This window comes from Bacteroides sp. AM54-2NS (assembly GCF_003602935.1).
GTDB classification, from domain to species: domain Bacteria; phylum Bacteroidota; class Bacteroidia; order Bacteroidales; family Bacteroidaceae; genus Bacteroides; species Bacteroides xylanisolvens.
Window position 1 is genome coordinate 1 of sequence record NZ_QTMZ01000021.1, and the last position, 57,671, is coordinate 57,671.

Sequence of the window (57,671 nt, forward strand, 5' to 3'; positions counted from 1 at the left end):
ATAACAAATACGAAGGGGACTATTTTTTTTGTATAAAGGAATGTGCTCTTTTGGAGATTTTTATGTATGTTTGTCACATGTTTAATATGAAAGGAAGCGGTTGTAAGTGAAGAACACGATTAAATATCTGATTCTTTTAATCATATACTTGGTTTGTGGTGTAAATCTGCAAGCCCAGAATTATACATTTCGTAATGTAGTCATGTCCGATGGACTGTCCGGGTTATTGGTGAACGCCATTTATAAAGACTCGGAAGGTTTTGTCTGGCTAGGAACAGATAATTGTCTCGATCGTTTTGATGGTGTGAAAGTTCGCCATTATGAATTTCGAGGCGTGGATTCCGGAAGGAAGAAACGGGTGAACTGCATCACGGAAACAGCCGACAATCAGCTTTGGGTAGGAAACGGTATCGGACTTTGGCGTCTGAATCGTGCAAACGGCCAGCTGGAGAGAATTGTTCCCGAAAAGATAGATTTTGCTGTAAATACCTTACTTCCGGATGGAGATATTCTCTATATCGGTACAGAGAAAGGATTGTTCATCCAAAAGGACGGGCAATTGCTCCAAGTATTGACCGACCGGAATATGCTGGCTGCCTGTAATCGAATTATGGATCTCTGTCTGAATGAAGATAAAAGTGCGTTATGGCTGGCTACAGTGCAAGGTTTGTTCTCTTATTCATTGAAAGATGGTAAGATTGATTCCTGGCATTTCCAGGAGAATGTTCCCGAGGCCGATTATTTCCGCTGCCTGACTCGTATCGGAGAAACCCTTTATTTAGGTACAATGAGTCAGGGAGTAGTTCGTTTCGATATAAACAAAAAGAGCTTTTCGCATACAGTATCTTTAGGCTGTGATGTCATTTCCGACATATCCAGCGATGGAAAGGAGACAGTATACATTGCAACAGATGGCAATGGCGTTCATTTCCTTTCGCATAAAGCCCAACAAGTGGCACGTCGTTTTTGCCACGATGTAAGTGATAAAGAAGGTATTCGCAGTAATTCCATTTATTCACTATTGGTGGATGACAGAGGTGCTGTTTGGGTGGGGCACTTTCAGGCAGGTTTGGATTACTCACTTTATCAGAATGGTCTTTTCCAAACTTATGCTTATCCTCCTCTGTTTAACTCTGCCAATCTTTCCATTCGTTCTTTTGTCAACAGAGGACACGAAAAAGTCATCGGTTCACGTGACGGCTTGTATTATATAAATGAAGCTACCGGAGTCGTAAAGAGTTTTGTGAAACCTGTTTTGACTTCGGATTTGATATTGACAATCTGTTTTTATGAAGGCGAATATTATATCGGTACGTATGGCGGAGGCATGATGGTGTTGAATCCGGAGACATTATCTTTAAAATATTTTGCCCAGGGAGGAGATGGAGATGCAGAGCTGTTTCAGAAAGGACATATCTTTTGTGTGCGACCGGATGAAAAAGGAAATCTCTGGATAGGCACTTCACAGGGATTGTTCTGTTATAATAGACAGGCAAAACAGATCAAACACTTTACCAGCGCCAATTCCCAATTGCCGGAAGGTAACGTTTATGAAGTTAGTTTTGACTCTACCGGCAAAGGATGGATTGCCACGGAAACCGGCATGTGTATATATGATCCTGCTTCTCAAAGTTTACGATCTAATGTGTTCCCTGAAGGATTTGTGCATAGGGATAAGGTGCGTACCATTTATGAAGATACAGGACACAACCTTTATTTTATTCGTGAAAAGGGAAGTCTGTTTACCTCTACTTTAACGATGGATCGTTTTCGGAATCGTTCCGTCTTTTCTACGCTTCCTGACAATTCGCTGATGTCGATCGTGGAAGATAACCAGGGTTGGTTGTGGGTGGCTTGTAATGATGGATTGTTACGCATAAAGGAAGAAGGAGAAGAGTACGATGCCTTCACTTTCAATGATGGAGTACCGGGACCCACTTTTACGAATGGGGCTGCTTATAAAGATGAAAAAGGAATATTATGGTTCGGCAACACCAAAGGTTTGATTTATGTCGATCCGAAGCGGGTGGATGAAGTGCGTGGTAAAGTCCGTCCGATTGTGTTTACGGATATATTGGCTAATGGCATTTCTTTTACCAACCCGTCTTTAAAATATAATCAGAATAATCTGACTTTCTGCTTTACGGATTTTGCTTATGGTCTGCCTTCGGCTCTATTGTATGAATATCAGTTGGAAGGAGTGGATAAAGACTGGAAACTATTGGCTGCGCAGAATGAGGTTTCCTATTATGGATTATCTTCTGGAACTTATACGTTCCGTGTGCGCCTTCCGGGAAATGAACAGTCGGAAGCTGTTTACCAAGTAACGGTACGTCCTATGATACCTTGGTGGGGATGGGCACTTTCTGTTTTATTAGTTGTAGGCATTATTGCTTTTATACGATATTATGTGTGGAATCGTATGCGCCGCCTGCTTACTTCTCCTGCATCGGCAATCTCCGCGTCCATAGAGAAGACACAGCAGAAAGACCGAACGATAGAACAAGCGGAAGTGATTTCTGAAGAGTCTTCTATCGCTGCAACCGAAGAAAAGTATAAAACTAACAGGCTGACTGAAGAAGAATGTAAAGAGCTCCATAAGAAACTGGTTGCTTATGTGGAGAAAGAAAAGCCATATATTAATCCTGATTTAAAAATGGGCGACCTGGCTTCTGCTTTGGATACTTCTTCGCATTCATTATCGTATCTTTTGAATCAATATCTCAATCAGTCTTATTATGACTTTATAAACGAATACCGCGTCACTCAATTCAAGAAAATGGTGGTGGATAGTCAATATTCCCGCTATACATTAACTGCACTGGCAGAACTTTGCGGCTTCAGTTCTCGTGCTTCTTTCTTCCGTTCATTCAAAAAGAGTACGGGAGTCACTCCGAATGAATATATTCGTAGTATAGGTGGAACAGCCAAAGAAGAGTAACTTTTCGACTTATTATCACTGAAATCTATTTTATACTCATATCTCTTTCACCCTTCACACCGCCCTATTCATCGGGGTTATAGGGTGAAGGACCTCCCTTCACCAAGTGGATTTTCCTTTTACTAGTCTTTTTCTCGTAATCTATTAATAGATAAGTTCTTCTTCTCCCTATATAAACCTCTTTTGGTCCTATTGTAAAGTTGTTTTCTATAGGGAGTAATCTATAAACGCAAGCTTTGTTTTTATAAACGAAACTTGCGTTTATAAAAACAAAGCTTGCAATTATATAATTGAAGCTTTCATTTATAGTTTACCCTTAATCAAACGTAACTTTGCAATAAGTGCAAAGCAAGTTTATCTTTAATGAAACGGAACTTATCTATTAATGTTCGTACTTCATTAATAGCTTTGATGTGACAATGAAACGATCAAATGATAAAATTGAAGAGGGGAAGAGGATGGGAGCAAACGAGCGTAAGTGGAGCAAAGATACGTTGATTTGAGTGATTTGAGTCTCATTTTATAAAGTGATACTCTCTTTTTTGTAAACGTAATATGTTGATAATTAGAATTGTATGTTTAAATGAGTCTACCTAGATTCATTGAGATTGATCTGCTTTATTTTCTGGCTGTTATATCCAAAATCACCTCTATATTTGCATCGTGATCAAAACCGAAAAAGATAGTATTATGGAGACAACAGCTAACACTTCCGACAACATTATCACCCGTTCTTATGAAGAATATTATCAGGTGATTCTTACCTATATTACTTATCGTATCACTCATCGCTACGAAGCGGAGGATCTAACCCAGGATGTATTTGTACGTCTGCTGGACTACAAGCAAATGCTCCGTCCGGACACAGTGAAATATTTCTTGTTCACCATTGCCCGCAATATTGTAATCGACTATATCCGTCGTTATTATAAGAAACAGGAGATAGACAGCTACATCTATGATACTATGTCCGCTTCTACCAATGAAACCGAAGAAAAAATTATCGGTGATGATTTAATGACAATGGAACGGACCCGCTTGGCTGCTATGCCCGAACAACGTCGGTTAATTTATACATTGAACCGCTTCGAAAATAAAACGTCTCCGGAAATCGCAAATGAACTGAATCTAAGCTGCAGGACGGTGGAAAACCATCTGTTTCTGGGACGTCGTGAAATGCGCGAGTTTTTCCGGAATTGTATATAATCTTATTCATTAATAAATAACCCTTTGTGCTTATGGAAAAGGAGTCAGAATTTACAAAGAGGTATTTGTATGCCTCATCTTATTTTAGAGAACAAAAATTTAATACTATTTTTAAACCTCAAATTTAATTTTATGAAACGAAGAGGATTAATATTTAATTCGCGACCTAACAAAACAGCGGTGTTTGCGTTAGGATTAATGCTGGGACTTTGTCCTGTTTCAAAGGCGTGGGCCGATACAAACATGAAAGATAGTCAAGTAGTGGCACAGGCTCAAAAGAAAGTGAAAGGTCAAGTCGTTGATGCAACAGGCGAACCATTGATTGGTGTGAATATTACTGTAATAGGAGGAACAGAAGGAACTATTACGGATATCGACGGAAATTATACGATTGGTGTACCTGCTGGAGCTAAGTTGAAATTCAGCTATATTGGTTATAAGGATCAAATTATAGATGTGGCTGCACAAACTGTGATAAATGTAAAATTGCAGGAAGATAGCGAAGTGTTGGACGAAGTTGTGGTAGTGGGATACGGTTCACAAAAGAAGGAGACATTGACTGGTGCTGTAACAGTGGTATCTGATAAAATGTTGAAGAATAAAGGAACGATGTCAAGTCCGTTACAGGCAATGCAAGGTCAGGTTCCGGGTGTTACGATCACTCGCAATTCGGCAGCTCCGGGAGATGAGAGTTGGGGCTTGAAATTGCGTGGTTCTGTTTCTGCAAATAATGCCGAGCCATTGATCGTTATTGACGGAGTTGCTTATGATGGTGTAAATGCACTGCGTAATATCAACCCTTCTGATATTCAGTCTATCAATTTTCTGAAAGATGCATCGGCTGCTATTTATGGTTCCCGGGCTGCAGGTGGTGTGGTATTGGTAACCACTAAGCAGGCAAAGGAAGGAAAAGCGAGAATAGAATATAGCGGTTCATACACTTACAAGATGGTGGGATTGCAGCCGGAGCTGATGACTATGAACGAGTGGGCGAATGCAGTGTTACAGACTTGTCAGAACGATGGTCAGCCGGATTCTTACTCATGGGTGAAATATGCGAAAATGGCATTGGCTAATGAAGGTAAATACATTGATTTGGATCACAGTGCAAATCCTTTTGCTCCCAGCTATTCAGATGTAATGGATTTCGTGTTCATGGATACCAACTGGCAAGACGTGTTGTTCGGCAATTCTTATTCTACGCAACATGACCTAGCTGTTTCCGGAGGTACAGAAAAGAATTTATATCGCTTGTCCGTAGGGTATATGTATGATGACAGTAACTTGAAGTGGGGAAATAATAACAATCAGCGTTTCAATCTTCGTTTGACTAATAAACTGAAAGTCTTTGATAACTTTTCTATTGAATCTGTGATAGCCTATAACCGTCAGGATCAGGTGGCTCCTTCACAACTGAATAGAACATTGACTTCCAGTTATCCGCAACCGGGACTTCCGGCTTCTACGATTGATGGAAAACCTTATTCGTGGGGAACTTGGTTGTCACCGATTTGGTTTGCCGAACTGGGTGGAGATAATAAACTGAAAGTATCTGAAATTAATATCAGTGAGAAATTCACTTACAATATTAATAAACATCTGGATGTAGTAGCAAATCTCGGTTATAACTCCGGAGTAGCTTCACGTGATATAAAGAAGATGGCTATTACTTCTTATAATTATGCGGGAACCAAGATAAACACTAAGGCTGACGGTTACAAACAGGAAGAGTCGTCTTACGAGAAAACAAGTTCGCGTACAGACTTCTATTCTATGGCAGGTTATGTTGATTATCATAATACATTTGCGCAGCATCATAATGTAAGTGCAATGGTTGGTGCTCAATATGAATTGAAAGAATACGATTATTTTGGTGTATCGGTGAAAGATATACAGAACTCGTTGGAAACTGTAAATGGGGCAGGTTTGGTAAATCTGACAGATAAACATGGTACAAAGTGGCATGAGGCTGTGATGTCCTACTATTCTCGTTTAAACTATAATTATAAGTCAAAATACTTATTGGAAGTAAATATGCGTTATGATGGTTCTTCCAAGTTTAAACCGGAAAATCGCTGGGACTTCTTTTATGGAATATCCGGTGGATGGCGTATTACGGAAGAGGCGTTTATGAAGAACATCAAATGGTTGAACGATTTGAAAATCCGTCTTTCTTATGGTGAAGTTGGTAACCAGAGTGGTATTGATCGATATGATGGTACACAATTCTATAAATTTGAATCTCAAAGCGGAGCTTATATCGGTCCTAACAAAGGCACTATCATAGATACGAATGGTAAAATCGCTTCTCTGGGACGTGAATGGGAACGCATTAAGAACTATAATTTAGGATTGGATTTTTCCTTGTTCAATTCCCGTCTGACAGGTACTGCCGAAGTATACATGAAACGTAATGATAATATGTTGATTAATGTTTCTTATCCGGGAGTTCTGGGTGATAACGCAGGTATGTCAAACAATGGAAAATTCAGATCACATGGATGGGAAGTCATGGTAAACTGGTCTGATAAGATTGGAAAAGACTTCACTTATCATGTAGGAGGTACTTATTCTTTTAATACGAATAAACTGACGGATATTGGTGCAGTTTCAGTTCTGAAATCCGGTTTTGTTGATAAACAGCAAGGTTATCCGTTGAATAGTATTTTTGGTTTGCGTTATGCCGGCAAAGCACAGACAGAAGAAGAACGTCAAAAATATCTATATCGCTTCCTGACTGGTAATACTATCGGATTGACAGAACAAAACTTCCGTTTGGGAGATAATATGTATGCTGACGTAAATAATGACGGCAAACTGGATCAGAATGATATTGTTTATTTAGGTACAGATGATCCGAAAATCTCTTTCTCTTTTAATGTAGGAGCAGAATGGAAGGGATTTGATTTATCATTGGTTTTCCAGGGTGCTGCTCAACGTACAATCTTCCGTACGGGAGATAATAACGGTAATGAGATTTGGCGTATACCGATGAAAGCATTATATCTGAACACTTCGAATCAATCGGTAGGTAACACGTGGAGTCCGGAGAACCGGGGTGCTTATTATCCGACATATAGTAATAAGAATGAAATCAATGACTACAACTATCAGGCTTCTTCCTGGTCAGTGGAAGATGGTTCTTACATTCGTCTGAAAAATGTGACATTGGGATACAATGTACCTTCTGCCTTTTTAGCTAAAACGAAAGCAATTAGTTCTTGTCGTGTATATGTAGCAGGTGCTGATCTTTGGGAATATTCTAAAATTAACGACGGATGGGATCCGGAGGCTAGCCGTAAGGTATCAGCAGCAGGACGTTTCCCCTTTGTCCGTACAGTGACTTTCGGATTAAATCTAACTTTTTAATGTATGAAGAATATGAAACTATATAAGAAAGCTTTTTTAATTTTATCGCTTGGTCTGACACTGAATTCGTGTCTGGATCTTGATCCGCAGGACCAACTGGCAGATGGCAACTTATGGGGGGCAGCAGATGATTTTAAATATTTTGCAACTAATTTCTATGGTTGGACCCGTGATTTCAAGTCTGTTATTTCTGATGGTGCACATTCTGACTGGCGTTCGGACTTGATGACTTCCAGTTCTGTAAATATGTACAGCAATGGTAGTAATCCGATTCCTACTTCAGACGGTAACTATACCAGCAATTATGCCCATATCCGCCGTTGCAATTTGTTGCTGCAAAAAGCGGCGTCTTTTTCCGGTAACGGTGATATTAGTCGCTATGTAGCAGAAGCGAAGTTCTTCCGTGCTTATTCTTATTTTGATTTGGTGCAATTGTTTGGCAATGTGATTATCACTAAAGAACCGTTGGATATTACTTCACCCGAGTTACGCATGAGCCGCAATGACCGTAGCGAAGTGATTGACTTCGTGATTCAGGATTTGAAGGATGCGGCTGAAGTATTGCCGGAAACAATTACGACAGACGATGAAGGGCGTATTTCAAAATGGGGAGCTTATGCATTCCTTTCACGTGTCGCTTTATATGAAGGCACATGGCAACAAAACCGCAATAATGAAGAACGTGGCAAAGCATTGTTGAGTATTGCAGCGGATGCGGCGAAAAAAGTTATCGACAGTAAGCAATTCGAGCTATTCAAACCAGCAGCATTGGGAGAGATGGCTTATAAATACCTGTTCATTTTAGAGAATGTACAGTCTAATCCTGCGAATCTGACTAAGAGTGCCAATAAAGAATATATATTCTATCGTCGTCATGATGAAACGATTGCTCCGATCGGGACTAATATCACACATGGTTGTGTAGCGAACGTGCAATATATTAATCGTAAATTTGTGAATATGTATCTTTGTAGCAATGGGCTACCTATTGACCATGCCAAGAGTGCTGATGTCTTTAAAGGTTATGGAGGTCTGACTACGGAATTTGAAAATCGTGATAATCGCATGAAGAACTGTCTTCTGGCTCATGGCACTAAATATTGGGATAACGACAAACCGCGTATTGACTGGAAAGGTATGGATGGGGAAGATGCGACCAATGCCATTACATGTAATGTATTCCAAGGTTCCGGTTATCAAAACCAAAAATGGGGTACGGAACGTAAGGTGGCTGATACATTTGAAGGTTACGACTTTCCGATTATTCGTTATGCAGAAGTTTTATTGAATTATGCAGAAGCTATGTATGAGTTGGGAACCACCGGCAAAGCTTTGGATGATGCTTTGAATATCTCGTTGAATTTGGTTCGTCTCCGTGTAAACCCGGATATGCCTAAACTGACTACGTCTTTTGCTTCAGAAAACAGTTTGAATATGCGAGAGGAAATCCGTCGTGAACGTACCATCGAATTGTACAATGAAGGTTTCCGAGTTGATGATTTGAAGCGTTGGAATACTGCTATTGTAGAGATGCCTAAACCTATTCTAGGAGTGAAATGGACAGGAACTGATTTTGCGACTTCATGGGCTGGCGCTTCTAATATGGCAAAAGACTCCGATGGCTGTTTGATCTTGGAAAATAGTCGGCGCTGGGGTGGTAAAAATGACCTGTATCCGCTTCCGGTAGATCAGTGTCAGTTGAATCCGAACTTAGGACAGAATCCGGGATGGCAATAATCAAGTCTGAATAACTTAAAGAATAAGAATCATGAAAAGAGATTATATAAAATATTTTGTTGGACTGGCGGCTTGTTCGTTTTTAGGTCTGACTTCATGTGATGATGATAAGGATTTAGGAGGAAAGATGGACGAAATGATTACAGTATCCACCATTACTCTTAACGAAACTCAATATGATGCAGGGAATAAAACAATTTGTCTGCTGAAGAACAAAGAACTGCAACTCTCTTGGAGTATTGCACCTGAAAATGCAACCAATGCTAATGTGCAATGGACTTCGTCGGATGAATCTATTGTTGCTGTTACACGGGAAGGTAAGGTCGTGACTAAGGATAAAGCAGGAAAAGCTATTATTACATTAACGCCGGAAATCGGTTTCGGTCCGGAGGCTACGATCGTCACTAGAACAGTTGAAGTTATGGACGAATATACCTATATGTCAGCCATCAATATAACTAATGTTCCGGCAGAAGAGATTGCGGCAGGCGATGAATATCAATTAACTGTTTCTTCAGAACCGGCAACTACTACGTTCAAGCGTTATAAATGGACAAGTAGTAACCCGGAAGTAGCTACGGTGGATGAAAAGACAGGTTTGGTGACCGGAATCAGCAAAGGGGATGCGATTATTATAGTGACGGCTGATGATTTCAGTTCGAATCCGGTGTCTGCAAGTTGCGAGATAGGGGTTAAGATAGTAACTCCAATTACCGGAATGACGTTTACTGAAGATGCGGAACTTAATCAATTGGGATATGGACAGGAATATCAGGTTAAGTACACATTGGAACCGGTAGATGCTACTGCTTCGCTGCTGACTTGGACGAGTGATAATCCGGAGGTGATTAGTGTGGATAAGACTGGTAAATTGAAAGTACATACTACTAAGGCCGCTTCTGCTGTGATAACAGCTTCTTATGGCCCTGTTGTACAAAATGTAACTGTCACAGTTGCCGATGGACGTTTCTGGTATTCATTAGGTAATGGTTTGGGTAACGGACTGGATAATAATTGGTATTTGGATGGCAACAATGCGTCTGTTGTTTCATCTGACGGAAATAAGACTACTGTTCAGATGGGCTCCGGATACCGTGGTGACTTATGGCTTGCAAGAAGTGGTAAAGGAAAAATTGTAAATGTAACTCCTGCTGATTATAGATATTTTGCCATTAAGGTAGGATTTAAATCTCAATTGGTTCCAGGAAAGAACAAACCCAATGGTTGTATTAAATTAGAGATCTTTGATGATGGTATTAAGAAAATCGGTCCTGAATATTTTGGAACAGGCGGAGATGCTAATAATAGATACGAGATTCTGGGTGCAAGTGAGATTTCGACTACGGAGCCAAATGTCTTGTATTACGACTTACAGTCAAAATATAAAACTGTGACTCCTACAGATTGGAATCAGGTCTTTGATTTAGTGCAATGTAAGTTTGTAATTGCCGATTTCCCGGAAACTGCTCAGACTTATGATCTTTACTGGATTCGTTCTTTCAAATCCATAGAGGAACTTCAAGCTTTTGTAGATAGTGAAAACAATACTAACGAATAACTACCATGAATAAGATGAAATTATATACAATAATAGGAGCAGGGCTTTTTGCCCTGACTTCTACCACGCTTTTAGCATGTAGCGAAATAGAAGACGGCTCTAATGATATGAGTAGTTGGCCGGAAGTGAAGGATTATGTTACGACTTTGGAGCATCCTTGTATGCTTCATACAGAAACGGATTTTGAGTTTGTAAAAGGAAAAGTGCAAGCCGGTGCGCAACCTTGGAAAAATGCGTTCGATCATTTAAGTCGTAGTGGGAATAGCTTGTCACAATCAAATTATAAGGCTTCTCCGGTGAAATTATTGGCGCGTCTCGATCAAAATAATTGGGCAGGCAAATATCCCAATGACTGGAATAACTACACGAAGTTGATGAAGGACGCTGCCGCAGCCTATCAATTGGCCCTTCGATGGAAATTGTCGGAAACTGACGGTGCACAGTATGCAGATGCTGCTGTTGCTATTTTGAATGACTGGGCTAAAACATGTACAGGATTTATCGTGAATGATAAAGGTGAATTTATAGATCCGAACGAGTTCTTGATTTTTATTCAGGTACATCAAATAGCAAATGCAGCGGAGATTATGCGTTCTTATCCAGGATGGCAGGAAGCTGATTTCGTTAAGTTTAAAGCATGGATTGCAGATGTCTTTTATCCTCATATCACAAAATTCCTGTCTACGCACAATGGAAATGAATGTGCGCTTCATTATTGGCTCAACTGGGATTTATCTGCGATGACAGCTTTACTTTCTATCGGTATTTTGGCGGATGATAACTTTAAAATCAATGAAGCTATCCAATATTTCAAATTTGGTATTGGTTCGGGAAATATAGGAAATGGCGTTCCTTTCATACATTTAGATCCGGATAGTAATGAAATGCTGGGACAATGTCAGGAATCAGGTCGTGATCAAGGACATGCTACCTTGTGTGTCAGTCTGCTGGGTGCTTTCTGTCAGATGGCAAAGAATGTAGGTGAAGACCTTTTCATCTTTGATGACGGACGTGCATTGGCTATGTGTGAATATGTAGCTAAATACAATATCGGTGGTGCTGAAACCGGTAGTTCAAGTGCCAGTTGGAAGATGACCGGTTTCAGATATACAGATAATGATCTGCCTTATACTACTTATACAAATTGTAGTGGAAGCTGGGATACCATTTCTGCACAGGAAAGAAGAGAAGGAAAGGATTCACGTGGTGAAGTGCGTCCTGCATGGGAGCTGGTGAACCGTTTGGCGCAGGATTATGGTAAATCAAGCATCTATGCTAAGATGTGGGTTGATAAAATGCGTGAAAATGCATCACGCGGTAATTCCGATGGTGGGGCAGGTGATTATGGGCCTAATAGCGGCGGTTATGACCAATTAGGTTTCGGAACCCTGATGTTTGCAAAAGAGTAAAGAAAAAGCTGTTGGTAATATAGCATGATTGTTTTACAATAATCTTGGATAAATAGAAAAAAGTTGGAAAGGGATTAGGTATTTACCTAATCCCTTTCGTATATATAAGTAAATAGGTCAGTAAATAGATTGTTTTGAAATCAGAGATAGGATTCAGTTTTAAAAGTGTTTGGTTTTTATATAAGGTAGAAAGAACCTGTTTTTAGGAATAACGAATCTAGTTTTGAATGAAATTGATTAGTAAGGTATATGCGTAAAAAGATTCTGTTTTTAGCAGGAATGATGGCTTGCAGTTCATTGGCAGGCGCACAAGAAATTTCTAAGACCTGGGTGGCTGATAAGGGGAATGGAACTTATCAGAACCCGGTTCTTCATGCTGACTATTCAGACCCGGATATCTGTGCGGCCGGAGATGATTTCTATATGACAGCATCCAGCTTTAATTGTATTCCCGGAATTCCTATTCTTCATTCCAATGATTTGGTTAATTGGTCGTTAGTAAACTATGCGTTACCGGTTCAGGAGCCGGAACCTTTCTTCGATAAGGCACAGCATGGTAAAGGCGTATGGGCACCGGCCATTCGTTTTCATAACGGAGAATTTTATATTTACTGGGGGGATCCGGATTATGGATCTATATGATTAAAACCAAAGACCCGAAAGGAAAATGGAGCAAACCTGTATTAGTGAAAGCAGGGAAAGGAATGATTGATGCAACTCCTTTGTGGGACGAAGACGGAAAAGTATATTTGATACATGCTTATGCCGGAAGTCGTAGTGGGGTGAACAGTATCCTCGTCATTTGCGAACTGAATGCGGAAGGAACAGAAGTTATTTCCGATCCGGTGATGGTGTTCGACGGAAATGATGGAAAGAATCATACCGTAGAAGGACCGAGCTCTATAAACGCAACGGATACTATTATATTTTTGCTCCGGCAGGAGGGGTAGCAACCGGTTGGCAATTGGTACTTCGCTCAAAAAACATCTATGGCCCTTACGAATCGAAAATCGTGATGGCACAAGGAAAGACAACGATAAACGGACCTCATCAGGGGGGCTGGGTAGACACCAATACAGGAGAATCTTGGTTCGTCCATTTTCAAGATAAAGGCGCTTACGGACGTGTGATTCATCTGAATCCGATGATGTGGGTAAATGACTGGCCTGTAATCGGAGTGGACAAGGATAAAGACGGTTGCGGTGAACCTGTAACGACTTATAAGAAACCGAATGTGGGAAAGACCTATCCGATCGCTACTCCGCCGGAGAGTGACGAATTCAATACCCGGCATTTGGGATTACAATGGCAATGGCATGCCAATAAAAAAGACACTTACGGTTTTACTACCGATTTGGGATTTATCCGTCTTTATGCAGGCAGCCTTTCGAAAGAGTTTGTGAACTTCTGGGAAGTTCCTAATCTGTTGATGCAAAAGTTCCCGACTGAAGAATTTACAGCTACGACCAAGCTGACATTTACTGCCAAGCAGGATGGAGAACAAACCGGAATTATTGTGATGGGATGGGATTATAGTTATCTTTCTATTCGCAAGGCGGGGGATCAGTTTATTCTGCAACAGGCAGTTTGTAAGGATGCGGAACAGCAAAATCCCGAACGGATAAAAGAATTGGCAAACATTCCGGTAAAATATCTAAAGATGCCGGGAGTAGCAGATAATGAATGGCAAACAGTGTATTTACAGGTAAAGGTTCGGAAAGGAGCCGTTTGTACATTTGCTTATAGTCTGGACGGGAAGAAATATACGACAGTGGGAGAGACTTTCACAGCCCGTCAAGGCAAATGGATTGGAGCCAAAGTCGGATTATTCTGTGTGACTCCGAATGAAGGCAATCGGGGATGGGCAGATGTCGATTGGTTTCGGATGAATAAGTAATTGACCAATCAATAATTGACAAAGAGAAATAAAGATTAAGAATTAACTCGAAGATATCAGATTAAGATGAAAAAGATTGTAGTAGGTTTGGCTGTGATGTTAGGTTTCTGTACGTGTGCTCATCAGCCGTCCGGTACATTGGATGTGAATAAGGCATTGGACTATTGTGCAGAGCAGACACAACGTACGCTTGCGGAACTGAAAACTGACTCCGGCATCGACTATACAATGATGCCACGTAATATCATGACTGACGAACATCATTGGAATTGTCGGAAAGCGACGAAGGAAGAATGGTGTGCCGGTTTCTGGCCCGGAGTATTGTGGTATGATTACGAATATACGAAAGATAAACAGATTCAGGAAGAAGCGGAGAAGTTCACGAACTCTCTGGAGTTCCTTTCCAAGACTCCGGCTTTCGACCATGATTTGGGCTTCCTCGTGTTCTGTAGCTACGGAAATGGTTACCGCCTGACCAAGAATCCGGCTTACAAACAAGTGATTCTTGATACAGCCGATACGTTGGCTACTCTGTTCAATCCCATTGTAGGAACTATCCTTTCATGGCCTCGTGAAGTGGAACCCCGCAACTGGCCGCACAATACCATCATGGATAACATGATTAACCTCGAAATGCTTTTCTGGGCAGCGAAGAATGGTGGAAATCCTTATTTATATGATATTGCCGTTTCTCATGCTGATAAAACGATGAAATGCCAGTTCCGTCCCGACTATACATCTTACCATGTAGCGGTATACGACACCATTACAGGTAATCTGATAAAAGGAGTAACGCACCAAGGTTATGCCGACAGTACATGTGGGCGCGTGGTCAGGCATGGGCAATCTATGGATACACGGTAGTTTATCGTGAAACGAAAGATCCTAAGTATCTTGATTTCGCGCAGAAAGTGACAGATGTCTATCTCGAACGTCTGCCGGAAGACAAGGTTCCTTATTGGGATTTCAGTGCACCGGGAATACCGGATGCTCCGCGTGACGCTTCTGCTGCGGCAGTGGTGGCCTCTGCTTTGCTTGAATTATCCACTTACCTCCCGAATGGAACCGGAAAACGTTATAAAGATGCTGCTATTGAAATGCTGGCAAGCCTGAACTCTGACAGTTATCAGAGTGGTAAAAGCAAACCGTCATTTCTGTTGCATAGTGTAGGACACTGGCCCGCTCATTCTGAAATAGATGCTTCTATTATTTATGCAGATTATTATTATATCGAAGCCTTGTTGAGGCTGAAACGTCTGCAAGAAGGACACGGGGTATTGGGATAACAGTATTTCCGGGCTTATGAATACGGTAATATCAAAGTATCGGTAGAACTAATAAAGTGAATAGTCCGATTAGAATAGGTGATAGTGTAAAAAAGGAAAAGCTCTGCAAGAACGAAGGTTCTATACAGAGCTTTTTTTACTGGTTAGGGTTAGGCTTATTTATTATTTTACCTTGATGATGTCATAATTCAAATTGCTGACAGCTTCTTGCAAGCTATCGTTCACCAAACGAAGAGTGGTGTCGTTAACAACCACGAAATACATCGGAGCTTCACCATCTTTCGGAGTTAACTTAACAGCAGTAACAGGTTTTTTGTTCACAACCTTGTGTACAGTCTCTTGTTTTCCTTTCGAAGTGAAAGTCTTGTTTTGTCCTTGACCTTCAGCGTCGAGGTAAGTCATATCCAGTGTGTACACTGTATCTACACCGTCAGTTGCAGCATTTAAGGTCAGTACATAGTCAATACCCGGACCGTCGGCAGCAGGAAGAGTACCTTCATAAACTTCAGTCAATTCGGTAATCGGAGTCATAGCAATAGCTAGACTGTCTGCTTGTGCCTCTGCGGCTTTGTTTGCTTTTGATTGGCATGATGCCAAAGCAGCTACGACTGCTGCTAACATAATTACTTTTTTCATCATTAAGTGCTTTAAGTTAATATAATTATAGTGAGCTATTGCTCGTTTTTTGCTATCCTATTCCTGTTCCTCGTCCCGTTTGATGACAAGCAGTTTGTCTACTCGTCCGCGGTCCATGTCCACCACTTCGAATTGCAGATTCTTGTAGGTGAAGATATCTCCTGCTTTCGGGATGCGACCAATCAGGAACATGGCCAATCCACCCAGAGTGGTGAAGTCTTCCGATTCCAGATCTTCGTAGGATAGGATACCCATTTCCTCCATGAAGTCGTCGATATTCATTGAAGCTTCCACCAGCATTGAACCATCCTGCCTTGTGACGATTTCTTCTTCTTCCATTTCATCCTCTTCAAGGATGTCTCCGAAGATACTTTCGGTCAGGTCGTGCAGTGTGATAATGCCTTCTGTGCTGCCATACTCGTTAACAACAACTCCGAACTTGTTTTTGTTCTTCTTAAATAGCTCTAAAACTTTATTTGCATACAAACTTTCCGGAATAAAGAGGGGAGGACGGGCAATTTCGCGCAGGTTAAACACCTTTTTGTTGCCTACCATTAGGATAATATCCTTTACGGAAACCACACCGATAATCTCATCTTTCCGTTCGTCTACCAATAGATATTTACTGTAATGTTCTTCTTCAATAATCTTCATCACCTTTTCCTGTGTATCATCGGGATGAAGGATAATAAGATCTCTGCGATGTGTCATCAGTTCGTTGGCGCGTTTATCAGAGAAACGGAATACGTCGCGTATCATTTCCGTTTCCTCTTTGTCAATCACACCCTGCTCCGAACTTTGGTGCAGGATCATTTTGATTTCTTCCTGTGTCATGGGGCGTTCTTCGCTTTTCAGACCGATAAGTTTGTTCAGTAACCGGGTAGAGACGCTTAGCAACCACACAAAAGGATAAGAAACCTTCGTCAGCAGAATCATGACCGGGCTGAACAAAGTGGCGTACCGCTCCGGATTACTAAGAGCAATGGATTTAGGAACCAGCTCTCCGATAATCAGAGAAAGATAGGTGATGATTGCTACGGTAGTAATCATTGCCAGGTTGCGTGCGTATGCTTCTGCGCCCGGAATGAGAGAAAAGAAAGGTACGAGGTCGTCGGCAATAGCCACACCACCATACGCACCGGATACGATACCGATCAACGTGATACCAATCTGAATGGTAGACAAGAACTTTTCCGGTTCTTCCAATTGTTTTAAAACTCCTCGGGCTGATTTGTTACCTTTTGCGACAAGTGTTTCAAGACGTGCTTTGCTGGATGATACCAACGCAATTTCATACATGGCAAAAATGCCATTCAGTATAAGTAAGAAAAGTATGATAAGAAATTCCATAAATGGATTTAAATGGTTATAGGGTCGAAATTACAAGAAATCGGGACACTATGCAAATATGTGTAATATATTAATGAAAATTTAATAATCGTGTTGTCTTTTTTGTGTAATCATAATAATATAATTGAGGCACGGATTACGCTGATTTCACAGTTTCAATTAAATAAGAACTGTGTTAATCCGTGTAATCCGTGCCTTAATAAAAATCAACAGGAAGTTTTGAACTCTTCCTTATATATTAGATAAACTCTTTACTTCTTAGCGTAGCTGTCTGCTTTGGCTTTTGTACGTTCAATACGCTTTTGAGTGTCCGGATGTGAAGAGAACATTCTTTGTGCATAGGATGCTTTAGGAGCATCTTTTGCAAGTTCTGCCAATTTACTCAAGGCATTTGCCATTGCATAAGGGTCGATGCCGTTTTTTACGCAGAATTCAACACCATAATCATCGGCTTCATTTTCTTGCTTTTGTGAGAATTGTGCACCGGCAAGAGCTTCTGCCATGGCTCCCAGTTCGGAGTCTGTCAGTTTGGCTACTTTGTCGTTGGCTGCACCTGCCGCGTTCTTCACAGCTGAACGGAGATAAGCATTCTTCATGGCATCTTTGGAATCTGTGTGAACCACATGACCGATTTCATGACCTACCACTGCCATTACTTCTTCATCCGTCATAACATCCATCAGACCGGCGCAGATACGTACACTACCGTCACCGCAGGCAAAGGCGTTTACGTCTATTACTTCATATACGCCAAAGTTAAGTTTCAGTCCGTCCACTTCTTTGATATGTCCCGTCAGTTTCTCCAGACGTTTGCCATATTCAGTATCAGGTTTTGTCAATGGATTATGAGTGTCCATCCATGCCATATATTCCTTACTCATATTAGCAATGTCCGCATCAGATAACGTAACGGCTGATACTACATCTTTACCTGCTTGCAAAGCTTTTCCTAAATTAATCTTCTTGCCGAATTGTGCAGAAGCTGTCATTCCCATGCCTAATAATACGAAGGCAATCATAGCGATTTCTCTTTTCATACTCTTTTTCTAGTTTAATGTTCTATGCATAAATTAATACTCAAATGTTATTCCTAATGTGGGGAGCAAAGTCCCGCTCGATTGTTTGAGGCGTTTCATTTTATAGTGTTGGCTGTTGGCAGGAGCTTCCGGATTCTCGATGATGCCGGTGCTCATCAGCACATCCTGCTGTTTCAGTTTGCTGGCCGTGATATTCTGCAAATCAAGATAGAATCCCAGCATGCAATGTTTCAGATAAAATGTCTTGTCGATGCGGAGGTCTACTTGTGCAAAGGTCGGAAGACGTTCCTTATTATATTTTGAATAGTCGTAATATGCTTTGCCTTGTGCATCCCAGGCGGATACCAAAGATGATTTTTCTTCATCGTATGGGGTATAAGGAGCACCGCCGATGCAACTGACTTTCATGCCGACACTCCATTGGTGGGGCAGATTGTAAGTTCCCCGTAAATTGAAAATATATCGGTTGTCCCATGCAGATGCAATGTATTCGCTCTCTTTGTCGTTGCGGTATTCACTTTTAAAGATGGTGAAGGAGGAAGCCAGATTCAGTTTCTTGGCGATCAGCCACTTTACCAGAATCTCCGCGCCATACGAACGTCCTTGAGCGGTAGAAGTCAGCAATTCATTGCCAATCACTCCATAGTCATTTCCTTTGCAGGTAAGAGGAATCCCGTCTACAACGGAGAGCGGAATTTTGTCATAGTCTTTATAGAATCCTTCGACGGAGACTTCGAACGTATCTCCTTTGCGCCAACTAATGCCCAGACTTTCCTGGCTGACTTTCATATAGCGCAGATTGTATTTGTTGACATACGTTCCGTTATTATCTTTAAAACCGAGTGCCGTGTAAGGAGGCAACTGATAATAAAGTCCTGCATTTCCGCTTACGAACCAGTGCTCGGCAAGTTGGTAGGAAAGCGATATGCGGGGAGAAAGCTGGTCGGAGAGTGACTTCATGGCCGACGAATAATTGTTGGCATCAGCTCTCAATCCCAAGGAAGCTGTGAAACGTTCGTCCATCGAAGAGTAGCTGATAGTGCCGAAAAGTCCCCAACGCATCATTCCCAAATAGGTGTGGTAATCAAACGTTTGTGCCTGATTGGTATATGCCTTTTGAAAGGTGGTATTGGTATATTGACTATAATCCAGATTCACTCCGAGATTGACTTTCCAGTTGCGGAAAGAAGAATTGTTTTCGAAGCGGAACTTCGTTTCCTGTTCGGTAGAACGGAGGCGGAGCATCAGATTTTCCGGAATGCTTTCATCATTCTGCCGGTATTTGGTATTGCGGTTGTTCAGGTAACTGTGACTGACTACCACCGATTGCACATGCGGGCCTGCATAGTGACGATATACAGCACCTAAGGTAAACGTTTCCTGCTTGATTTTTGGCAGGTAACTAAGGATATATTCATTGTCCTCGCTATCTGCTTTCGTGTTCAATCGCATATTGTCGATTCCTCCAAGCCCCAATACCGTCAGTTCGTTCTGTTCGTTGAACCGGGTTTTCAATTTGAATTGCGCATCGGTGAAAGTCGGCAGGAAAGGCAGGTCGAGCATATCAAACAGGAATTGCAGATAAGATTGACGCACAGATACCAGATAGGAGGTCTTCTTTCCAATATGTCCGTTGGAGGCCAGAGAGACTTCGGATGCTCCGAGGGTAGCTTTTAGTGAGTTATGCTCCATGTCTCCGTCGCGCAATTTGAAATCAAGCACGGAGCTAAGCGCGTTTCCTCTATCAGTGGGAAAAGCACCTGTATAGAAATTTACTTCACGGATTAGGTCGGCATTAAGGATTCCCACCGGACCGCCGGATGCTCCTTGCGTGCTGAAGTGATTGATATTGGGAATTTCCACTCCGTCCAGATAGAAACGGTTTTCAGAAGGAGAACCACCGCGTACAATCAAGTCATTGCGGTAGCCGATAGGCGAGAAGGCAACTCCCGGATAAGACTGAACAATACGCGAAATGTCTCGATTGGCTCCCGGACTCTTTTCTATTTCCTGCAATCCGATGATACGCAGGCTGACCGGACTTTCCAGGTCGCGCCGGAAAGGAGAAGCGGTGACAGTTACTCCTGCGAGTTCGGTCAGGTTCTCTTCCATTTCTATCGAAATGTTCAGATCTTTGGTAGATAAGATATATTCGGGAGTAGTGACACTCTTGTAGCCGATGGCTGTCGCTTGTAGGCGGTAGATGCCGGGAGGCACTTGTTCGATGGTGAAATGACCTTCCGCATTGGTGACACCACCTTTGTTCAGTCCAAGAATCATTACGTTAATGAATTCTAATGGCTGACGGCTGTTTTTCTCAATCACCGTTCCCTTTATTTGATGTACAGGTTGTGCCTGTAACAGGGAAAACAGGATGTTAGAAAATAGTAGCAGTGTCAATAGTTTTTTCATGTGATTGCCAATTGTCGGTGCGAAAGTACGAAAAAAGTATTAAATAATGATACCTTCCGTGAATAAAAAAAGAATCACTTCTGATTTGGTTCGTTTTACCTGCTGATAAAGTTAGTCGGATTTTGTTTCACATTTCATTTTTATATCTTATTTTTGTGGGACATATTAAAACAGATTCCTTATGAAGACTGTAAAATTGATAACTTGCAATGATGCGATGAAGGCACATATCCTTCAGGGAGCATTGGAGAATGAAGGCATCGAGTCTATTCTGCACAATGAGAATTTCTCTACTTTGTATAAAAGTTGCGTAAGTAGTATAGCAGGGGTGGATATATTGGTGGCAGACGAAGACTACGAGAATGCTGTCCAAGTGTTGAAGGATAACGATAGTTGGCCGGAAGAGTTAACGCTTTGTCCGTACTGCGGTTCATCGGACATCCAGTTGGTTTTGAGAAAAGAAAAGCGTTGGCGTGCTATGGGGGCTGCTATCATTTCTGCATTAATGGTCATTCCCCCGGGAGACAACCACTGGAACTATACCTGTAAACAGTGTCATAAAACCTTTGAAATGCCGGTTGCTAAATTTAATCCTGCTGCAGAGCCAGAGGAATAATTATATCTAACTATTTATAACACACAATGGAAAAGAAAAAAAATCTATTAATTGCTCTTCTTTTAATTTGGGTAGCTCCCTCTTTTGCTGCCAAAGTAGATACCTTGTTAATTAAAAGTCCTTCCATGAATAAGGAAGTGCAAGTGGTCGTTGTTACGCCGGATGCTGCATCAGGAAAGAAATCGGTGGCTTGTCCTACTATTTATTTGTTGCACGGTTATGGTGGAAATGCTAAAACATGGATTGATATTAAACCGAATCTTCCCCAAATTGCGGATGAAAAAGGAATCATATTCGTTTGTCCGGACGGAAAGACCAGTTGGTACTGGGATAGTCCGGTCAACCCGTCTTTCCGCTATGAAACTTTTATTTCGTCGGAACTGGTGAAGTATATCGACGAACATTACAAGACGATTGCCGACCGTAAGGGACGCGCCATCACCGGATTGAGTATGGGTGGACACGGAGCGATGTGGAATGCAATCCGTCATAAAGATACGTTTGGTGCCAGTGGAAGTACAAGCGGAGGGATGGATATTCGCCCGTTCCCGAAAAACTGGGACATGGCTAAACAGTTGGGAGAATATGAATCGAATAAAGCGGTATGGGATAATCACACCGTTATCAATCAGATTGATAAGATAGAGAATGGCGATTTGGCTATCATTGTCGATTGTGGAGAAGATGATTTCTTCCTGAATGTGAACAAGGATTTGCATAACCGCCTGTTGGAAAGAAAGATCGATCATGATTTTATTACCCGCCCGGGAGGACATACAGGGCAGTATTGGAATAACTCCATTGATTATCAGATTCTGTTCTTCGATAAATTTTTCAAGAAATAAAACCGGGAATACTTGACTTTGGCTTTTCAATGTTGTATCTTTGGTACAGAATCATAAAATAGATTGAGGTTAAACTACGATAGAAGGAGGGAGCGGAAGCTTTCTCCTTTTTTGTTGTATCCTTGGGAGTCGTGAGCTTTATCCCGGTTTATAAAAGGGATGAAACCAGAGATTAACGTGTTTTATACCGCAGCTTTATAAAAATTAGACGGTGCGTTACGACTCATTAAACGCTGCGTTAGGAGAAGTTAGAGCCTTTGTTAGGTAAAATCAGAGCCTTTGTTTCGGAATAAACAAAGTTGAGGCATGAAAAGTATCTTTATAGGTTAAGAATCTATAATTCTGCTCTTGACAGAAATAGAGTGATTATGCTACTTTAAAAGAGAATTCGATGTTCGGAATGAAAGATTATTCAAAAGAAACCGAAATGTTGCGTGTGTATGGATAATAGCTGGCCTGTCCCCCGGCGTAGGTCGTCTGACAAATCATCCTGGATGGATTTCCTTTTTTATCAAACCCATACGAATAGACTGTCTTTTCGTCGTTACTTCCTGCAGGACAACTGCGTATGGTGAAATGGCGCGGGTCCTTACCCAATAACCCTGCGTAAAGAGCTTCAATATGGAATGTCAGAGGGTGTATTTCCAATAAACCGAGGCAGGGCAAATGATATGTCGAACTTTCTTCTCCCGGTTCATAAATGAACTTGTTTTCAAGGCCGTTCATCTTGGAACTGATAGAGGTTATATCTCCGTTCTCGTATGTAAGTGATGTTGATGAATATTCTGTATCGTCAATATTCTCGACAATTCCGGTTAAGTATCCTTCTGCAGAGTAAGAAAATTGATAAATACGATTTTGTGAAGACAAACTGTATACACATTGACTGGCATAGCCTCGCTATTTAATGTATATACTAAAGTGAGATAGTCAGTGGTAACTGTTACCTGATTATCAGAGTAGCTCAAGTTTACTTCGTTACTGATTTCTTCTTCGAAATAACGTTGTTTTATAATATGTTGAATCAGGCGCTCGCCATCGAACATAAACTTCTCTGTTCTATCTACAGGATTTGAATCGCTCTTGACGGTTTCATTGAAAATCATAGCCCATTGCCCTTTATCCTCTACTGTGCCCTTTTCGTCATCATCCGAACAACTGAATGTCAGTATTGCCAGCAATAAAATAGCTATTTTTTTCATCCTTTCTTATTTTAATCGTAATCCGTTACTACTAAAACGTCTACTTGCCGGACTTATTACGCTTTTCTCTATCTTGATTTGCGCTTTTGTCGTCTCTTCGGTTTCCTCGTCCTTTGGTGGATAAGTTTTGTTCAATACCCCGAGAGCTACACTCAACAAAGTCTCTTTTTCATCACCGAAAGGTAGGAAAGTTAAGTAATCGGTTGAAGCATTGACGGCGTATGTCGGTTTGAATCCACCATAAGTGTCATGTTCTGAATTATAGATAGTGCATACAGCCGGATTGATAGACCACAAAAATTCTTCATTGATAAATTGTTCCGTAGCTACATTTTGTCCTTTGGTTGAACTGCCGATAGCTATTAACTGTTGGATTTTTCCGTTCAGGCTATGCATCAACATTTCCGGAGCTCCTGCCGTTTCTCCACTAATCAAAACGATAAGAGTCGTTAAATCCAGGTTCTTGCCACCGGAGGTGCCTAATAAATCAGAATTAAAAATCAGAGTTGCATCTTTTGCCGTATTCTTATCATTATATTCCAAGAATGCCATTGTTTGGCCAAGGTAAAAAGAAGACACAAGAATAGTGCTTAATAGTTGCGTACAATCAATGCTTCCTCCTTTGTTATATCGTAGGTCGAGTATCACTTGATGGATATTCTTTTGGGCAAGCTCATCCGACCATTCACGTAATTCGGTGTTGTATTTTTCCGGATTGTCTTTAGTACCTGCTGTAAAGCTGTTGTACATTAGGTAACCGACTTCACTTCCATCAGTTAACGTTAATATTTTCTTGCAGTGAATAGGGTTGTCTACCAATGATACGGCTGCTCCCATTTCTACAGGGTCGCCTACCGGTACAACTCGGTAAATATCTTCTTCTTCCTCGCCTTCTACTGGCGGCTCTGTAGGTGGTACTTTTTGATATTTTCCCAAAGTTATTTCCAAAGGTCCTGTGCCTTGCAGTAGTTGAGCCTCATATTTTTTGCTGATATACGATGTATCTACTTTTACAATCCAGTCGCCTCGCTTTAGTACGGCAGCAGCTGGCGAACCAGGAATTACATAAGTAATCAATGCGTTGTAGGCAGTATCGATGTCCGGGTTGCGAACCAGTGAATAGTCGAATCCATAAGTAGGCAGCGGAGCCTCCATCACAGAATCTACAAACGAGTAGCTGTCTTTTTTTGATTTCACTTTAGATAAGAACGAGGCAGGTTCCAGAAACAGATTCACATCATCGTAGGAAGGTAGATCTTGATACCACAGATAGTTCTGTTGCATGATGTCGTACATCCATGTATCCAGTGCAGTTTGATGGGCATACTCCGGCCAGCGGTCGACACCACAGGAGAAGAAACCACTGATAGATACAAGGATCAGGGCAGGTATGAGGATTATCTTTCTTAATTTCGTCATCATAAAAAGCTTTTTACTGTGCAAATGTAGGAAATACTTTGCTTATCTACCACATTTATGGTATAAAAATGCCTTCAATGTGTGATTGGGTGTTAGAGAATCTTGCCTTATCTTTGTGACATCAAAGTTTTCGATAGGTATTAGCTAAAATATAGAAAGTTATTAATAGACGGATTTTTATTCATGGAGATAGCTGCATTATTATCAGGAGGTGTCGACAGTTCGGTTGTCGTACATCTCCTTTGTGAGCAAGGATATAAGCCTACTCTTTTTTACATTAAGATAGGTATGGACGGAGCGGAATATATGGACTGTTCGGCAGAGGAGGATATTGAATTATCTACTGCAACGGCACGTAAATACGGTTTGTCTTTGGAAGTGGTGGACCTACATCAGGAGTATTGGGAGAATGTGGCGGCGTATGCCATTGATAAAATTCGGCAGGGATTGACACCGAATCCGGACGTGATGTGTAATAAGCTTATCAAATTCGGCTGCTTTGAACAGCGTGTCGGGAAAGATTTCGACTTTACGGCAACCGGTCACTATGCCACCACCTTGCAATGTGATGGTAAAACTTGGCTGGGCACGGCAAAAGATCCCGTGAAAGATCAGACAGACTTTCTCGCCCAGATTGATTACCTGCAAGTTTCCAAGCTCATGTTTCCCATTGGAGGGTTGATGAAGCAGGAGGTACGTGAGATTGCAAATCGTGCCGGATTGCCTAGTGCCAAAAGGAAAGACAGTCAGGGGATTTGTTTTCTTGGAAAGATAAACTACAATGATTTCGTTCGTCGTTTTTTAGGAGAAAAGGAAGGGGCGATTGTTGAACTGGAAACCGGAAAGAAAGTGGGTACACATCGCGGTTATTGGTTCCACACAATTGGTCAGCGGAAAGGGCTCGGATTGAGTGGTGGTCCCTGGTTTGTAGTTAAGAAGGATATTGAGGAAAATACTATCTACGTATCTCGTGGCTACGGTGTAGAGACACAATACGGTCATGAATTCCGGATGCATGATTTCCATTTCATTACTGATAATCCTTGGAAAGGTCAGGAGAAGGAGGTAGACATTACTTTCAAGATTCGCCACACTCCCGAATTTACAAAAGGAAAACTGATACAGGAAAGGGGGAAGCAGTTTCACATCTTGTCGTTCGAAAAGTTGCAAGGCATTGCTCCGGGACAGTTTGGGGTGATTTATGATGAAGAAGCAAAAGTTTGTGTGGGGAGCGGTGAAATCATCTGTTAAATAGTTTATTTTGATTGGTGAAGATTGGATTATCAGGAGATTTTTCACTACTTTTGTTTCGTAGAATATAAATAAAGGAGGATTGCTTATGACAACGATGGAATTGAAAAGTCTGAAGCTGGACTTGGTGGAGGAACTCCTGAGTTTGAATGACAAAGAGATGCTCAATCGAGTGAAGAACTATTTGAAACGACTGAAAAAAATGGAAGCTGAAAAAGAAGAGGAAGAAATCACGAAAGAAGAAGTTCTAGCAGGGATTGACGCCGGACTGAAAGAGGTAAAACTTTCAATGGAAGGTAAGTTGGAGGTAAAGACTGCAAGAGAGTTCATTAATGAATTATGAAATTATAGTTAAGCCGACATTTCAGCGGGAGGCTAAAAGGCTGGCGAAACACTATTCCTCTTTTAAGGAGGATTTTGTTTCATTGATTGATGATTTAGAACAGAATCCTCTGCTAGGAACGGACTTGGGACATGGACTGCGCAAAGTTCGTATGAAAATAACTTCAAAAGGAAAAGGTAAAAGTGGAGGAGCAAGGGTTATAACATTTACTTTAGTCGTTTCTCAACAAGATGCAGTTTTGAATCTTCTCTATATTTATGATAAAGCAGATAGAGCGTCTATATCAGAAAAGGAAATAGAACAACTTCTGAAACAGAATGGATTGAAATAGAATAGAGAAAGGCACTGTTCACTAGTTTGTGCTAATAGGATGTGTAGGGTAATTCTTATAAGGCGGCATCTCAGATGTAGTATTCCGCTAAATCCACAATCCCAGCCCTCATCGCATATTTAGTAGCTTCATGTACATTATTTACTCCCAATTTGCGAAAGATATTCTTACGATGACTGTTTATCGTATGGAACTAAGATTTTTCTCTGCTGCAATCTCTTTCGTCGTTTTTCCCAATGCAATTTCTTTTAGGATGTTCTTCTCCGTTTGTGTCAGCAGATGATCGTCTACGTTTGAGGCAGCCAGCGGAGAAGAAGTGCCTGAAAGCAACAGATTGCTGACATGATTGCAAATATACCGTTGTTTGCGGGTGGCACATTGAATGGCAGTCATGATTTCTTCTTTTGAATTATCTTTCATCACTACCCCGAAAGCCATACTGCTGAACAGTACCTGGCGGAGAAAGTTCAGGCTAAGTTCGTCAGAGAATAGAATCCAGTCGGCTTCCTTGAATCTTTCCTGCAAGACAATCAATTCATCCGCCCCGGCAAAATTGAACAGTGTATAATCCAATACAATCACCGCTTGCGGATGCAATCGTAGCTGCTGAATCAGTTCAGCCTTGTTATCAGCTTCTAAAAGGAGGGATACTTCCTTTTGTTTACTTAGCAGGAACATCATTCCTGCCTTACTGATATCCTGATTGTCTGCGATGATAAATTCTCTCATAAGCAATGATGAATAAAAAAACTCCGCTACAAATGTACGCATTTTGCGCGATTTGTAGCGGAGTTATGATAAGATTCTTGTATCCGGATTACCAGGAACGTCCTTTGAAGATATTTGACTGGTCAAGCGGAACGATATTTCCGTTCAATGTCAGGTTATTGTTGCTGAAGTTCGGGCTGATGCTAACCGAAGCAGTATTGTTTCCGCTGCTCATATTGATAAATACTTGAGCGGAGATGCCGATACCCTGAACGCTGAATGAGCAGTTCACATTTCCTTTTTTGTCGATATTCATCTTCATATCCGAAGAATTACCATCTACTGTAACACCACCGATTCCGTTAGGACCTGGGTAAGGAGTGTTGAAAGCAGTCTGTACGGTAGCTCTGTTGCCGTTCATCAAGACGAAGTTGGTGTTTGAAGTAACAAAAGCACTCATACCGTTGCGGAAGACAACTTGATTAGCTTCCAATACAAATTGCTTGTTCTTCAAAGCCTGTACAGCTTGTTGATAGGCTGCCATGTCCTGCACCTCTTCTTCGGCACGGAGTTTTGCTCTTTCTGCATCTCTTTGAGCTTTTCTTTCTGCGCGGCGTGCTGCTGCGTTACTTTCTTGTGCATACATCATTGTGCTTGCACTTACTAATACTAATGCTACTAATGCAATAAACTTTTTCATAACTTTTTTTTGTTTAGGTTTAATACGTTGTTCGTTTATTGCAAAAACAAAGTGTATGCCAGATTGTTCACGAACGTCTTGCAATTTTATATCCGATGGCTGCCACAGTGATACTCATTAAGGGGCTGATAATGTTGAAAAAACAATAAGGTAGATACACAAGTGTGGGTACACTCAAGATAGTAGCTTGTGTCATTCCGCAACTATTCCACGGAATCAATACGGATGTAACGGTTACTGCATCTTCCGTCGTACGGCTTAGTAAGCAACTTTCATACCCTTTCTTGGCATAAATATCGCGAAACATATTTCCCGTCAGAATGATACTGATGTATTGGTCGGCAGTTGTCAGATTAAGAAACAGGCCGGAGCAGACTGTCGCTCCAACCACGCTGACTGTTTTCTTCATGAAGCGGACGAAGATGGAAGTGATACTTCCCAGCATACCGCTTGCTGTCATTGCCCCGCCAAAACACATGGCGCACAGAATCAGCCAAATCGTATTCATCATTCCCGCCATCCCACGTGTAGCGATTAAATCTGTCAGAACGGCATTGTCTGTATGTAAATTTGTCGCTCCATAGACGGTCATCATCAGTCCTTTGAATAAAGAATCGAATCCGGAAACGGCAACTCCGGAAATCTCTTGCAACAATTCCGGCTGAAATATCAAAGCAAAGACACCAGCCAGCAGAGTGGATAGGAACAGCGTAACGATAGAGGGTACTTTCCGTGCTATCAGTATTCCGGTTACAACAGGAACTATTAACAACCACGGAGTGATATGAAACTTTTCGTTCAAAGCGGTTGCCACCTCCGCAATATGTTGTGTATTGCTGGCATCATGGGAAAGTCCTGCCACTGTGAAAATAATCAGCGTGATGATAAGAGACGGTACCGTAGTAATCATCATATAACGAATGTGACGGAACAGGGGAGTGTCTGTGATGGAAGACGCCAGGATAGTGGTTTCGGATAAAGGAGATATTTTATCCCCGAAGTATGCCCCCGAAATGATAGCTCCGGCAATCCATCCATCTTCAAAGCCTTGCGCCTTTCCGATACCCATCAATGCAATACCGATAGTGGCAATGGTGGTCCACGAACTTCCGGTCATTACAGAAATCAACGCGCAGATGATGCAGGTCGATGCCAGGAAGAAACTGGGATGGATAATTTGCATCCCGTAATAGATTAAAGTCGGCACTACTCCGCTAATCATCCAAATGCCACTCAACGCACCGATTATCAACAGAATGATGATGGCTGTTGCCACTCCGGCAATATTGTTAGTGATGGCGAGCTCGTAATCTTTCCAGGGAATCTTATAAAACACCATACCGATCAGGATACAAATGGCTGTAGTGGTAAGCAATGACACTTGACTTCCGCCGCTTAGGGCATCACTGCCAAAGGTACGGATAGTGGCAAACAATAATAACACCAGTACAACAATCGGTATCAACGATACGAGGGGAGAGGGAGCTTTCTTCATCTTGATTCTTATAACCTTTTATTTATTTTCCGGCTACTGTTTGTTGATAGCCGCGCAAAGATACAACAAAAAAGAATGAAATCTTTTGCTTCAAAACATCAGGTAATAAAAATTATTAGATGTTTATATTTGATTGGAATATATAGGAGACGGCTCAACTGGCAAAAGTCTTGCGCCTGATCCACCAGTAACGGATGAAAAGCACCCCTGTCAGGATGAGGGCGATGGATAATCCGGTATAGAAAACAGAAATGAACGTTTCGGGCAGGAGGTGGAAGCTACGGATGGTGATTCCCAGGGAAATCATGAATATCATTGTAATCCAGCTTTTCACATCGAAAAAGGAGAACGGACAATTCCGGCGTTCTTTCTTTTGCTCGATTCGCTGGGTATGTTTATAGTAGAGCCTTCTGAAAACCAATACGAAGAATAATAAGAAAACCACGGTGGCTTCTCCTATTTTGAACATCCAATCTTGGGAAGTGTTTAACCAGGTCACAATTCCTATTCGCAGAATATTGGCACCGGCTATAATCCAGACGGCACCGGCTGTGATAAGTAAGATTTGTCTGTTAACTCCGTATTTCATTGGCGTTTTATTGTAATAAACGGTTTGACCGTTCGTTTTGTTGACTCATTTCTTGTAGAAAATCGTAATTAATAAAGAAATCCCGGTTAAAACGACTCCGATACTGATAACTCCGTGCCAGCCATATAGTTGCCAAAAGCTGCCTGCCAGAAATGTTCCCATAGAACCACCGATAAAGTAAGTAGTCATGAACACTGTATTAATACGGTTCGAAGCACGCGGATTCAGTTCGAAGATACTTGTCTGGTTACTTAGCTGAATACATTGCATTCCTATGTCAATGATGATGATACCGACGATGATACCGACAAAGGTGTTTTCACCGACGAAGAACAACAACCATGCAAAGAGAATCAAACCGCAGCCGATAAAGTTGAAGCGGCGTACACCTACTCGTTTTACGTATCTTCCGACAAAAGAAGCTGTCAAAGCCCCGGCCACTCCGCAAAGTCCCAGCATACCGATTACGTCGCTGTTGGCGAAGAACGGAGCTTGTCCCATTTTAAAAGCCAGACAGGACCACATGGCAAGGAGGGAACCGAAATTCAGTGCCGCCCGAATCGAATAAATGCGTAGTTGCGGATATTCTTTCACTAAGGCTAACAGAGATTTCATCAGATCGCTATATTTTCCCTGGAAGTTGGTCTGAATATCGGGAAGGACTTTTAATACAACAATCGCGCAGATAAACATCATGCCTGCAGCGATGTGATACATTTCCCGCCAGCCAATCAGTTCACCGATAAATCCGCTGACGACACGTGAAGCCAGAATACCGGTCAATAGTCCTGATAAGACAATTCCTACGTTTCTGCCTTTGTGTTCCGGACGGGAAAACTGGGCGGCTATGGGAATGAATATCTGTGGAATCATGGAACAGACTCCCGTGAGGAATGAAGCGATGAGTATCAGATGGAAACTGCGTGTCAGGGCAATCGTCAAGAGGGAGAAGATTAGGACGGTGAAATTGACAAGGATGATTTTCTTTCGTTTATATAAGTCGCCTAAGGGGGTGATGAACAACAGTCCTGCCGCATAGCCTATTTGTGTGACCATGGCAATCAGGTTAGTTCTGAACTCTGATATGCCAAGTTCATGGCGTATCATATTTAATAGAGGTTGGATATAATAGATGTTGGCTACCGAGACACCTGCCACAATAGCAAGTGTCCAGAGGATGGATGCCGGTAGTCCTCCGTTTTCTTTTAATAACTGTTTCATGCGGCAAAGATAATAAAATAAGATGTTTATTCGATGAAGAAAGTAGTGGAAACTGTGTTGCCTTCTCCGTCTACTGCCGTCAGGGAATGTTTGCCGGGAGCGGGTTGCAGGGAAATTTTGTGGAAATCCTGCGTCTGTGTCTGATAAGTGTCGTCAAGATGCCAGAAGATAGTCGCATTGGGGTTGCTGTGTGCCAGTTCGACCGTGAGAAACCCTTTACTGCCGTCCAATTGTTTGGGCAACTTGATATGGGCGTTCATCGGAGGGTAGATGAACTGCATGGATTGGAAAGAATCTTCTCCACAGCCGGCTTTGAAAGGTGGCAGTGGCTTGTATTCCGGATGGTGCTGCTTATAGTACCATTCCCATACAGGTGGCAGGGCAAACCATGATTTCTGAATGGTAGGTTCGGTATTTGCACAGTTTTCATAGATGCGGTGGCTTTCGTCAGCAGATAGAGTGACGAGATGATGGTAAGGACAAGCCTCTGTCCGTAATCCGGCAGGAAGAATCAATACGGTATCAGTTTCTTCACAGAAACGTCCTTTCAGATGACCGGACTGGCGGCATATTTCTGCATCAACGAAAACGCCTGTGGGACGTTCGAACCAGGATGAAGAAGGGAGATAACTGAATATGTCGAATAATACGGGACCGGCAGTTTGTGCACCAACCAATCCGGGCTTTCCTTCTCCGGTTGCATTGCCTACCCATACGCCTACTGCATAGCGCGGAGTGACCCCCACTGCCCACGCATCACGGAATCCGTAGCTGGTTCCGGTTTTCCATGCGATAGTCTGCATGGATGGAATTGATTTCCAGTCAATCTCTTCGGGACGGTTGACTTCTGTTAAGGCGGAGAGGGTAAGCCAGGCTGCTCCTGCTTTAGCCGAAGTGATTTCTTCCGAATCCTCTTCTACGGAGAGAGGACTGGAGTTACTTTGTTCTCGTTTTTTCTGCTTGTTATGATTGCTTTTATGATTACGGCTTGTTTGCTTCGTATCATTGTTTATTTGCTCTGTATTTTCTGTTTCCAGTAGTATCTGTGCTTCCTTTCCTTGAGATACGGTCGGGGAGGGGCTGTTGCTGGAAAGGCTTCGTCCCATTTGTGCATAGGCATTCGTTACATCCCATAATGTTGCTTCTGCACCTCCTAAAATCAGTGACAAACCATAATGAGAAGCCGCCCGATTGATAGTCTTGAATCCCATCTGTTGCAACAAATGGTGAAACTTGGGTACTCCATATCTTTGTAACATGGTTACAGCCGGGATATTCAACGAACGGGCAAGGGCTTCGGAAGCGGGAACAGCTCCTTCAAACTGCATACTGAAGTTTTGAGGAGTAAATCCGTTGATATTAACCGGTACATCCGGTAACAGCATTTTCGGCAATAAACTTCCTTCCTGTAGCATGGCATTGTAGAGAAAAGGTTTTAAAATACTGCCTGTACTTCTGGGAGCTTGGATCACATCTACCTGGTTTCCTCCTTGTTTACGGTCGAAATGTACATTTCCGCAGTATGCTACTACTTGATTGGTGGGAATGTCGATAACCAGAATTGCCAGGTTGCGGATATCACTTCGATAAAACTCGTTGCTCCACCGTTCTGCCAAACTCTCTATGTGGGTTTGTATCCCTCTGTCAATAGTTGAACGGTATATAGCCCGTTTCTTTCCTGATAGAAACGACTGACTAGGTGGGGAGCTATTTGAGGAAGCGGATGCGGCTCGTCGGGTAACGGTTCGCTGACAGCTAATTCGTAGGTGGACGCATCGATAATCTCTTCTTCAAAAAGTTGCTTTAATAAACGGTTGCGTTTGGAAAGTAGTGTCTTTCGTCCTTTGGATAGATGGATCATGGCGGGGGCATTGGGCAGGACAGCCAGCATGGCCGATTCCGCCCATGATAAATCTTCGGCAGAATGACCAAAGTAACGCCAGGCAGCAGCATCCAATCCTACAACATTTCCTCCGAATGGCGCATGAGAGACATACATGGATAAGATTTCCTCTTTGGAAGTTCGGAATTCCAGACGGGTAGCCCATATCATTTCAACGACTTTCTCTCCGAGAGTTCTGGGCTTGTTCCGGGCGAGACGAATGGTTTGCATGGTAAGGGTACTTCCTCCGCTTACGACACGTTTGTTCTTTAAATTTTGATAAAGTGCCCTTCCGGTAGCTAACGGATTAACTCCCCAGTGGTGATAAAAGTGTTTGTCTTCAAAGGTAATGAGGCATTGCTTGATTTTTTCGGGTGTTGTCTTTCGGGGAGGAAACCTCCATTGACCGTCCGAGGCGATGCGTGCTCCCAATAATTCTTCATTTCGATCAGTCACAACGGTAGAGTAGGGTACATGAAACAGTTGCCGGGGAAGGCAAAAGATATACCCTATCATCAAAAGAGTAATGCTTATAGTCATTACTTTCTTAGTGACAGATAATCGTTTGAAGAATTTTATAGGATTCATTTAAATATTAAAAGCTAAGAGACATATCTTTATGACAAATGATTAAGTACGAAATAATAAGGTGTGAAATAATTAGGCACGGATTACACGGATTACGCGGTTTAAGTGAACGAGTAGAACCGTGAAATCCGTGTAATCCGTGCCAAGTATTATCGACTGACAATGGTTCTTCCTGCTTTGCTTCGTGCCTGTACGTTTACATCATACATCGCTTCACATTGAACGGCAGGGAGAATAAAGTTACCAGCATAGGTCGCTTGTAACCTGACAGTGAATACCTTTGTCTCACCGCGGCGCAGATTGAAATAGGTCAACACCCTGTCATCACGTATATCCTGATAGCTGTACTTGCTGACTGATTGACCGGAGCCGTCGGCTGCTGCGTTTTCCGTTTCGGGAGCAACCATTCTTTCATTGTATATTTCCCAACCGGACGGTATGATATGCGTCAGTGCCAGATTAGTGTAATCGGAAGTACCGCTGATATTGGATATTGAGGTGATAGCCATAAAGTCAGTTCCCTGTATGATGTCATTGACAGAGAGCGGTGTACCGTTCAGGTTAGCATATCTTATATCCATGCGGAGGTTATCGCTGATAGCCGGTAACGTATCGTTTAATAACTGCGTACGTGTGATAAGGTCTACGCTAAGCGCTCCCTTTCCTTGATTCTTAACAGAAACAGTGCCGGATTTTGGAGTGGTAGCGATCTCTTTTTCAAACACAGCTTTGGCTGATTTTACAGCCGGTTGCTGTTTGTCGTTCCATGACCACACAAAATCCAGTGTGCCTGATAACTTTTCTGCCAGACGTCCCATTGCCATCAGAGCAAAAGCGGTGGACTGTGTGCTGAACCAATCCTCTTGTGACAGATTCTTAGAAACGACTTTCGCTTGTTGCAAAGCATCCCGTTCCCGGTTCATCAGGATGAGTGTTTCCAAAATCATTGCTTCGTCACGATCGGAAGAACCGTAAATCTGATTCATGGAAGAGTAGGGGTTCACCGTTGTTTCTACATTATACACAAGTTCTTCAGCCGGTTTCATCTTTCCGGTCAGTGCGTATGCGGCTGCCAGTCTCCATTTGGCCTGAATAGATAATCCGGTCTGTTCTTTCATTCGGTTCATAGCTCCATATTCCGGTACTCCTGCCAATGCAAGGGTATATAAACGGAAGGCTTGTTGCAATTCCGACTGCCATTGCTGCCAACCGCTTGCTTCCTGCGGCATACGCCAGTTTTGTGCGGCTGCACGTTGGAAGCGCTTCCACTTGTTCAGTACGTTCGCATGAACGGCATATCCTTTTTCTTGCACCAGCGTCAGGAACATTCCTGCATAAGAACTGATCCATTCGTCGGCAACAGCATTCCCCGGCCAATATACAAATCCGCCGTTGGGGAGCTGACGACCATAAATCTGCCGGATAGCTTCCTGTACATTCGTCTTTATCTTTTCGGCTTCCGTCTTATCTATCGTCTTGAATTGAGCGACAAACAGAAGAGGCAGAGCCTTGGAAGTCAACTGCTCCGTGCAATGGTGCTGATAATTGTATAAGAAGTCGAACCGACGGCTTATATCTACCGAAGGTATGCGGGATACTTCCAGCTTGATCTGATTATTTGTGGAAGAACTGCTTAGGTTGTATGACAAATCTTTGCTTTGTCCGGTTTCTATCCATTGACTGTTGCGCAGAGTTACTACCGGATTCGGATTGCGTACGTCTATTTCAATGGTTTCTTTGGTTTGTTGTCCGCTGCCATTTGCTGTCAGGTGGATCGTAGCCTTTCCGGTTTTGCTGCCTGTTTTTAAGGTAAAGAAGACAAGCTGGTCTCCCGGTTGGGTGAATTTGAGCGATTGTTGGTTAGTTCCTACAATCTGTACTCCTCCACCGGATGCCTGAAGGGATACGGTCACATTCTTTACTTGATTCTCCATCGCAAAGATATTGACCGGAACGGTAATTTCTTCCTGAATACTAAGCACACGGGCAAAGTAGACAACATCATCAATGGAGTTCGTACGAAGGCAGTCTTTTCCGCATTGCCATAAGCACCGTCCTGTCCGGCAACCACCATGGCACGTACCGAACCTACGTACATCGGAAGTTCAATGTATGCGTCTGGCTCTTTCCTTTTCCCAGATAGAAAGGACCTATAAACTTGACTACCGGTTTAAAACGGTTTGCTTTAGCATCGGCAGGTTTCAGTGTGGCGTCTCCACCTGTGCTGAAAAGCGAACTGTAGCTTCCGGCAGAAGCTCCCAATACATTATCATACATATCCCATGTCTGGATGCCAAGCGCTTCGCGTGAATAGAAATCATTCCATGGGTCCGGGGTCTTGAAGTTGGTAAGATCCAATAAACCGTCGTCTACAATCGCCAATGTATAAGTCATCGGTTTACCGCTCTTTTCGCTGACGGTCACGTTGAAGTTGGTTTCCGGGCGTAACACTTCCGGCATCTGTATCTGTGGTTGCAATACTGTCTGACTGTTAGTGACAAATACCGGAACAACGCCGTACATACGGATAGGCAGGTCGTTGACTGTTTGTGCGTGAGGCTGTAGCAGACTAATATGCAAATATACGTTCGGAGTCATCTCCGGCGTAATCTTGAATGTATATTTCGTATCTCCTCCGTTGGAGACTTCTATCCATTCCTGACGCAAAACTGTCGAACCGTTTTCAATGGATACCAGTGCACGTCCTCCCGCTGCCGCAGGAATAATGGCTGTGGCTGTTTCTCCAATTTCGTATGAATCTTTGTTCAGAGAGAAAGCAAGCATCTTGATGCCGCTGGGATCTGTTTTGCTCGAACGTCCGCGCCATTCCGGCCAGTCTATATAAACGGTTCCTCCAGTGGCATGTCCGCTCTCTTTGTCTTTTACGTAAACCAGGTAGCGTCCCCATGACGGATAATCGACGCGGAACTTGAAGGATGCTTTTCCGCCTCTTGTCTGTAAGTTGCCGCTGGCAACAGGTGTGATGGAACTGTTGTTGATGTAAGTGCCAAAAGATTCACTGCTGTTCTCCCACCACCAGCTCCAGCCGATGCGATATATTTTGTATTCCAGATTAGTACGGTTCACTAACTGTCCCTGCGTGTTTACAGTCACAATATCGAATACGTGATCTTTGTCCGTTTCAATATATTTGCCTTTCGGTTGGTTCAAGTTGATACCGACGTAAGATGTAAATGGCGAGAACGGGATTGTTTGGGTATAGATGCTGGCATCTTCTCCCGGTTCGAATACACGGGTGGTGAAAGTTGCATTCAACATACCCGGTGCTTCGGTTGCGGTCGGAACTTTCAGTGTGACGCTGACTTTTCCTTCTGCATCCAGTGTACCGTCGAATACATCAGTTTTGATAGTTGTGAAATTCGTGGCCGGATTATTGAAGATATATTGTCCGTAATTCTTGAACTGTGTATTCACTTTAGATAAAGACATTTCTATTTTAGCTTTCAATTTGGAGGCAGTGGCTCCTGTCAACCAGGTTGAAGTGAGTGGAGCGTAGACATCCTTGTCCGTAGCTTGAAGAATCTTCGGCAATGCCAGGTTTATTTTCAAGCGGTTGGGCTTTATGGTTTCGATACGCAGACCTTTGTGGAAGGTGGTTCCTCCTACTTTAATATATGCATTCCAGAGCCCGGTTGGATCTGTAGCCTGTGTCGGAACGTCGAATGTGTAAAATCCGTTCATTCCTTGCGTTGAAATCATTTTGGTGTAGAACTGTCCTCTCGGATTGTATATTTCCAGTGCTACGGGATGCTTGTCGGGGATTCTCTTTTCGCGGTCTTCCAATATAAAGGAGATATGCAACGTGTCTCCCGGTCGCCATACTCCTCTTTCGCCATATATGAATCCTTTCAATCCCTTTTGAATATCTTTTCCTCCTACATCGAATCTGCTGACGGACTGTTCTTCACCGTCTACGACACGCACATACGCCTTTTGCTTTTCCGATTCTGCCACGATAATGAAAGGTACGCCCTTCGGAGCGATTTCAACGAACCCGTCTCCATTGGTCTCTCCCTTTCCTATAGGCTGTAACTGGAAGTTATATGCTGTTACTTGTGCTTTCCCTATCGGTTTGGTGTCCAAAATATTGCTTACGGCAATCCATAGTTTGTTCAGTGAATTCCGTTTTACAATCATTCCTAGATTGGAAGCAAACACATTACATGCAGCAATTCGGTCTGAATTCATATAATAAGATGGATGGCATGGATTGTCGCGTTCCGTCCATCGGTACACGCTCCAGTCCATTGTTCCTCCGTTGTAATAATAGTAAGCTTCGGGCGTATTCCAGATGGCTTCATCTTCTTCAGACAAGACACTTCCGCTTACTTTGGTCAACCCGTCGGATGTGTTATTGTCGGCGAATTTCATATCCTGATTCTCGTTTCCTCCACAAGGATAAGCGGAGTATTCCTGACGGAATGAAAGTATGACACGGTATATGGCACCCGGCTCCTGATGAATCAACCCGGCAAGATCTATTGAGTAATCCCCCCAATGATGAATGTCTTTGGAAGCATCTTTGGCAAGCCACAATGTTTTCTTGTAAACCAGTCTTCCCGAGCGGCGTAGTTCATTGGCCGAGGCGAGTGAATTGGTTTGCATGAACATCAATACATTATTCTCGAAGATGCGGATCACGCTCAAATCCACAGCATATAGATTGACAGCCCTGAAAGGAATAATCAGACTTTTCGAATCGGGCAGGATAGCGGCGGAGGTAGACATTTCTACCTGTGGTTTCAGACTTACTTCACTGAACGAGATCGTATGAGAAGTGCCCAGCGCTTTACCTTGACTGTCTTTGACTCCTTCATGGATATTCAACGTCAGTTTGTTCTGTGTGTTTGCTTCGAAATAGATGAAGACTCTGTTCTCGCTGATTTGGAAGATAGATGAGGAGACTTCCGGAATCTCAATCAGTCCTTTTAAATCCTGGGTAGTGGATAAAGGAGCGGAGAAAACAATCTCAATTCCGTTTTCCGGTTGTTCAATGCGTTCGGCAGACATAAAACGGAAGCAATCTTTAGCCGGTATCAGCACTTCTTCGCTTTGTTTGCGGTCAATGCCGGCTGGGTTACCATTGGCTGTAATGGTCAATGGGTAATCATCAGCTTCTCTGGGTATTTGTCTGATGTTGAACTGATACCGGGTAAGGTTGTCTGTCGCGGTGACTTCTACCGGATAACTCTTCTTGCCATCGCTGGCAGTCAGCATCTTTTCCACTTCCTCTTTTTTCACTACATCGCTGAAGCGTATTTCTCCTTTAATATTTATTTCATCCGGTTGGGTAGCTGTAATTGGTAACGACTCCAACTGCAAAGTGAAGTTACGTTCCTGCACACGGAATGAGAAGTTGAACTCTTTTAGTTTTTTGTCCACTTCGATGAAGTCTCCCAGTTGGAAAGTTCCTTCGTAGAGCGTTCCCGGTTTCAATGTTCCTTCTTCCGGCACAAACTCAATGGTGTTGTTGCTTACCCAGTATGCTTTTCCTTTTAATGAAGGGGAAAAGCTGAACGGATTGTTTTTTAACTCACTGTTCAGATCCACCATGGGTTGGTCATGGGTCAACTCTATGCGTATGGTTGAATTCTGTGAAATAACTCCTCCCGTATACGCATTTACATACGGTGCATAATCGGCAGAAGGAATGATGTCTTTTTGAGTACGTGTGCATGAATATAGGCCCACAGTCATCATGATAAGTAGGAGTAGTCCGGTAGCACTAATGCTACGTGTAGTCTTTGTTAGTCCCATAGCGATGAGTTTTTTTATAGTTCAACAAACAAATATACAGTTTTTATGCTAAATCCTTTGTTATTCTGATTATTTTTGCAAGTTCTTAATCAATTTATTTATGGGGAAAAAGAAAGAATACAAAGAGGCCAATCGACGATTTCTGAAAAAGCTGTCATTTCAGGAAGGTGTTTTTGCGTTGCCGTGTGGAATTTATTACAAAGTTTTGGAAACTGGTGAAGGTACGATTTCTCCGGGTGCGCGGAGTATTGTTACCGTGCATTACAAAGGAAGTCTGATTGATGGCCGGGTATTTGATAATTCTTATGAACGTACTTGTCCTGATGCCTTACGTCTTAGTGATGTAATAGAAGGATGGCAGGTAGCACTTCAGAAAATGCACGTTGGAGATAAATGGATTATCTATATACCTTATGCAATGGGATATGGTATTAAATCTTTTGATTCTATTCCTGCTTACTCGACATTGATATTCGAAGTGGAACTGCTTGGAGTTGCATAGAGTATAAAAATGAGCTATATATAATCAGATGCATGGATATTTTTCTTTTAGCTTCTTTATAAAGGATTTGCTTTTGCAAAGGTAGCTAAAAGTAGAAATATCCGGTAATAAAAATATGCAGCTTTGGAGACATTTAATAATGCTGACCTATCTTATATTTTCTTTATGTCCTTGACAGAATCATCTTTTGCCAATTCTTTAATCTCTTTATTCAAAAACACGGAAAGTATAGTTCTTACTACAACTACTCCGCCCAAGATCGCCAGTTCATCCAAAGTAGGATCAACTACAGTTTTCAGTATGTCGGATGCGATAAGGAATTCCAGTCCTAGTAAGAGGTAACTGCCGAAATCTGCTCTAAGTTGCCGGATATTATTAATAGTATAAGTTCCGTTGAACCGTTTTATCTCATTGCGCAGGAAGGCAACGAAACCAACGAGCACACCATAGGTCACAATCAGTAGACTGATGACACTGATGATAGTGGCGAGTGTATTTAAGAATGTGAGTAGCATTGTTGTATAATGTTTAGTATCTGTTATATAAACAAGCGAAGCTGTATAATAGTTCTCAAATAGAACTTTCGTTAGGATTGAGCTCTCAATCTAATTGTATATCAATAAAATACAAATCTCCATCTATTCCATAAAGTATCGCCTGTGTACTTAAAGTTGTTCAGCTTTACAACTATATCTTCATCTCCTGTATAGACTCATTTTCTCCATCTTTACTTAAGAATTCTATATTCAAATTAGAGGGGGGATCCATAAATCGTCTGAATTGGCAAATGAAATTAACTCTTCAATTTGCCTTCTCTTATAGCTCTCTGTTGATCCAAACGTTCTTGTTGCTTCCTTTTTTCTTCTAATGAGGCTGGCTGCTTGCTCCATAATGCTATTGACTTGCGAGTACGCTCTATCCATTGCTTGTGAAATTCGTTGATGTATTCCATAATTTTATTGATTATGAGCTTATGCAGATAGTTTATATCCAACAAAGTTCAGTTGATAAATTAGCATTGTTATATAATAATTCTTTGGTGTTTATGCCAATATCTTTTAATAAATATAGAATGGAAACGCTATTCCAAAAGTTTTTGTTTTTAAATAAAAATAGGAGAGTGCTGTATTGAGCACTCTCCTTATGTATAAAAGTAATAAATTACTTACCCAAAGCCTGAGCTATGTCAACAGCACAAGCTACTGTACAACCTACCATCAGGTTGTTACCAATTCCCAGGAATCCCATCGTTTCTACGTGAGCAGGAACAGATGAAGAACCAGCGAACTGAGTGTCTGAGTGCATACGCCCCATCGTATCTGTCATACCGTATGAAGTAGTGACACTGCATCCCTATAATTCAATCAAATTAATCGTAAATGATTGTTTTACAGGTTAATATTGAAATGTTTTAAAGAACGCTCCAGATTATAAATCTCTCTGCTTTGAATAAATGGTCGTGAATAAGTCACAAACCTTATATATTTAGTAATGCTGTTACTTCATTTTTTAGTTTTGGTAAATGATTAATAACCATACTCCAAAGTATATCTACGGATAGACTATCATAGCCATGTATGATATAATTCCTGGCATCTACTATTTTACGAGAATTGGTTATAGCTATATCTTTATCAACTTTTAGTATTCTATTCATAGCTTCACCAATAATTTCTATGTTTCTTTCAACGGCTCGTCTAAGGCATAGGTTACTATAGAAGTCATCATAAACTTTAGGAGCATTGCCGAAGAAACTTTCTACTTCTTCAATGGCAGTTAGAATATCTTGCAAGTGTTTCTTTATTAACTCATCCATAGATTAAAGTTTTAGTTGCATCCACATTCTTCTTCAAATATGGATTCTTAATAGTCTGTTCTTCCAGTAAATCTACTTTTCTACCAAACAAATTTTCTAAAGCATATTTGAAATCAAAGAAATTATCAAAGTAATCGCTTACTTCTGCCTTATTAAAATCGACAACTAAATCAACATCGCTGTTGTCATTAAAACGACTCGTAAGAACAGAACCAAAGACAAATAATTTATGTACCTTATGTTTTTTGCATAGGTCAATTATCTTTTGGATATTATTTTCAATCAGCTTCATAGGTGTATCTCCTTTCAATGCAAAGATAATTAATAACTCTTACTTTAACAAGGTATCATTAGGGATAGTTGTATTAATACTCTACTTTTTTTGCATTGGACTAATAAATACTTTCTTTTTTAGTTTAAAGTAGTATCTATATCCATCTTAGTAAAGTGAAATCAGTATTAGGTAGGAATACAAAACTAAACTATATTAGAAAGGTAGGAGAGAGGTAAATCAGCAGTTCAACCTACGAACATACTGAAAATAAAAATCCCCATAACCTTATCAGTTACAGGGATTTACTATATGGTAATTATTTGAATTACTTACTCAAGGCCTGAGCTACGTCAACAGCGCAAGCCACTGTACAACCTACCATAGGATTGTTACCAATTCCAAGGAATCCCATCATTTCTACGTGAGCAGGAACTGAGGATGAACCGGCGAACTGAGCGTCTGAGTGCATACGACCCATCGTATCTGTCATACCATAAGAAGCAGCGACACAGCATCCCTGTAAGTATTTGCAAGCTGTTATTAATCAATGCTATAATAGCAATGGGTAAACTCCTTGTTAGTAAATAAAAGAACGAATTATCAAAAAGGGCTGCATCATGGGCAAATGCCTATGCGTTACCCTTTAGATGAGAGTACTCCTAATGGAGTTAAGACCGTAATCTAATTTGCGTGTCAATGAAGTATAAATCTCCGTCTATGCCATAAAGTACATTATTGGGAACTGCATCAAACACTTCATAATCCGAATTATGGTATTCGTCGTAATAGTCCATTTCAAAGCCTAATGCTTGCATATAAGCAGCTATCTCGTCTTCCGTAGCTTCTCGTTCAGCTAATATATAAGGTTGTACGAGAACTGCGCAAAATTCTTGCTGACTGTTATAAGCGAAGCCTATCATTTGATAAGGCACATTGCCAAAGAACTTGTTATGTGCAGCAATGCGGATGAAGAAGTTCTCTAAATCATCCCCTGCGTACTCAAAGTTATTTAATTTTACAACAGACACATTACCATCATGGAACACTTCATTCTCACCACCTCTATCCATATAAGTAATATTGAGGTGTGATAAGTCAATCCATAGACCATTGTCATTGGCAAACTTTATCAGTTCTTCTGTTTGTCTTCTCTTATAGCCCTCTGTTGATTCAGTTTCTCCTGCTGCTTCCTTACTTCTTTTGGCGATGCAGGTCGCTTGCTCCAAGAGGCTATTGATTGACGAGTGCGTTCTATCCATTCTTTGTGAAATTCGTTGATGTATTCCATAATTTGTTTGATTATGAGTTTAAGACAAAGGTAATCATTCCTCTTTTAATAGCAATGCTTTGGTTGTTATATCTTGCGAATGGGGTGTTGTGGAACATTCTATATAAAGAGAAGCAGCATAAGAGTTCCCTCAAATGCTGCCCTACCTTAAATTAGTTTGGCAATTAGTTAATCTTCTTGTAGGTGGTCGTAGTAATATCGTCTAACTCTAAACCACCGTCATCCGTATTATTCCAATCCTCAAAGGCGAGAACCAATTTATTAGCTGTAAGCTCATTGATAGTAAGGACATCCGAATAACCGTCATCGTAAGAGATAGTCAGCTTATTGCCTTTCAAAGACCAGCGACTTGTTTCTGTATATCCACCGTCCGCATAGCCTTCTGTGCAAGTACCGTCAGCTTTGAACTCCCATAAGCCATTGGTGTAGGCTTCATCAGAGGTGACAACTTCCTTGCCATTCTCCACTTTGTGAACCTTCTCCCAAGTGGACTGCCATTTACCTATAAGGTTGGCTTGGTCAATGATTGTCTGTTCTTCTTCATCATCGCTACAAGCTGTAAAGTTTACAGCCAACATGACCATTAACAAGGTCATTCCAATTAATCTTAAAGTTTTCATTTTGAATTAAAATATTTATTGTAAGTAGAAATATATTCTGTAATTTGCCTAAACACATCACCTGCCATTAATCCACCACTTGCAGGTAGTCCCTCTTTATGGATGGAAACAATAATAGAATATTGGGGAGCATCAGTAGGGAAGTAGCCGCAGAACTCTACAATATAGCTTCCATCTTCAAGCTGTACTGTCCCTGTCTCACCTGCAACTTGTGTCTTATTTGACTTGGCAGGTTGTCCTAAGCCATCAGTCACCACATATTCCAATGCCTGTTTCAGACTGTCAATGTTGGCTTGACTTGCTATCTGTGGATTGATAACTGTTGTACTGTCTTTGTAAAGTTGAGGCTGTACCATCTTTCCACTATTAGCAATAGCATTATAAAAGGTTAGTGTTTGTACGGGAGTAATAGTCTGATTATATCCAATGCAGAACCATGCAAAAGCTGTATCACTCCAACCACTATCTTTAGGAGTAACAAAATATGCAGGTTTCAGATTAGCTATTCCTGCGATGCTGTCTGGTTTACCATAACTCATATTCTTCAATAGATTGAAGTATGCTTGTGCATCGTTACCAAATGCTTTCTCCATTGTTTTATAAACAGCAATATTTGAACTTGAAGCCAAACCTTGCTTGATAGAGATTTCACCATATCCACCTCTATGCCAATTATGGTCTTTCAATTCTCTATCCTGTATAGAATAGATTCCATTACCAACATCTACTTTGTTTGATAAAGTCACCTTTCCAGATTCCAATGCAGCCAATATGGATATAGGTTGTATTAATGCTGATTCGTGTGCTTGGGAGAAGTTCTTACAAGGCTGGTAGTCTGCACTGTCTTTCCTATCAAGTCCAACCATAGCCTTTATATGCCCTGTCTGGATTTCCATAATGATAGCTTGCCCAGATAAGGCATTAAGTTCAATTAGCTTATTTTCTAAGATAGAGGTAGCTTTGACTTGTAGAGCGTTATCTAAATTACTGCTTAATAGTTCATTCTTACACTCTTTATATTTACATGAATATAAAAATGTGCACACCATTATTAAGGATGTAAATATTATTTTGGCTTTTCCCATATCTATATGTTCTATCAAATAGGTTACTTTTTATTTTTGTCTTTTAATGCCATGAACAGCGGAATTAATATAGCACATAGTAAGGCGAATATTATATCTGTAAAAGAAAAAGGTTCTTCACGAGGTAACCTATCTCCAGCATAAGAAGCTAAAGAATATATTAAAAATAATGTATTAAGTAAAATTCGTTTCATTAGATAAAAAATAAAAAGTAATCAATTTCTCCTTCACGTAATAAGCGAATGTATTTATCTCGTTTATCTAAAGTTTTATAGCTCCTATCAATATAATTGGGGATAATAATTTTTTTTATATTGATGGGTATAAATGTGCTATTCAATAAACCTATCGTATCCCATTTGTTTTTAAACCTATAATATAATTCCTCATTCCATGGCAATGCAGGGTTTCTGCTGAGTGCATCCCAATCTAAACGTTCTTTGTATCTATCAATAAGTTTTTCATTCCATTTAATTTTCTTATTTAAACTTAGAACTTCGAATATGATAAGATTTTCATTTTGATATATATAGTCATCGCTTAAAGGTGCATTACGACAAAATGATTCATAAAATTTCCCAGCATTATAATAACTATATTTATCAATCCAATAATCTTTATAAATGGTGAACATGGCTTCATTCCATTGTAGAGATTCATTTTTTGCTAAACTTTCAAAGTTCCACTTGTGAACAAATTCCTTAAATAAAGCATAGGAAATAGGAACATTGGTATTGCTACTCAAAAGTTCCCATCCCATGTCACACCTATCTATATATGAAGAGTATTTATGTAAAAAATTGATAGACCAAGGTATGGTTTGATGCAAAGAACAGCCATAGTAGTCTCCACTACAAAATCCCCATTGCCAATGTATCTTGTCTTTGAAGTAATCTATTAATTGGTCGGTAGCATTTGTTGCAATATTCATGCTTAAGTAGTGCCAATCCCAATTATTTATAAATGAATTGATTAATTCAATAGACAAAGGCAATGCTTTGTTTGATGATAAAGCTTCCCAATTCCATTTATCTTTAAATGCTGTAATCATATCAATAGATAATTGTAGCGATTCGTTTTTTGACAAGACTTTCCAATCCCAATAGTTATAAAAAGATATAATTGTTCCAGAAGATAGGGATAACGATTTGTTAGATGATAAAGCTTCCCAATCCCATTTATCACTAAAACTACGGATAAATTGGATAGACCATGGCAACGATTCATTTAACGATAGAGCTTTCCAATCCCATTTATCTTTGAATTTATTTATAAATTCGATAGACCATGGTAGAGAGGGATTCCATGATAAATTATTCCAATTCAATTTTGATTGAAATTTTTCTATGAAGTCTTCATTCCAATCTACATATATATTGCTACTTAATTCATCCCAAGACACTGTATGCGAATGAAATGTAAGCAATTTTACAGTTAAATGACCTGCTTTAAAGAGATTTTTTTTAAATCCCTCTGTGTCTATTCTAATTTCTTCATAAAGAAAATCTAAATCAACATTTTCTTTAGGAAAGATATAATCACAGAAAGGGCATCTATCCACTTCTTTGGCAGAGTGCCATTCACTTCCACATTGAGGACATTTCATAGTAATAATTTATATGCTCACTTGTTCCCTGCGGTAAGCCATAAATAAAAAAAGATGTGGGAACACTATTTGCTTTACCCTATTCTCAGGCTTCTCGCATTGCCTTTGCTGTGGATAAAACAATAGCGACCCACACCAAAAGGCATATAGAAACCTCACAGATATGAGGTAGGTATATATCCAAGTGTGGGTGCTACTGCTATCATCTTCACAGCGTTTCAAATTTTGCGAGAATTTGAGAATAGAAGATAATTTCAATAACACCTTTCGTTAAATATGTCCTTCCAACTCCCTAACGCATTAGTTCATTGGAATTGGTGCAAAGATAGTGAAAGGTTCTAAATTAATAGGCATGGAATAAGGAGAAATAGTAATTATTGTGTTACTAAACAAGGAATTAATGGAATATTTAATCAGAGTTGCATCTGAACTCTCTAAATCCATGTGGGTATCAAATTCACTTCTCTCCATATAAAAACTAAATTCTGAACATTCTTACCTACCTTGAATTATTATCTTTAAGTCAGCATATTGTTGGATATTCAAGAAGTGCTACCTGTAACATGACTAATAAGAGCTGAGATAGTTCTAAACTCTATAAACTTATGGAATTGACTTACTTCTATAAGGCTGAAATGCCAAACTGCCAAGATTGGACTTTAGATATATCTAAGCTCAAAATTTTATGGATTTGGGACAGAACTGTTCAGACCATTATAAAGATGAATCTTAATAATCCTGTCCCAATTAATCAGAAGCTCAAACAGTCATAAGTCTGTAAGATTTCTTCCTGCCTTAACCCCAAGTATCTTTTAGTAATGGCAACAGAACTATGGTTGAACAGTTCCATCAGCTTTACTAAGGCAAGTTCAGCATTATCACTGTTCATATTATAGACCTGCCTGCCAAAAGTCTTTCTAAGTGAATGGCAGCTAAAGTTCTTAATCTTCAACCTGTACTTCTTCTTCACCTCTTTAAGAATGATATTGATTCTTTGGACTGTGAAGATAGTGCCTTTCTGACTTATAAGGATTGGTGCATTGATTCCAATAGGATTTATATGCTCGTGGCACTCTTTAATATGATGTTGTAATTGTGGGTTTAGTCTGATAGTTCTTACCTTGCCTGTCTTTTGCTCAATTACTGTAAACTCGTCAGTACCTAATATCTGCTTCCATCTTAGAGATAGAATATCAGATATTCTTAATCCTGTGAAGCATCCCAAACTAATAAGGAGTGAGATTTTATAATTCTCATCTTTAGCTAACTTCCTTATGAGGTTCATTGCATCAGACCAAACAAGATAGTCTGCCGTTGTACTTGAATATTTAAGCGACATAATGTTCTGTTTTATAATGAAACGAATAGAAGTGAATATTAATTCTGAGTTGGATTTACTAACTCATTGATTACTAAAGGAACATTCACTAATAGCAGAAGTGAATATGATAAGGACACCCAACTTGGAAATTGAGTGCCCTCTACCTTATTATAATTCTCCCTCGTCAGCGAAGCTGTAATATCCTGTATCTGTAAGTATGAGGTGGTCTGAAACTGTAATTCTCATAAGTTTTGCAGCATCCTTAACCTGTTTAGTAATCTCCATATCCTGCCTGCTTGGTTTCAGATTACCACTTGGATGATTATGTGCAAGAATGATAGCTACTGAATTGGTAAGCAATGCAACTTGTAAAATTACTCTTACGTCAACGGTTGTGTCTGTTATTCCTCCCTCTGATATGAGCGTGTAACCTAAGATTTGGCTGGCTTGGTTTAGAAACAGAACTTTGAAGTATTCTTTGTAACAGATTGTACCCTCCTTATAGGTAGGAAGCAAGTATCTATAAGCATCCTCTGAACTGATTACCTTATGCAGTTTCTTGAATTTGGGCTTGTAGGACAGTTCCACTTCACCCACAGTATAATCTATATCCATAATGTACAATGTTTAATAAGTTGGTAGAAATAAAGAAAGGACAACTAACCTAATAGCTGCCCTTTCCTCTCTCAATCAACAATCCACCCAGCCCAAGAACCAAGCGTATTCACTATCTCCTAATTTGGCACGTTGAATGCCTTGTACAAACTCTGTACAGTTAAGATTCCTCTCCAAGAAGTTATCAATGTAACTTGACTTTACAGAACCATTGAGCAGGTTTAAGAGCTGCCAGCCTGTAATGCTGTCCCCTGTACTCTTGAAATTCACATCAGAAACGAATGCTCTACAAGCTGCATTAATTTGACTGTCTCCCAACAATAGACGAGGTAAGCGTTTCTGTTGGTTGGGTGTAAGAGCTTGATATAATCTCATCCTGCCTATTATTTGACAGAACTCGCTTGTTGAGATTGACATCTGCCAAGTGTTCTTAACAAATGTAGGTCTTTGGATGGGTTGTAAGCATGGAACAGATTCAATGCTGCTGCATATAGTTCCTGTACGCTTAGGACTTCTATCTTATCCTGCAAACCGTCAGTGGTGAGCATGAGATTACTGCAAACTCTATTTCTAAATCCTATGAAGATTTTAAATCTCTCAACAGACTTCTTACTGTACAAGTTAATCTCGTTATATGCTCTCACTCCACCAATGGATAATGCTAAACGATTACCGTATTCATCGTGTACAATGGATGGAATTTCAAAGCAGAAACACATTCTCTGATAGAACAAAGTTTTCTCTTCATCAGTCAGTTCAGAAGCCTTCTTACCTAATGCACTTGGTATTCTACCATTGATAGGGTGTGAAATTCTAATCTCTGGCATATCAAACTGCTCTCCATGAAAGTAATCTTTAGCTGCATCCACTACTGCACCTATAAGGGATTGGTGACTAATAGTTTCTTCCATTGATGCAAAACTTGGAATGATGCAGTCTTGTTGTAGGTGCTGTAAGGTTACTTCCTGCGTATTTGCTTCAATGAAATGGTTTACTTTCTTGGGTGCTGTAACTTCTTCTACAATGATTGCTTCTTCTGCAAACTCACCCATGTTTAATGATTCTCTACGCTGTGCCATAGCTGGCATAATTACTAAATCTCTCATAATGAAATTGAATTAAATGGTTATTGATTGAATGGATTTAACAAGAACAAACCTAAAACACAAGTGAATTTCTTCGCTTGCATCTTAGGCTGTCCTATGTCTTTCCCTAAAGATTCTTTCAAAGGAAATGAGGAGCATTAGTAAATTATTGGCAGGCTGTGGCAATAGTGCATCGTGCCTGCTCTTGGATTAATAAGAATGCTTATTCCTGTCAGCTATCAGACTGCATTTCTAAAGCATTCTTTTTATTTAAGAGCTATGAGGGGGTGTTTATGTTGGTAGGGGTGTCTTGTGCATTACTCTGATGGTTTAAAATTGTCATTACGAAGTAGCATTCATAAGGGCTGCTTACCCTTATCGTAGAAATTCAACTTTAGATGCTTCTAAAGTCAGAATAAGACAGAGTGGGGATTATTCGTACTATCTCTTAATATATTAATAAACAGTACGAATAATCCTACTTGCCTGTTATTTGGACTTGAAAGCTATCTTAACCACGTTTTTTGAGTTGGTTGGATTCCACTCCTTACGTTGTTTGGCTATATCATTGTCTAATAATAGTTCCTTTGGAGTAAGTTCTATCCCTTTGGGTATGAATTTTAACAGACCTGCATTATATAAATCCAGATTGTAACTCTCTACATTTTTCTTACCCATTCCCAATTTGTCAGCCAACTTATTAGGAGTAAGCAGTATCTTGTTGTTCTCTGCTATTAATAGGAGCTTGATATAATATCCTTTCACTTTAATATTCAAATCCACTGTCATAAAGAGGCAGGACAGTGTTATGAAGTTGGGATGTTCAATGGGTGGAATGCAGTAAATGCTCCTCATTACAAATTCTATAAGAGGATGGTTGATAGCTTCCCTATATCTCTTTCTAATCAGCACTGCCTCTATATCCTTATTGAAGTTCTTTAATGCGTCCTCTTTCTCTCCAGTTCGTTTGGCTAAGTCTTTGATTCTCCATCTGACCTTATAATAGTCGTTTCTATATAAGGACAGACAGAAGAACCTGTACAAATTGGGTGGATTGAGTTTATCTACAATAGACTTGTTAATGGTAGCATAATCCTGCCTAATGTTACTTGTCCTGTTTTGCAGGTATCTTTGAGGTATCTTCATATTCATTAGTAGCTGATTGAATAGTATTGGTAAACATTAAATCTTTCTTCTCTCGTTCCATCCTGTAATAGTAGGCAGTTCCAAAGTATATCTTGGCTTCCTTTCTGTTGTGAAACTTCTTTCCTGTTGGCAGATGAATTATCATATCAGTTTAAATATCAGTGAATTAATAAGCCAACTTCTGCAATGAGATATAATAGGTAGCAACCTTTCCATTCTTCTTTCTCCTTGTCTTTAGATAGTTATTAAGATTAGCCCACAATCCAATGTGAACCTTGTTATCTTTTGCTCCCTGTTTAAGAGCCTTAACTCTTATCTGCTCATAAGTAAATTCTTCCATTTTAGATATTCTGAATAGTTTGTAAGTCCGTCAATCTATGTGGTGGGATTATCTGCTTGTAGTACTGTAAAGATAGTAACTCCATAAGTGAGAAACTAATGATAAGACCACACATTTAGTAATCAGACTTTAGACTATTCAGAATTTCTAAGAACTTGGGGAGAACAAGCCCACCTGTCACATGGGCTTTGCTCCGTAGTATGTATTATGCTTCTAAAGCATTTTGTAGCATTGCTTGAAAATCATCATCTTCCTTTATTTTCTTTAGTTTGTCATCATTAAGTTCTAATTGTTTTAGCTTATCCAAAGCCTTGAATGCTTGTTCTTCGCCATGTACTTTAGCATAACTGTTAAATCCTTTAATGAAGTAACGTTTAGTGAGAAATGTGACGCTGATTTTGGCAGCTTTGCATAGAGTTATAAAATCGTTACCTCTCTTGATGTCAACTATGGCATCTTTTGGTAGATTGTATTCTTCTCTTCTTAAAACCTTGTTCAATATCTTCTCTGGAATGTTCTTCTTGGTATAAATCAGACCTGCTGTCGTAGGATTGAATCCCTGTTGGATTAGTTCAGCCATATTCTCAAAGAGTTCATCTTTGGATGTCAAGGCAGCAACCCCTATCTTGGCTTTCATATCCCAATTACCAACTCTGTTGATTTCTTCCAAATAAGTTCCTATATCCTTAATATCCTTAACAAAGACATTGGGGATAGTCATATTACCTTTGACAGAGTTTAGTTTGGCAAATGCTGTGCTTCTGTGTTGACCGTCCAAGATTACAAAGTAGCCTTCTGCCTCTTCTTCTGTCAGAACTCTACCGTTTACATCTGTTACGACATATCCTGCCTTTATTAGTTTTGAAGCTTCTATCACGATGATGGGATAGGCTTCTTCATATTTGCCATTGTCAATAATAGCAATGAACGTATCTACTTTCTTTGAATCAATGCTTCTGTTATGTTTTACAAAGGCAATCTTCTTAGAGACCTTCTCCTCAGTTTTAGTTAATTGGAATGTAATAGGTTCGTCTTTAAGTGTGAGGGCTTTACTATTCTTCTCTTCAATAGCCTGCTTTAATTGTTTCACAATTAACTCTTGGGCGTGTAGAACGGTTTCTCCCAACTGTCTGTTAACTATGTTCTTCAAATCTCTTTCAGCTTTAATCAACTGTTGTTGTAAGCTGAGAGTGCGCACTGCCTTTCCTGCTTTAGCATTAGCTACTGATTTGCTGGTTGCAGTCTTTCCTGCTGTCTTAGTCATTGTTTTCATTGTCATCTTGTTTTTAATTATCAAATTAAGTTCTTTGTAACCGTCCAACCTATGCGCACTTGGCTTTCTGATTACGCTGCAAAACTACTTGCTTCTGGGCTGATTAAAAGAGAGAAATTAATGGGTGGTTTTACTTCCCCTCTTAATTGTCAGCTCGTCCGCTATCGTTTTGACGCTGCAAAGATGGGATATAATGGCAGGATTAAAAGAGAGAAAAAAAGTCCTGCTCTTATGTACCCTCTTAATGGTACGGAGCAGGACTGTATTAATTATCAGAAGTTTATTAGAAGTATATGCTGTTCGCAGTATCAATTCTCTTGTCTTTATATTGCTTGATGTAACCTTTTAGGACATCTTCATCATCTGAGAATTTACTATGTTTAGATAGCTTAGTGAAGTAGATAAGCCTTGATATGAGCAATGTCTTACTAAGTGATATGGTGCTTCCTTTCTTCTGTCTGACATTAAACAGCTTATTATATGGCTCTAAATTGAAGAAGTCATTGAACATCTTATAGAACAGCCATATCTGAACGGATTCCTTTTCTTCTGCATGGGTGCTTATGCTGACTTGTTGGTTCTGCATCCAAGGATGTTCCTCTATCTCTTTTAGGTTGTTGGCAATGATAGTAGCCAAGTAACCTATTGCATTGGCATTGTCAATTACTATCTGATGCTTGCCTTCAATCTTTACAGAGACGGTAATAGGCTTTTTAAAACTTACTCCAAATTGGTTAATCTCCTTATGGTTGTCAGCTATGGCTTTGGCGAATTTGATGAGTTGTTCTATTCCAATGCCTGTAGCTTTCATTCCGTCCAAGCACGTTCCACAAGTATAGTCAAAGATGAACAGAAGTAGAAACCAGAACTTATCTATATCAACTCCCAAACCTTTCAATGTATTCTGTATGTCCTCATTGGCTATATAATCTTCGTATGTGAAATTACCATATAGTTCATTCTGATTGTATCTTCTTATGAATAGGGGTAAGGCGGTAGTGCCGCAGACGTATCTTTCTCCTGTGGCTGGGTCTATATCTACGTCTGGAACATATTTAACGGCTATGGCTTCCATGTATTCCAAACGAGTATCAATGCTTATGTAATCTTCCTTTAGCTTCTCCATAATTATTAGTTTAAGGCAAAATTAAAAAATAATCCCCACCTGCATTGCTACAAGTGAGGAATTTGTGGATAGGATATGCTTTAGTAATCAGAAGCTCCTGTAAACGTATCCATGAGTTTATCCATCTGCTCACCTATGCACTTGTCTATTAGCTTTGCATAGTGGGCAGTCATTCGTGTATTGGTATGTCCCAACATCTTAGAAACGACTTCCAGAGATATGTTATTGGCTAAAGTAACGGTACTTGCAAATGTATGCCTACTTGTGTGGAAGCAGATTCGCTTATTAATTCCACAGAGTATAGCTATATCCTTTAGATATTTGTTGATGTCCGCAGGGTCTTGAATAGGGAGTAGTTTCTCTCCACCCTTGTACTTATCCAATATCAGTTTGGCGATAGGGAGTAGGGGGATGCGTGATAGAACTCCTGTTTTAACTCTACGCTTCTTAATCCATATTCTGCCTGTACTGTCTTTCTCAAAGTGCTCTGGTGTCAAGGTCTTAATGTCAATGTAACTAAGCCCAGTGAAGCACCCAAAGAGGAACATATCTTTAGCACGCTCCAATCGTGGCAGCGGAGTATCAAAGTTAATAATCTTCCTCAATTCTTCTTCATCCAAGAAATCCACTTCTACGGGTTCACGTTCTACTTTATAAGCATTTACAGGATTGTAGGATATATAAGAGTTGGCGACAGCTAAATTTAGTAACTTCTTTAAGAACTTTAAATGCTTGGTGCAGGAGTTTTGTCCCATCTTCTTCTCTCCTAAAAGGTAAGCATGGAATCCTTGAATGAAACCTAAGTTTATCTCTCTTAAATATAAGTCCTTACGTTCATATTTCTTCTGAATAAACTCTTTGAATAGTCTGCCTGTATATTCAAACACCCAATAAGTGGCAGGGGCAACAGTTTTACCTACCATTGCTTTGCGCTCTGTATTATGTTCATTCAGAACATCCAATAAAGTCTTCTCGTTCAGAGCTTCCACCTTATCTGTGATAGCTTCTTTTAATAGTTCAGCAGTGATAAGATAACCCTTTTGGAGTAGCTCAATTTCTTTTTGATATATCTTATTCCGTAGTTGAATCAGATAACCGTTGATTAGCTGCGCTTCTTCACTCTTGCCTTTTACAGCTTGCTTCTCTTTGTTCCAGTCAGCAGCAGGTACGTGTTTACCTGTACTAAAGTAGATTCTCTTTCCGTTAGTGGTGATTGAAACCTCAATAGGTGATAGACCTTTTTTGTTTTGCTTACTTTCTCTTAATGAAAAGTAAACCATTGTACAATGTTTCTCCATTTTAAATTAAATGTTATATGGAGTGTATCGCATTGTATTATAGTTGATTATGCCAATTCTTGCAGCCGTTTTTTAAGAATGGCAAATTCGGCTGCAAATCGGCTGCAAAAGTAACCTGTTTATGGCTTGATTTGAGGGGTAATTGGCTACTCTTTACATGAGTTGTTTGGACTTAAATAAAGCAGGATTTATCTTGTTATCTCCTTACTGATTCACCATTCATTCACTCCAAATAATGAGTGATGCAAGGTGCTTCAATCTGTTATCTAAGTCAAGTTACCACAAATAAAAAAACTCCTGCAACCATAAGGATTACAGGAGTTTATCTGTATTAAGTAACTTAAATTACTTGCTCAAAGCAGTAGCAACGTCTACCGCACAAGCCACTGTACATCCTACCATCGGGTTGTTACCGATACCGAGGAATCCCATCATTTCCACGTGAGCAGGAACTGATGAAGAACCAGCGAACTGAGCGTCTGAGTGCATACGACCCATTGTGTCTGTCATACCGTATGAAGCAGGACCGGCAGCCATGTTATCCGGGTGAAGAGTACGACCTGTACCACCACCTGAAGCTACAGAGAAATATGGTTTACCAGCAAGAACACGTTCTTTCTTGTAAGTACCTGCAACTGGATGTTGGAAACGAGTCGGGTTAGTAGAATTACCTGTGATAGATACGTCTACACCTTCTTTCCACATGATAGCTACACCTTCGCGAACGTCGTCAGCACCATAACATTTTACTTTTGCACGAGGACCGTCAGAGTAAGCGATTTCGCGAACAACTTTCAGTTCACCAGTAAAGTAATCGAATTGAGTCTGAACGTATGTAAAGCCGTTGATACGAGAGATGATCTGAGCAGCGTCTTTTCCAAGACCGTTCAAGATACAACGCAACGGTTCTTTACGTACTTTGTCTGCTTTAGCAGCGATTTTGATAGCACCTTCAGCCGCAGCGAAAGATTCGTGACCTGCCAGGAAAGCGAAACATTTAGTTTCTTCACGCAGCAACATAGCAGCAAGGTTACCATGGCCGATACCAACTTTACGGTCGTCAGCTACAGAACCCGGGATGCAGAATGCTTGCAGACCGATACCGATAGCTTCAGCAGCTTCAGCAGCGTTTGTACAACCTTTTTTAATAGCAATGGCAGTACCTACAACATAAGCCCATTTTGCATTTTCAAAACAGATAGGCTGAGTTTCTTCACACGTTTTATAAGGATCAAGTCCATGAGCTTCACAGATAGCGTTAGCTTCTTCGATATCTTTGATGCCGTTAGCGTTCAAAGCAGCGATAATCTGTTTGATACGACGGTCTTGGCTTTCGAATTTTACTTCTCTAATCATTGTTTCTTTCCTCCTTATATTATTCGTGACGTGGATCAATAGATTTAACTGCTCCCTGTTCTGCTGTTACGCGTCCGTAAGTACCTGTAACTTTCTTCAAAGCTTCGTTAGCATCAGTACCTTTCTTGATTTCGTCCATGAACTTACCCATGTGTACGAATTCGTATCCGCAGATTTCGTCGTTCTTGTCCAAGAAGATTTGTTTGATATAACCTTCTGCCATTTCAAGGTAACGAGGACCTTTAGCCAAAGTACCATAAAGAGTACCTACCTGGCTACGAAGACCTTTACCCAAGTCTTCCAAACCTGCACCGATAATCAAACCACCTTCAGAGAAAGCTGATTGAGTACGTCCGTATACGATTTGCAAGAAAAGTTCGCGCATTGCAGTATTGATAGCGTCGCAAACAAGGTCAGTGTTCAATGCTTCAAGGATCGTTTTTCCCGGAAGAATTTCAGCAGCCATAGCAGCAGAGTGAGTCATACCGGAACATCCGATAGTTTCAACTAAAGCTTCCTGAATGATACCTTCTTTAACGTTCAGTGTCAGTTTACAAGCACCTTGTTGAGGAGCGCACCAACCGATACCGTGTGTCAAACCAGAAATATCAACGATTTCTTTAGATTTTACCCATTTGCCTTCTTCGGGTATGGGAGCCGGTCCGTGGTTAGGGCCCTTCTTTACAACACACATGTGTTCCACTTCGTGTGAATAAGTCATAATTAGCTCTTTTTTTAGTGATATAATTAAAAATACGTAGTCACGATTCTCTAAATCGCCCACAAAGGTAGTCGATTTATTTGTTTCTGCAAATCGCCTTTTATTACTTTTTTGTGAAAAGAGACAAATCTGTTTACGTTTTTTCGTCGTTTGTAAAGTCGGGATTGCATTTGTGAAAGATTGAGACCGCGAGAACTATCTATCCTGTGCTTTGTTGTTATTAGAAAAAGAAAATTTATGGAACTGAATCAGATAGATATACATTATTTAATAGCGGCAATTTGCGTTATTTCATCTGCGCTTGTGTTTTATACGATAGGTGTTTGGGGAGAACGTCTTCAAAGGAAATTAAAGTTTTGGCATATCATTTTCTTTCTTCTCGGGTTGCTGGCC

39 protein-coding genes and 9 pseudogenes (1 of these 48 running past the window's edge) are annotated in these 57,671 nt (G+C 40.6%); 15 read left to right on the forward strand and 33 right to left on the reverse strand.

All coding sequences use genetic code 11. From position 1 onward, the window contains the following. Positions 1 to 106: 106 nt before the first annotated feature. From DXA05_RS14035 to DXA05_RS14070, 8 genes and pseudogenes are all read left to right on the forward strand, one after another. Positions 107 to 2,941, forward strand: a complete 2,835-nt coding sequence (locus DXA05_RS14035) for a two-component regulator propeller domain-containing protein (protein WP_128859286.1) — start codon at positions 107 to 109, stop codon at positions 2,939 to 2,941. A 690-nt stretch (positions 2,942 to 3,631) separates the two neighbouring features. Next, positions 3,632 to 4,147: an RNA polymerase sigma-70 factor gene (locus DXA05_RS14040; protein WP_074909999.1), complete on the forward strand. Its 516-nt coding sequence runs from the start codon at positions 3,632 to 3,634 to the stop codon at positions 4,145 to 4,147. A gap of 69 nt (positions 4,148 to 4,216) precedes the next feature. Beyond that, positions 4,217 to 7,516, forward strand: a complete 3,300-nt coding sequence (locus DXA05_RS14045; RefSeq protein ID WP_118195591.1) for a TonB-dependent receptor — start codon at positions 4,217 to 4,219, stop codon at positions 7,514 to 7,516. 3 nt (positions 7,517 to 7,519) lie between these two features. Beyond that, positions 7,520 to 9,253, forward strand: coding sequence for a RagB/SusD family nutrient uptake outer membrane protein (locus DXA05_RS14050; protein WP_032811730.1), 1,734 nt, complete (start codon positions 7,520 to 7,522; stop codon positions 9,251 to 9,253). A gap of 31 nt (positions 9,254 to 9,284) precedes the next feature. Further along, the gene (locus DXA05_RS14055; RefSeq protein WP_128859287.1) at positions 9,285 to 10,811 is read left to right on the forward strand and encodes an Ig-like domain-containing protein; all 1,527 of its coding nucleotides are present in this window, start codon (positions 9,285 to 9,287) and stop codon (positions 10,809 to 10,811) included. Between the two features lie 5 nt (positions 10,812 to 10,816). After that, entirely contained in the window at positions 10,817 to 12,220 is a 1,404-nt protein-coding gene (locus DXA05_RS14060; RefSeq protein WP_074909988.1) for an alginate lyase family protein, read from the forward strand. Positions 12,221 to 12,469: 249 nt separating this feature from the next. Beyond that, positions 12,470 to 14,117, forward strand: a pseudogene (locus DXA05_RS14065) (glycoside hydrolase 43 family protein). Positions 14,118 to 14,183: 66 nt separating this feature from the next. After that, positions 14,184 to 15,403 (forward strand): annotated as a pseudogene (locus DXA05_RS14070) (glycoside hydrolase family 88 protein). 162 nt (positions 15,404 to 15,565) lie between these two features. Here the strand turns inward: DXA05_RS14070 and DXA05_RS14075 are convergent. The 4 genes from DXA05_RS14075 to DXA05_RS14090 all read right to left on the reverse strand — a co-directional run bounded on the left by DXA05_RS14075 (position 15,566) and on the right by DXA05_RS14090 (position 20,838). Beyond that, positions 15,566 to 16,039 (reverse strand): copper resistance protein NlpE N-terminal domain-containing protein, encoded by a 474-nt coding sequence (locus tag DXA05_RS14075; protein WP_009040929.1) that lies wholly within the window; start codon positions 16,037 to 16,039, stop codon positions 15,566 to 15,568. 57 nt (positions 16,040 to 16,096) lie between these two features. Beyond that, positions 16,097 to 17,389 carry a hemolysin family protein gene (locus tag DXA05_RS14080; protein WP_009040928.1) on the reverse strand — a complete coding sequence of 431 codons (1,293 nt, stop codon included), beginning with the start codon at positions 17,387 to 17,389 and terminating at the stop codon, positions 16,097 to 16,099. Positions 17,390 to 17,640: 251 nt separating this feature from the next. Next, a complete protein-coding gene (locus DXA05_RS14085) occupies positions 17,641 to 18,426 on the reverse strand; it encodes a M48 family metallopeptidase (RefSeq protein WP_004296962.1) in 786 nt (261 codons plus the stop codon). A gap of 33 nt (positions 18,427 to 18,459) precedes the next feature. Then, positions 18,460 to 20,838 carry a TonB-dependent receptor gene (locus DXA05_RS14090; RefSeq protein ID WP_128859288.1) on the reverse strand — a complete coding sequence of 793 codons (2,379 nt, stop codon included), beginning with the start codon at positions 20,836 to 20,838 and terminating at the stop codon, positions 18,460 to 18,462. A gap of 181 nt (positions 20,839 to 21,019) precedes the next feature. Between DXA05_RS14090 and DXA05_RS14095 the strand changes: the two genes are divergently transcribed. Continuing rightward, complete coding sequence (locus DXA05_RS14095; RefSeq protein ID WP_004319568.1) at positions 21,020 to 21,454, forward strand: DUF2007 domain-containing protein; 435 nt, start codon at positions 21,020 to 21,022, stop codon at positions 21,452 to 21,454. Positions 21,455 to 21,480: 26 nt separating this feature from the next. Further along, complete coding sequence (locus tag DXA05_RS14100; RefSeq protein ID WP_087321390.1) at positions 21,481 to 22,299, forward strand: alpha/beta hydrolase family protein; 819 nt, start codon at positions 21,481 to 21,483, stop codon at positions 22,297 to 22,299. Between the two features lie 408 nt (positions 22,300 to 22,707). Here DXA05_RS14100 and DXA05_RS28395 read toward each other — a convergent pair. Then, positions 22,708 to 23,501, reverse strand: a pseudogene (locus DXA05_RS28395) (DUF4595 domain-containing protein). A gap of 6 nt (positions 23,502 to 23,507) precedes the next feature. Then, positions 23,508 to 24,923, reverse strand: coding sequence for a S41 family peptidase (locus DXA05_RS14110; protein WP_087321393.1), 1,416 nt, complete (start codon positions 24,921 to 24,923; stop codon positions 23,508 to 23,510). 180 nt (positions 24,924 to 25,103) lie between these two features. On the opposite strand from DXA05_RS14110, the gene mnmA reads away from it, so the two are divergent. The 3 genes from mnmA (at position 25,104) to DXA05_RS14125 (ending at position 26,845) form a co-directional block, all read left to right on the forward strand. Next, a complete protein-coding gene (gene mnmA, locus DXA05_RS14115) occupies positions 25,104 to 26,171 on the forward strand; it encodes a tRNA 2-thiouridine(34) synthase MnmA (protein ID WP_128859289.1) in 1,068 nt (355 codons plus the stop codon). An 88-nt stretch (positions 26,172 to 26,259) separates the two neighbouring features. Then, positions 26,260 to 26,514, forward strand: a complete 255-nt coding sequence (locus DXA05_RS14120; RefSeq protein WP_121959942.1) for a hypothetical protein — start codon at positions 26,260 to 26,262, stop codon at positions 26,512 to 26,514. Then, positions 26,504 to 26,845, forward strand: a complete 342-nt coding sequence (locus DXA05_RS14125; protein ID WP_008643242.1) for a type II toxin-antitoxin system RelE/ParE family toxin — start codon at positions 26,504 to 26,506, stop codon at positions 26,843 to 26,845. The genes DXA05_RS14120 and DXA05_RS14125 overlap by 11 nt, the downstream gene beginning before the upstream one ends. A 70-nt stretch (positions 26,846 to 26,915) precedes the next feature. Here the strand turns inward: DXA05_RS14125 and DXA05_RS14130 are convergent. The 7 genes and pseudogenes from DXA05_RS14130 to DXA05_RS14165 form a co-directional block, all read right to left on the reverse strand. After that, positions 26,916 to 27,574, reverse strand: a pseudogene (locus tag DXA05_RS14130) (response regulator transcription factor). 88 nt (positions 27,575 to 27,662) lie between these two features. Continuing rightward, positions 27,663 to 28,253: a DUF4251 domain-containing protein gene (locus DXA05_RS14135; RefSeq protein ID WP_004305931.1), complete on the reverse strand. Its 591-nt coding sequence runs from the start codon at positions 28,251 to 28,253 to the stop codon at positions 27,663 to 27,665. A gap of 67 nt (positions 28,254 to 28,320) precedes the next feature. After that, positions 28,321 to 29,748, reverse strand: coding sequence for a Na+/H+ antiporter NhaC (gene nhaC / locus DXA05_RS14140; RefSeq protein ID WP_008021690.1), 1,428 nt, complete (start codon positions 29,746 to 29,748; stop codon positions 28,321 to 28,323). 154 nt (positions 29,749 to 29,902) lie between these two features. After that, positions 29,903 to 30,337, reverse strand: coding sequence for a hypothetical protein (locus DXA05_RS14145; RefSeq protein ID WP_008018526.1), 435 nt, complete (start codon positions 30,335 to 30,337; stop codon positions 29,903 to 29,905). Positions 30,338 to 30,382: 45 nt separating this feature from the next. Then, positions 30,383 to 31,558 carry an MFS transporter gene (locus tag DXA05_RS14150; RefSeq protein ID WP_128859290.1) on the reverse strand — a complete coding sequence of 392 codons (1,176 nt, stop codon included), beginning with the start codon at positions 31,556 to 31,558 and terminating at the stop codon, positions 30,383 to 30,385. Between the two features lie 26 nt (positions 31,559 to 31,584). Continuing rightward, positions 31,585 to 34,028 (reverse strand): annotated as a pseudogene (gene pbpC, locus DXA05_RS14155) (penicillin-binding protein 1C). 149 nt (positions 34,029 to 34,177) lie between these two features. Further along, positions 34,178 to 39,806, reverse strand: a pseudogene (locus DXA05_RS14165) (MG2 domain-containing protein). Positions 39,807 to 39,906: 100 nt separating this feature from the next. Between DXA05_RS14165 and DXA05_RS14170 the strand changes: the two are divergent. Then, positions 39,907 to 40,308, forward strand: coding sequence for an FKBP-type peptidyl-prolyl cis-trans isomerase (locus DXA05_RS14170; protein ID WP_008021699.1), 402 nt, complete (start codon positions 39,907 to 39,909; stop codon positions 40,306 to 40,308). A gap of 152 nt (positions 40,309 to 40,460) precedes the next feature. On the opposite strand, the gene DXA05_RS14175 is transcribed toward DXA05_RS14170, so the two are convergent. From DXA05_RS14175 to DXA05_RS14275, 20 genes and pseudogenes are all read right to left on the reverse strand, one after another. Then, entirely contained in the window at positions 40,461 to 40,823 is a 363-nt protein-coding gene (locus tag DXA05_RS14175; RefSeq protein ID WP_008643248.1) for a DUF1622 domain-containing protein, read from the reverse strand. A 646-nt stretch (positions 40,824 to 41,469) separates the two neighbouring features. Next, a pseudogene (locus tag DXA05_RS14180) lies at positions 41,470 to 41,643 on the reverse strand (GGGtGRT protein); the annotation flags it as partial. Positions 41,644 to 41,785: 142 nt separating this feature from the next. After that, positions 41,786 to 42,124, reverse strand: a complete 339-nt coding sequence (locus DXA05_RS14185) for a HepT-like ribonuclease domain-containing protein (protein WP_004315993.1) — start codon at positions 42,122 to 42,124, stop codon at positions 41,786 to 41,788. Next, positions 42,117 to 42,416, reverse strand: a complete 300-nt coding sequence (locus DXA05_RS14190) for a nucleotidyltransferase domain-containing protein (protein ID WP_008021707.1) — start codon at positions 42,414 to 42,416, stop codon at positions 42,117 to 42,119. The genes DXA05_RS14185 and DXA05_RS14190 overlap by 8 nt, the downstream gene beginning before the upstream one ends. Positions 42,417 to 42,723: 307 nt before the next feature. Further along, positions 42,724 to 42,900, reverse strand: a pseudogene (locus tag DXA05_RS14195) (GGGtGRT protein); the annotation flags it as partial. 166 nt (positions 42,901 to 43,066) lie between these two features. Next, entirely contained in the window at positions 43,067 to 43,657 is a 591-nt protein-coding gene (locus tag DXA05_RS14200; RefSeq protein ID WP_118439126.1) for a hypothetical protein, read from the reverse strand. 193 nt (positions 43,658 to 43,850) lie between these two features. Beyond that, positions 43,851 to 44,306: a lipocalin family protein gene (locus tag DXA05_RS14205; protein WP_128859291.1), complete on the reverse strand. Its 456-nt coding sequence runs from the start codon at positions 44,304 to 44,306 to the stop codon at positions 43,851 to 43,853. Further along, positions 44,303 to 45,391: a penicillin-binding transpeptidase domain-containing protein gene (locus DXA05_RS14210; RefSeq protein WP_128859299.1), complete on the reverse strand. Its 1,089-nt coding sequence runs from the start codon at positions 45,389 to 45,391 to the stop codon at positions 44,303 to 44,305. The genes DXA05_RS14205 and DXA05_RS14210 overlap by 4 nt, the downstream gene beginning before the upstream one ends. Positions 45,392 to 45,584: 193 nt before the next feature. Beyond that, positions 45,585 to 46,997 carry a hypothetical protein gene (locus DXA05_RS14215; protein WP_007480349.1) on the reverse strand — a complete coding sequence of 471 codons (1,413 nt, stop codon included), beginning with the start codon at positions 46,995 to 46,997 and terminating at the stop codon, positions 45,585 to 45,587. Between the two features lie 751 nt (positions 46,998 to 47,748). Continuing rightward, positions 47,749 to 48,336 (reverse strand): tyrosine-type recombinase/integrase, encoded by a 588-nt coding sequence (locus DXA05_RS14225; protein ID WP_007480352.1) that lies wholly within the window; start codon positions 48,334 to 48,336, stop codon positions 47,749 to 47,751. A 150-nt stretch (positions 48,337 to 48,486) separates the two neighbouring features. Then, a complete protein-coding gene (locus DXA05_RS14230; protein ID WP_007480354.1) occupies positions 48,487 to 48,933 on the reverse strand; it encodes a JAB domain-containing protein in 447 nt (148 codons plus the stop codon). A 75-nt stretch (positions 48,934 to 49,008) separates the two neighbouring features. Continuing rightward, a pseudogene (locus DXA05_RS14235) lies at positions 49,009 to 50,039 on the reverse strand (DUF3871 family protein). A 468-nt stretch (positions 50,040 to 50,507) separates the two neighbouring features. After that, positions 50,508 to 51,164, reverse strand: coding sequence for a hypothetical protein (locus DXA05_RS14240; protein ID WP_007480357.1), 657 nt, complete (start codon positions 51,162 to 51,164; stop codon positions 50,508 to 50,510). Continuing rightward, entirely contained in the window at positions 51,124 to 51,309 is a 186-nt protein-coding gene (locus DXA05_RS14245; RefSeq protein WP_004310789.1) for a hypothetical protein, read from the reverse strand. The genes DXA05_RS14240 and DXA05_RS14245 overlap by 41 nt, the downstream gene beginning before the upstream one ends. 21 nt (positions 51,310 to 51,330) lie before the next feature. Further along, positions 51,331 to 51,504 carry a hypothetical protein gene (locus DXA05_RS26525; RefSeq protein ID WP_165861520.1) on the reverse strand — a complete coding sequence of 58 codons (174 nt, stop codon included), beginning with the start codon at positions 51,502 to 51,504 and terminating at the stop codon, positions 51,331 to 51,333. Between the two features lie 205 nt (positions 51,505 to 51,709). Continuing rightward, positions 51,710 to 52,777: a hypothetical protein gene (locus tag DXA05_RS14250; RefSeq protein WP_004310790.1), complete on the reverse strand. Its 1,068-nt coding sequence runs from the start codon at positions 52,775 to 52,777 to the stop codon at positions 51,710 to 51,712. A 283-nt stretch (positions 52,778 to 53,060) separates the two neighbouring features. Then, positions 53,061 to 53,903 (reverse strand): hypothetical protein, encoded by an 843-nt coding sequence (locus DXA05_RS14260; RefSeq protein WP_004310791.1) that lies wholly within the window; start codon positions 53,901 to 53,903, stop codon positions 53,061 to 53,063. 80 nt (positions 53,904 to 53,983) lie between these two features. Beyond that, positions 53,984 to 55,201 carry a site-specific integrase gene (locus DXA05_RS14265; protein ID WP_128859292.1) on the reverse strand — a complete coding sequence of 406 codons (1,218 nt, stop codon included), beginning with the start codon at positions 55,199 to 55,201 and terminating at the stop codon, positions 53,984 to 53,986. A 345-nt stretch (positions 55,202 to 55,546) separates the two neighbouring features. Next, the gene (locus DXA05_RS14270; protein ID WP_128859293.1) at positions 55,547 to 56,557 is read right to left on the reverse strand and encodes a GGGtGRT protein; all 1,011 of its coding nucleotides are present in this window, start codon (positions 56,555 to 56,557) and stop codon (positions 55,547 to 55,549) included. A 19-nt stretch (positions 56,558 to 56,576) separates the two neighbouring features. After that, positions 56,577 to 57,278 carry an iron-sulfur cluster assembly scaffold protein gene (locus DXA05_RS14275; RefSeq protein ID WP_007759112.1) on the reverse strand — a complete coding sequence of 234 codons (702 nt, stop codon included), beginning with the start codon at positions 57,276 to 57,278 and terminating at the stop codon, positions 56,577 to 56,579. A gap of 237 nt (positions 57,279 to 57,515) precedes the next feature. On the opposite strand from DXA05_RS14275, the gene DXA05_RS14280 reads away from it, so the two are divergent. Beyond that, positions 57,516 to 57,671, forward strand: partial view of an HsmA family protein gene (locus DXA05_RS14280; protein ID WP_008021711.1) — the 5' portion only. The gene runs 249 nt beyond the window's last position; the window shows 156 of its 405 coding nt (coding positions 1–156); its start codon is at positions 57,516 to 57,518; its stop codon lies off the right edge, out of view.

Coding starts and splice junctions, on each gene's coding strand:
- DXA05_RS14040 (WP_074909999.1), top strand. CDS start 3,632: ATGGAGACAACAGCTAACACTTCCGACAACATTATCACCCGTTCTTAT.
- DXA05_RS14045 (WP_118195591.1), top strand. CDS start 4,217: ATGCCTCATCTTATTTTAGAGAACAAAAATTTAATACTATTTTTAAAC.
- DXA05_RS14050 (WP_032811730.1), top strand. CDS start 7,520: ATGAAGAATATGAAACTATATAAGAAAGCTTTTTTAATTTTATCGCTT.
- DXA05_RS14055 (WP_128859287.1), top strand. CDS start 9,285: ATGAAAAGAGATTATATAAAATATTTTGTTGGACTGGCGGCTTGTTCG.
- DXA05_RS14060 (WP_074909988.1), top strand. CDS start 10,817: ATGAATAAGATGAAATTATATACAATAATAGGAGCAGGGCTTTTTGCC.
- DXA05_RS14075 (WP_009040929.1), bottom strand. CDS start 16,039: ATGAAAAAAGTAATTATGTTAGCAGCAGTCGTAGCTGCTTTGGCATCA.
- DXA05_RS14080 (WP_009040928.1), bottom strand. CDS start 17,389: ATGGAATTTCTTATCATACTTTTCTTACTTATACTGAATGGCATTTTT.
- DXA05_RS14085 (WP_004296962.1), bottom strand. CDS start 18,426: ATGAAAAGAGAAATCGCTATGATTGCCTTCGTATTATTAGGCATGGGA.
- DXA05_RS14090 (WP_128859288.1), bottom strand. CDS start 20,838: ATGAAAAAACTATTGACACTGCTACTATTTTCTAACATCCTGTTTTCC.
- DXA05_RS14095 (WP_004319568.1), top strand. CDS start 21,020: ATGAAGACTGTAAAATTGATAACTTGCAATGATGCGATGAAGGCACAT.
- DXA05_RS14100 (WP_087321390.1), top strand. CDS start 21,481: ATGGAAAAGAAAAAAAATCTATTAATTGCTCTTCTTTTAATTTGGGTA.
- DXA05_RS14110 (WP_087321393.1), bottom strand. CDS start 24,923: ATGATGACGAAATTAAGAAAGATAATCCTCATACCTGCCCTGATCCTT.
- mnmA (WP_128859289.1), top strand. CDS start 25,104: ATGGAGATAGCTGCATTATTATCAGGAGGTGTCGACAGTTCGGTTGTC.
- DXA05_RS14120 (WP_121959942.1), top strand. CDS start 26,260: ATGACAACGATGGAATTGAAAAGTCTGAAGCTGGACTTGGTGGAGGAA.
- DXA05_RS14125 (WP_008643242.1), top strand. CDS start 26,504: ATGAATTATGAAATTATAGTTAAGCCGACATTTCAGCGGGAGGCTAAA.
- DXA05_RS14135 (WP_004305931.1), bottom strand. CDS start 28,253: ATGAAAAAGTTTATTGCATTAGTAGCATTAGTATTAGTAAGTGCAAGC.
- nhaC (WP_008021690.1), bottom strand. CDS start 29,748: ATGAAGAAAGCTCCCTCTCCCCTCGTATCGTTGATACCGATTGTTGTA.
- DXA05_RS14145 (WP_008018526.1), bottom strand. CDS start 30,337: ATGAAATACGGAGTTAACAGACAAATCTTACTTATCACAGCCGGTGCC.
- DXA05_RS14150 (WP_128859290.1), bottom strand. CDS start 31,558: ATGAAACAGTTATTAAAAGAAAACGGAGGACTACCGGCATCCATCCTC.
- DXA05_RS14170 (WP_008021699.1), top strand. CDS start 39,907: ATGGGGAAAAAGAAAGAATACAAAGAGGCCAATCGACGATTTCTGAAA.
- DXA05_RS14175 (WP_008643248.1), bottom strand. CDS start 40,823: ATGCTACTCACATTCTTAAATACACTCGCCACTATCATCAGTGTCATC.
- DXA05_RS14185 (WP_004315993.1), bottom strand. CDS start 42,124: ATGGATGAGTTAATAAAGAAACACTTGCAAGATATTCTAACTGCCATT.
- DXA05_RS14190 (WP_008021707.1), bottom strand. CDS start 42,416: ATGAAGCTGATTGAAAATAATATCCAAAAGATAATTGACCTATGCAAA.
- DXA05_RS14200 (WP_118439126.1), bottom strand. CDS start 43,657: ATGGATAGAACGCACTCGTCAATCAATAGCCTCTTGGAGCAAGCGACC.
- DXA05_RS14205 (WP_128859291.1), bottom strand. CDS start 44,306: ATGAAAACTTTAAGATTAATTGGAATGACCTTGTTAATGGTCATGTTG.
- DXA05_RS14210 (WP_128859299.1), bottom strand. CDS start 45,391: ATGGGAAAAGCCAAAATAATATTTACATCCTTAATAATGGTGTGCACA.
- DXA05_RS14215 (WP_007480349.1), bottom strand. CDS start 46,997: ATGAAATGTCCTCAATGTGGAAGTGAATGGCACTCTGCCAAAGAAGTG.
- DXA05_RS14225 (WP_007480352.1), bottom strand. CDS start 48,336: ATGTCGCTTAAATATTCAAGTACAACGGCAGACTATCTTGTTTGGTCT.
- DXA05_RS14230 (WP_007480354.1), bottom strand. CDS start 48,933: ATGGATATAGATTATACTGTGGGTGAAGTGGAACTGTCCTACAAGCCC.
- DXA05_RS14240 (WP_007480357.1), bottom strand. CDS start 51,164: ATGAAGATACCTCAAAGATACCTGCAAAACAGGACAAGTAACATTAGG.
- DXA05_RS14245 (WP_004310789.1), bottom strand. CDS start 51,309: ATGATAATTCATCTGCCAACAGGAAAGAAGTTTCACAACAGAAAGGAA.
- DXA05_RS26525 (WP_165861520.1), bottom strand. CDS start 51,504: ATGGAAGAATTTACTTATGAGCAGATAAGAGTTAAGGCTCTTAAACAG.
- DXA05_RS14250 (WP_004310790.1), bottom strand. CDS start 52,777: ATGAAAACAATGACTAAGACAGCAGGAAAGACTGCAACCAGCAAATCA.
- DXA05_RS14260 (WP_004310791.1), bottom strand. CDS start 53,903: ATGGAGAAGCTAAAGGAAGATTACATAAGCATTGATACTCGTTTGGAA.
- DXA05_RS14265 (WP_128859292.1), bottom strand. CDS start 55,201: ATGGAGAAACATTGTACAATGGTTTACTTTTCATTAAGAGAAAGTAAG.
- DXA05_RS14270 (WP_128859293.1), bottom strand. CDS start 56,557: ATGATTAGAGAAGTAAAATTCGAAAGCCAAGACCGTCGTATCAAACAG.
- DXA05_RS14275 (WP_007759112.1), bottom strand. CDS start 57,278: ATGACTTATTCACACGAAGTGGAACACATGTGTGTTGTAAAGAAGGGC.